Annotated in this window: 50 protein-coding genes and 1 pseudogene (2 of these 51 only partly in view); 17 read left to right on the top strand and 34 right to left on the bottom strand. The window is 73.4% G+C overall.

Annotation, left to right across the window (positions count from 1 at the left end; translation table 11 throughout):
- Positions 1 to 1,197, bottom strand: the 5' portion of a protein-coding gene (locus IPZ69_RS11395; RefSeq protein ID WP_235453940.1) for an APC family permease. It extends 444 nt beyond the left edge of the window; 1,197 of the gene's 1,641 nt are visible here — the first part of the coding sequence; the start codon lies at positions 1,195 to 1,197; its stop codon lies beyond the left edge, outside the window.
- A gap of 201 nt (positions 1,198 to 1,398) precedes the next feature.
- Positions 1,399 to 1,806: a CoA-binding protein gene (locus IPZ69_RS11390; protein ID WP_235453939.1), complete on the bottom strand. Its 408-nt coding sequence runs from the start codon at positions 1,804 to 1,806 to the stop codon at positions 1,399 to 1,401.
- A gap of 158 nt (positions 1,807 to 1,964) precedes the next feature.
- Here IPZ69_RS11390 and IPZ69_RS11385 point away from each other — a divergent pair, with 158 nt between their 5' ends.
- From IPZ69_RS11385 to IPZ69_RS11375, 3 genes are all read left to right on the top strand, one after another.
- A complete protein-coding gene (locus tag IPZ69_RS11385; RefSeq protein ID WP_235453938.1) occupies positions 1,965 to 2,750 on the top strand; it encodes a hypothetical protein in 786 nt (261 codons plus the stop codon).
- Between the two features lie 168 nt (positions 2,751 to 2,918).
- Complete coding sequence (locus IPZ69_RS11380; RefSeq protein ID WP_235453937.1) at positions 2,919 to 3,464, top strand: SixA phosphatase family protein; 546 nt, start codon at positions 2,919 to 2,921, stop codon at positions 3,462 to 3,464.
- A 57-nt stretch (positions 3,465 to 3,521) separates the two neighbouring features.
- On the top strand, positions 3,522 to 4,148 hold the full coding sequence (locus IPZ69_RS11375) for a YigZ family protein (protein ID WP_235453936.1): 627 nt from the start codon (positions 3,522 to 3,524) through the stop codon (positions 4,146 to 4,148).
- 38 nt (positions 4,149 to 4,186) lie between these two features.
- Here IPZ69_RS11375 and IPZ69_RS11370 read toward each other — a convergent pair whose 3' ends face one another.
- Complete coding sequence (locus tag IPZ69_RS11370; protein WP_235453935.1) at positions 4,187 to 5,245, bottom strand: MASE1 domain-containing protein; 1,059 nt, start codon at positions 5,243 to 5,245, stop codon at positions 4,187 to 4,189.
- A gap of 117 nt (positions 5,246 to 5,362) precedes the next feature.
- The gene (locus tag IPZ69_RS11365) at positions 5,363 to 6,697 is read right to left on the bottom strand and encodes a PP2C family protein-serine/threonine phosphatase (protein WP_235453934.1); all 1,335 of its coding nucleotides are present in this window, start codon (positions 6,695 to 6,697) and stop codon (positions 5,363 to 5,365) included.
- A gap of 279 nt (positions 6,698 to 6,976) precedes the next feature.
- On the opposite strand from IPZ69_RS11365, the gene IPZ69_RS11360 reads away from it, so the two are divergent.
- Together IPZ69_RS11360 and IPZ69_RS11355 are read left to right on the top strand one after the other, a co-directional pair.
- Positions 6,977 to 8,140, top strand: coding sequence for an exonuclease SbcCD subunit D (locus tag IPZ69_RS11360; RefSeq protein WP_235453933.1), 1,164 nt, complete (start codon positions 6,977 to 6,979; stop codon positions 8,138 to 8,140).
- The gene (locus IPZ69_RS11355; protein WP_235453932.1) at positions 8,137 to 11,130 is read left to right on the top strand and encodes an AAA family ATPase; all 2,994 of its coding nucleotides are present in this window, start codon (positions 8,137 to 8,139) and stop codon (positions 11,128 to 11,130) included. Before IPZ69_RS11360 ends, IPZ69_RS11355 begins: the two co-directional genes overlap by 4 nt.
- 2 nt (positions 11,131 to 11,132) lie before the next feature.
- Here IPZ69_RS11355 and IPZ69_RS11350 read toward each other — a convergent pair whose 3' ends face one another.
- Complete coding sequence (locus tag IPZ69_RS11350) at positions 11,133 to 11,579, bottom strand: Lrp/AsnC family transcriptional regulator (protein ID WP_235453931.1); 447 nt, start codon at positions 11,577 to 11,579, stop codon at positions 11,133 to 11,135.
- 94 nt (positions 11,580 to 11,673) lie between these two features.
- Between IPZ69_RS11350 and IPZ69_RS11345 the strand changes: the two genes are divergently transcribed.
- Complete coding sequence (locus tag IPZ69_RS11345) at positions 11,674 to 12,147, top strand: rhodanese-like domain-containing protein (RefSeq protein WP_235453930.1); 474 nt, start codon at positions 11,674 to 11,676, stop codon at positions 12,145 to 12,147.
- A gap of 76 nt (positions 12,148 to 12,223) precedes the next feature.
- Positions 12,224 to 12,739, top strand: coding sequence for an immunity 21 family protein (locus tag IPZ69_RS11340; protein ID WP_235453929.1), 516 nt, complete (start codon positions 12,224 to 12,226; stop codon positions 12,737 to 12,739).
- 84 nt (positions 12,740 to 12,823) lie between these two features.
- Here IPZ69_RS11340 and IPZ69_RS11335 read toward each other — a convergent pair whose 3' ends face one another.
- Positions 12,824 to 14,515 (bottom strand): DUF885 domain-containing protein, encoded by a 1,692-nt coding sequence (locus tag IPZ69_RS11335; protein ID WP_235453928.1) that lies wholly within the window; start codon positions 14,513 to 14,515, stop codon positions 12,824 to 12,826.
- Positions 14,516 to 14,548: 33 nt separating this feature from the next.
- Positions 14,549 to 15,052 (bottom strand): Lrp/AsnC family transcriptional regulator, encoded by a 504-nt coding sequence (locus IPZ69_RS11330; protein ID WP_235453927.1) that lies wholly within the window; start codon positions 15,050 to 15,052, stop codon positions 14,549 to 14,551.
- 60 nt (positions 15,053 to 15,112) lie between these two features.
- Here IPZ69_RS11330 and IPZ69_RS11325 point away from each other — a divergent pair, with 60 nt between their 5' ends.
- Positions 15,113 to 16,318: a trans-sulfuration enzyme family protein gene (locus IPZ69_RS11325; protein ID WP_235453926.1), complete on the top strand. Its 1,206-nt coding sequence runs from the start codon at positions 15,113 to 15,115 to the stop codon at positions 16,316 to 16,318.
- An 87-nt stretch (positions 16,319 to 16,405) separates the two neighbouring features.
- Here the strand turns inward: IPZ69_RS11325 and IPZ69_RS11320 are convergent, their stop codons facing one another.
- The 5 genes from IPZ69_RS11320 to pdxR form a co-directional block, all read right to left on the bottom strand.
- Positions 16,406 to 17,842: a GNAT family N-acetyltransferase gene (locus IPZ69_RS11320; RefSeq protein WP_235453925.1), complete on the bottom strand. Its 1,437-nt coding sequence runs from the start codon at positions 17,840 to 17,842 to the stop codon at positions 16,406 to 16,408.
- A 153-nt stretch (positions 17,843 to 17,995) separates the two neighbouring features.
- Complete coding sequence (locus IPZ69_RS11315; RefSeq protein ID WP_235453924.1) at positions 17,996 to 20,671, bottom strand: DUF7824 domain-containing protein; 2,676 nt, start codon at positions 20,669 to 20,671, stop codon at positions 17,996 to 17,998.
- On the bottom strand, positions 20,668 to 22,086 hold the full coding sequence (locus tag IPZ69_RS11310; RefSeq protein ID WP_235453923.1) for an SWIM zinc finger family protein: 1,419 nt from the start codon (positions 22,084 to 22,086) through the stop codon (positions 20,668 to 20,670). The genes IPZ69_RS11315 and IPZ69_RS11310 overlap by 4 nt, the downstream gene beginning before the upstream one ends.
- A 142-nt stretch (positions 22,087 to 22,228) precedes the next feature.
- Entirely contained in the window at positions 22,229 to 23,815 is a 1,587-nt protein-coding gene (locus IPZ69_RS11305; RefSeq protein WP_235453922.1) for an alkaline phosphatase D family protein, read from the bottom strand.
- 148 nt (positions 23,816 to 23,963) lie between these two features.
- The gene (gene pdxR / locus IPZ69_RS11300) at positions 23,964 to 25,394 is read right to left on the bottom strand and encodes a MocR-like pyridoxine biosynthesis transcription factor PdxR (protein ID WP_235453921.1); all 1,431 of its coding nucleotides are present in this window, start codon (positions 25,392 to 25,394) and stop codon (positions 23,964 to 23,966) included.
- Between pdxR and IPZ69_RS48060 the strand changes: the two are divergent.
- A pseudogene (locus IPZ69_RS48060) lies at positions 25,346 to 25,798 on the top strand (hypothetical protein); the annotation flags it as partial. The gene pdxR and the pseudogene IPZ69_RS48060 overlap by 49 nt on opposite strands.
- A 519-nt stretch (positions 25,799 to 26,317) precedes the next feature.
- Here IPZ69_RS48060 and IPZ69_RS11290 read toward each other — a convergent pair.
- Complete coding sequence (locus IPZ69_RS11290) at positions 26,318 to 27,148, bottom strand: alpha/beta fold hydrolase (RefSeq protein ID WP_235453920.1); 831 nt, start codon at positions 27,146 to 27,148, stop codon at positions 26,318 to 26,320.
- Between the two features lie 130 nt (positions 27,149 to 27,278).
- Entirely contained in the window at positions 27,279 to 27,932 is a 654-nt protein-coding gene (locus IPZ69_RS11285; protein ID WP_235453919.1) for an NADPH-dependent F420 reductase, read from the bottom strand.
- Positions 27,933 to 28,055: 123 nt separating this feature from the next.
- On the opposite strand from IPZ69_RS11285, the gene IPZ69_RS11280 reads away from it, so the two are divergent.
- Both IPZ69_RS11280 and IPZ69_RS11275 read left to right on the top strand, forming a co-directional pair.
- Positions 28,056 to 28,940, top strand: a complete 885-nt coding sequence (locus IPZ69_RS11280; protein WP_235453918.1) for an RNA polymerase sigma-70 factor — start codon at positions 28,056 to 28,058, stop codon at positions 28,938 to 28,940.
- Between the two features lie 238 nt (positions 28,941 to 29,178).
- The gene (locus IPZ69_RS11275) at positions 29,179 to 29,940 is read left to right on the top strand and encodes a GntR family transcriptional regulator (RefSeq protein WP_235453917.1); all 762 of its coding nucleotides are present in this window, start codon (positions 29,179 to 29,181) and stop codon (positions 29,938 to 29,940) included.
- A gap of 177 nt (positions 29,941 to 30,117) precedes the next feature.
- On the opposite strand, the gene IPZ69_RS11270 is transcribed toward IPZ69_RS11275, so the two are convergent.
- The 3 genes from IPZ69_RS11270 to IPZ69_RS11260 form a co-directional block, all read right to left on the bottom strand.
- Complete coding sequence (locus IPZ69_RS11270; protein ID WP_235453916.1) at positions 30,118 to 31,275, bottom strand: ROK family transcriptional regulator; 1,158 nt, start codon at positions 31,273 to 31,275, stop codon at positions 30,118 to 30,120.
- A 110-nt stretch (positions 31,276 to 31,385) separates the two neighbouring features.
- Positions 31,386 to 32,048: a response regulator transcription factor gene (locus tag IPZ69_RS11265; protein WP_235453915.1), complete on the bottom strand. Its 663-nt coding sequence runs from the start codon at positions 32,046 to 32,048 to the stop codon at positions 31,386 to 31,388.
- 14 nt (positions 32,049 to 32,062) lie between these two features.
- Positions 32,063 to 33,217, bottom strand: coding sequence for a sensor histidine kinase (locus tag IPZ69_RS11260; protein ID WP_235453914.1), 1,155 nt, complete (start codon positions 33,215 to 33,217; stop codon positions 32,063 to 32,065).
- A 107-nt stretch (positions 33,218 to 33,324) separates the two neighbouring features.
- Here IPZ69_RS11260 and IPZ69_RS11255 point away from each other — a divergent pair, with 107 nt between their 5' ends.
- The 3 genes from IPZ69_RS11255 to IPZ69_RS11245 are packed head-to-tail and all read left to right on the top strand — an operon-like array spanning position 33,325 to position 35,443.
- Positions 33,325 to 34,245, top strand: coding sequence for an ATP-binding cassette domain-containing protein (locus IPZ69_RS11255; RefSeq protein ID WP_235453913.1), 921 nt, complete (start codon positions 33,325 to 33,327; stop codon positions 34,243 to 34,245).
- Between the two features lie 2 nt (positions 34,246 to 34,247).
- Positions 34,248 to 34,958, top strand: coding sequence for an ABC transporter permease (locus tag IPZ69_RS11250; protein ID WP_235453912.1), 711 nt, complete (start codon positions 34,248 to 34,250; stop codon positions 34,956 to 34,958).
- Positions 34,959 to 34,999: 41 nt separating this feature from the next.
- Entirely contained in the window at positions 35,000 to 35,443 is a 444-nt protein-coding gene (locus IPZ69_RS11245; RefSeq protein ID WP_235453911.1) for a hypothetical protein, read from the top strand.
- On the opposite strand, the gene mug is transcribed toward IPZ69_RS11245, so the two are convergent.
- The 11 genes from mug to IPZ69_RS11190 form a co-directional block, all read right to left on the bottom strand.
- Positions 35,404 to 35,991 (bottom strand): G/U mismatch-specific DNA glycosylase, encoded by a 588-nt coding sequence (gene mug / locus IPZ69_RS11240; RefSeq protein ID WP_235453949.1) that lies wholly within the window; start codon positions 35,989 to 35,991, stop codon positions 35,404 to 35,406. The two genes, IPZ69_RS11245 and mug, sit on opposite strands and share 40 nt — an antisense overlap.
- Positions 35,988 to 37,430 (bottom strand): adenylosuccinate lyase, encoded by a 1,443-nt coding sequence (gene purB / locus IPZ69_RS11235; RefSeq protein ID WP_235453910.1) that lies wholly within the window; start codon positions 37,428 to 37,430, stop codon positions 35,988 to 35,990. The genes mug and purB overlap by 4 nt, the downstream gene beginning before the upstream one ends.
- Before the next feature lie 59 nt (positions 37,431 to 37,489).
- Positions 37,490 to 37,846, bottom strand: coding sequence for a DUF4326 domain-containing protein (locus tag IPZ69_RS11230; RefSeq protein WP_235453909.1), 357 nt, complete (start codon positions 37,844 to 37,846; stop codon positions 37,490 to 37,492).
- Positions 37,847 to 37,856: 10 nt separating this feature from the next.
- Positions 37,857 to 38,639 carry an SGNH/GDSL hydrolase family protein gene (locus IPZ69_RS11225; RefSeq protein ID WP_235453908.1) on the bottom strand — a complete coding sequence of 261 codons (783 nt, stop codon included), beginning with the start codon at positions 38,637 to 38,639 and terminating at the stop codon, positions 37,857 to 37,859.
- A gap of 113 nt (positions 38,640 to 38,752) precedes the next feature.
- Entirely contained in the window at positions 38,753 to 39,766 is a 1,014-nt protein-coding gene (locus IPZ69_RS11220; protein ID WP_235453907.1) for a hemolysin family protein, read from the bottom strand.
- Complete coding sequence (locus IPZ69_RS11215; RefSeq protein WP_235453906.1) at positions 39,763 to 41,109, bottom strand: hemolysin family protein; 1,347 nt, start codon at positions 41,107 to 41,109, stop codon at positions 39,763 to 39,765. The genes IPZ69_RS11220 and IPZ69_RS11215 overlap by 4 nt, the downstream gene beginning before the upstream one ends.
- 163 nt (positions 41,110 to 41,272) lie before the next feature.
- A complete protein-coding gene (locus IPZ69_RS11210) occupies positions 41,273 to 41,737 on the bottom strand; it encodes a GNAT family N-acetyltransferase (RefSeq protein ID WP_235453905.1) in 465 nt (154 codons plus the stop codon).
- A 197-nt stretch (positions 41,738 to 41,934) separates the two neighbouring features.
- Positions 41,935 to 44,502 (bottom strand): ABC transporter permease, encoded by a 2,568-nt coding sequence (locus IPZ69_RS11205; RefSeq protein ID WP_235453904.1) that lies wholly within the window; start codon positions 44,500 to 44,502, stop codon positions 41,935 to 41,937.
- 4 nt (positions 44,503 to 44,506) lie between these two features.
- Positions 44,507 to 45,319, bottom strand: a complete 813-nt coding sequence (locus IPZ69_RS11200) for an ABC transporter ATP-binding protein (protein ID WP_235453903.1) — start codon at positions 45,317 to 45,319, stop codon at positions 44,507 to 44,509.
- Positions 45,320 to 45,514: 195 nt separating this feature from the next.
- Positions 45,515 to 46,243 carry a class I SAM-dependent methyltransferase gene (locus tag IPZ69_RS11195; RefSeq protein WP_235453902.1) on the bottom strand — a complete coding sequence of 243 codons (729 nt, stop codon included), beginning with the start codon at positions 46,241 to 46,243 and terminating at the stop codon, positions 45,515 to 45,517.
- A gap of 105 nt (positions 46,244 to 46,348) precedes the next feature.
- Complete coding sequence (locus tag IPZ69_RS11190; protein WP_235453901.1) at positions 46,349 to 47,035, bottom strand: esterase/lipase family protein; 687 nt, start codon at positions 47,033 to 47,035, stop codon at positions 46,349 to 46,351.
- 117 nt (positions 47,036 to 47,152) lie between these two features.
- Between IPZ69_RS11190 and IPZ69_RS11185 the strand changes: the two genes are divergently transcribed.
- On the top strand, positions 47,153 to 49,333 hold the full coding sequence (locus tag IPZ69_RS11185) for a helix-turn-helix transcriptional regulator (RefSeq protein ID WP_235453900.1): 2,181 nt from the start codon (positions 47,153 to 47,155) through the stop codon (positions 49,331 to 49,333).
- A 29-nt stretch (positions 49,334 to 49,362) separates the two neighbouring features.
- Here IPZ69_RS11185 and bioD read toward each other — a convergent pair whose 3' ends face one another.
- Genes bioD through bioB form a run of 3 tightly spaced genes read right to left on the bottom strand, consistent with a single transcriptional unit; the run spans position 49,363 to position 52,580 of the window.
- Entirely contained in the window at positions 49,363 to 50,079 is a 717-nt protein-coding gene (gene bioD, locus IPZ69_RS11180) for a dethiobiotin synthase (protein WP_235453899.1), read from the bottom strand.
- A 1-nt stretch (position 50,080) separates the two neighbouring features.
- Entirely contained in the window at positions 50,081 to 51,370 is a 1,290-nt protein-coding gene (locus IPZ69_RS11175) for an adenosylmethionine--8-amino-7-oxononanoate transaminase (protein ID WP_235453898.1), read from the bottom strand.
- Positions 51,363 to 52,580, bottom strand: coding sequence for a biotin synthase BioB (bioB, locus tag IPZ69_RS11170; protein WP_235453897.1), 1,218 nt, complete (start codon positions 52,578 to 52,580; stop codon positions 51,363 to 51,365). Before bioB ends, IPZ69_RS11175 begins: the two co-directional genes overlap by 8 nt.
- Positions 52,581 to 52,727: 147 nt before the next feature.
- Here bioB and IPZ69_RS11165 point away from each other — a divergent pair, with 147 nt between their 5' ends.
- Entirely contained in the window at positions 52,728 to 53,855 is a 1,128-nt protein-coding gene (locus IPZ69_RS11165; RefSeq protein WP_235453896.1) for an 8-amino-7-oxononanoate synthase, read from the top strand.
- Positions 53,856 to 53,931: 76 nt separating this feature from the next.
- Here IPZ69_RS11165 and IPZ69_RS11160 read toward each other — a convergent pair whose 3' ends face one another.
- Together IPZ69_RS11160 and IPZ69_RS11155 are read right to left on the bottom strand one after the other, a co-directional pair.
- Positions 53,932 to 54,156 carry a DUF397 domain-containing protein gene (locus IPZ69_RS11160; RefSeq protein ID WP_235453895.1) on the bottom strand — a complete coding sequence of 75 codons (225 nt, stop codon included), beginning with the start codon at positions 54,154 to 54,156 and terminating at the stop codon, positions 53,932 to 53,934.
- 9 nt (positions 54,157 to 54,165) lie between these two features.
- Entirely contained in the window at positions 54,166 to 55,032 is an 867-nt protein-coding gene (locus IPZ69_RS11155) for a helix-turn-helix domain-containing protein (RefSeq protein ID WP_235453894.1), read from the bottom strand.
- 213 nt (positions 55,033 to 55,245) lie between these two features.
- On the opposite strand from IPZ69_RS11155, the gene IPZ69_RS11150 reads away from it, so the two are divergent.
- On the top strand, positions 55,246 to 55,704 hold the full coding sequence (locus tag IPZ69_RS11150; RefSeq protein ID WP_235453893.1) for an ATP-binding protein: 459 nt from the start codon (positions 55,246 to 55,248) through the stop codon (positions 55,702 to 55,704).
- 33 nt (positions 55,705 to 55,737) lie between these two features.
- On the opposite strand, the gene IPZ69_RS11145 is transcribed toward IPZ69_RS11150, so the two are convergent.
- Positions 55,738 to 55,888, bottom strand: partial view of a LysR family transcriptional regulator gene (locus IPZ69_RS11145; protein ID WP_235453892.1) — the end only. 764 nt of this gene lie beyond the right edge of the window; the window shows 151 of its 915 coding nt (coding positions 765–915); the start codon falls outside the window, past its right edge — the gene reads right to left on this strand; it ends in the stop codon at positions 55,738 to 55,740.

Raw genomic sequence — 55,888 nt, 5'->3', positions numbered from 1 at the left:
GACGCCGTACGCCAGCGGGGCGCCGGCGTACATCAGCACGCTCGCCGAGGTGATGAAGCCGACCAGCTCCTGCCAGCTCGGGAACGGCAGGAAGCAGACCACGCCGGTCACGAAGGACATGATGAGGCCGAACCACGGCACGCCGCGCGCGTCGGTCTTGGCGAACACCTTCGGCGCGTAGCCGTTCTTGGCGAGGCCGTAGGAGACGCGGGAGGTGGCGGTGGTGTAGATCAGGCCGGTGCCGCCGGGGGAGATGATCGCGTCGACGTACAGGACGAAGCCCAGCCAGCCCAGGCCCACCACGGTCGCCAGGCCCGCCCAGGGGCCGCTGATGCCCGGGAAGTCGAGCTTGGCCCAGCCGTGCGCGAAGGAGGAGTGCGGGAGCGCGCCGATGAAGACGACCTGCAGCAGGATGTAGATCACGGCGCCGATCGCCACCGAGCCGAGGGTGGCCCGCGGCAGGTCGCGCTTGGGGTTGCGGCTCTCGCCCGCCAGCTGGATGGCCTGCTCGAAGCCCAGCAGCGCGAAGATGATGCCGCTGGAGCTGATGGCGCCGAGCACACCCTTGGCGCCGAACGGCGCGAAGCCCTCGGACGTGAAGTTCGCCGGGTGGAAGTTGCCGATGGCGATGATGAAGATGGCCGCGAGCGGGACGGCGATCTTCCACCAGGTCGCGGCGCTGTTGGTGTGCGCCAGGGCCCGGACGCCGAAGAAGTTGACTCCGACGAAGACGGCCATGAGCAGGACGGCGGTGATGAAGCCGCTGGTGGTCAGCGTGCCGTCGGTGTGCTGGAGGCCCTGGGCCCAGTGCCAGTGACCGGCGTAACCGATCATGGCCTCGACCTCGATCGGGGCCACGGTCGCCGCCTGCAGCCAGGCGAACCAGCCGAAGGACAGGCCGGCCAGGCCGCCGAACGCGTAGTGCGGGTAGCGGGCCGTGCCGCCCGCCACCGGGAACATGCCGCCGAGCTCGGCATGCACCAGGGCCAGCAGCACGATCGCGATCGTGCCGATCACCCACGAGATGATCGCCGCGGGGCCCGCCACCACGACGGCCTTCTCGGCTCCGTAGAGCCAGCCGGAGCCGATGATGGAACCGACCGAGGCCCACATCAGGCCGATCAGCCCGACGTCGCGCCGCAGGCCGCCGGACGGAGCGCTCGTGGCGTCCCGCACGGCAGGGTCGAGTTTCGCCATGTCAAGTGGCCTCTCAGAATCTGAACACAGGTTTAACGGGGAGGAGGCCACAGGCTAGGTAGGCATTCGCTACTTACAAAAGACCATCCCGCAAGATTTGACCTGGGTCATGGGGTGCCGTTTACCCAGCCTTTGCACAGGTCAGCGAGTGGTAACGAATGCCTGTATTCACTTGCGGAATGTGAGAAGAGCGCAAGACAGCTAGGTCAGAGCGGGAATTTCGATGGCCGGGCACCGGTCCATCACCATCTCCAGACCCGCGTCCCGGGTGCGTTCGTAGGCCGCCGGATCGAGCACCCCGAGCTGGAACCAGACGGCCTTCGCGCCCCGCGCGACCGCCTCGTCGGCGACCTGTCCGGCGAGGTCGCTGTTGACGAACACGTCGACCACGTCCACCTCGAAGGGGATGTCCGCGAGGGAGGCGTAGCCGCGCTCGCCGTGCACCGCCTCCGCCTTGGGGTGCACGGGCACGACGCGCTTGCCGAACCGCTGGAGGACCTCGGCCACGCGGTACGCCGCGCGCCCCCGGTTGGAGGACAGGCCCACCACGGCCCATGTGTCACCGAGCTCGGTCAGGATCCTGCGGATCGTCGCTTCGTCGCCGTACACGGCCGGCCTCCTCGGGCTCCGGGGGAAGTGTTCCTCGGGGCAACAGCGGGTGCCGGAACGTGATTCCCACCGGCCTCCCCTACCCGATCTCCCGCCACGCTGTCCGGTTTCGGCGGCAACTGCCTGCGTACGGCCCTCCGCCCGCCTACGCTCGGCCCGTGCTGCGCATCATCGACGCCCGAACCGGTGAGCCCGTGGAGGCCGCCCCCGCCCGCCGGGGACTGACCCGGGTGCAGGCCCACGCCTCGGGCTTCGGTCCGACCGCGCTGCGGGTGCTCCTGACCGCCGACGTCCTCGTCCGCGCCCTGGAACTCGGCGGCACGCCCGTCTGGGCGATGCTCAGCGGCCACCACGAGCAGGCCGAGCTCCGCGCGGCCGCCACCACCCTCGGCATCCGCCCCTTCGAGGACGCCCACGACCTCGCCTCGGGCCTGGGCGAGGCACAGGTCATCCATGTGGCGGGGGAGGGCGATCCGCTGCCGCCGGGCGGTGTCGTCGTCGGGGTGGCGCCCGTCAGCGGGCCGACGGCGCGGGACACCGCCCCCGGCGCCCCGCCGTCTTCGCGGGGCACGGTCCCCGACCGGGGCCTGCCGGCCGACCTCCCGGATCCCTCCGTCCTCCGGCTGGCCCTGCTGGCGAGCCCGCGCGGCGCCCCCGTACGGCTCGACGCGGACGCGCTGGACGAGGCCGGACGCACGCTCGCCCGGTGGCGGCGCGCCGTGGCCCTCTGGGCGCGGCAGCCGTCGCGGCCGGTGCCCGACGACGTGCGGGGGCGGCTGCGGGCCGCCTGGGAGGATGATCTGAATGTGCCCGAGGTACTGAGCGTGCTGAACTCGGTGGAGACCGCGCCGGCCCTGTCGGACGGCGCCCGCTTCGAGACGTATGCCTATACCGACCGTTTGCTCGGCCTTGACGTGGCCCGTGACCTGGGGAGTTTCGCGTGATTGCCGTCGACTGTGCGACCGGCACCGGCCGGGCTCCCGATCCGGAGGGCCGCCGCGTGCCGGCGGCCGGCCGGCCCCTCGGCGCCGACCCGGCGCCTGCCCTGGGGAGCCTCGCGTGATCGTCGCCGCTCCGCTCCGCGCCCTCGGCCGCGACCGACGGAGTCCCGCGTGACGGCCCGCGCGGGCGTGGGGCCGATGCGCCGGCTGGTGGTGTTGCGGCACGCCAAGTCCGCCTGGCCCGAGGGAGCCGCCGACCACGAGCGGCCGCTCGCCCCGCGCGGCCTGCGGGACGCGCCCGCCGCCGGACGCGCCCTCGCCGAGGCCGACTGCCTGCCCGACCTCGCCCTGTGCTCCACCGCCGTACGCGCCCGCCAGACCTGGGAGCTGGCCTCGGAGCAGTGGGGCACTCCGCCGCCGGTGCGCTACGACCGCCGGCTGTACGCGGCCGACGCGGAGGAACTGCTGGCCGTGCTGCGCGAGGTGCCGCCGGAGGTGGAGACCCTGCTCCTGGTCGGGCACAACCCCGGTCTGGAGGAGCTGGTCCTCGACCTCTCCGGAGACGGCCTCGACGACACGCTGGACCAGGTGCGGACGAAGTTCCCGACCTCCGCCGTCGCGGTCCTCGCCTGGCACGGCACCGGCTGGTCGGCCCTCGGCCCCGGCACCGCCCTGCTGACGGCGGTCTCCGTGCCCCGGGGGAAGAAGGGGGAGTAGCGGAGCTCCCCTGCGGGCGGCCACGGGGCGGTACGCGCGTCCGCATAGGCTGTCCGGATGCAGGACGAGTACCGCACAGTCGCCCGCGCGGGCGTGCACGAGACCGAGGTCAACCGCTCACGCTTCCTGTGCGCCCTCGCCCCGGCGGCCACCGAGCAGGAGGCCCAGGACTTCCTCGCCGCGATCCGCAAGGAGCACGCGGACGCCACCCACAACTGCTGGGCGTACGTCATCGGCGCCGACGCCTCCACCCAGAAGGCGAGCGACGACGGCGAACCCGGCGGCACCGCGGGCGTCCCGATGCTCCAGATGCTGCTCCGCCGCGACATGCGCTACGTCGTCGCCGTCGTCACCCGCTACTACGGCGGGGTCAAGCTCGGCGCGGGCGGTCTCATCCGCGCCTACGGCGGAGCGGTCGGCGAAGCCCTGGACACGCTCGGCACGATCACCCGGCGCCGCTTCCGGCTGGCCACGGTGACCGTCGACCACCAGCGTGCGGGCAAGGTGCAGAACGACCTGCGCGCGACGGGCCGCGAGGTCCGGGACGTGCGGTACGGCGAGGCGGTCACGATCGAGATCGGCCTGCCGGACGCCGACGTGGACGCCTTCCGCGCCTGGCTGGCCGACGCCACCGCCGGTACGGCCGTACTCGAACTGGGCGGGGAGGCCTACGGCGACGCGTGACGCGCGGGCGGCCCGGTCACCCGCTCCGCCGCCCGTGATCACGCCGGCTTCGGGGTCCGTCCGCCCGGCTCCTCCTCCTTCGCACCCGTGTTCCCGCCCGTACCCGTGCTCTCGCCGTCCTCGCCCTCACCGTCGGGAAGCGTCAGGTGGTGGTCACCGGCGGTCATCTTGGCCACCATCGCGGCGAGCTGCCCGCAGGCCCGCGCGATCTCCAGCTGGGTCTGGTTGCGCTCGCTGACGGCCGCCGCGAGGAGCAGCGCGGTGAGCGAGACGGAACCGTTGAACGCCTGCAGGGTGATCATGTTGGTGAGCAGGTCGTGGTCGGCGAACGGGCCCGTTCCCCGGGTGGCGGCGAGGATCGCGAAGGACGACACGGCCAGCGCGCAGGGCGCGGCCCCGGCCAGCTGGAAGCGGAAGGCCGCCCAGATCAGCAGGGGGAAGCCGAGGAACAGCAGCGGCGCGCGGGTCGTCTCGATGAAGCCGACGCCGATCGTGGCCGCCACCAGGAGCGACGCCTCCACCCAGCGGGCCGGCGGCACACCGCTCGGCCGGCGCGCCGAGCGGAGTACGAGCAGGACCGGCGTGACCAGCAGCACACCCATTGCGTCGCCGGTCCACCAGACCGACCACGACGGCCAGAAGCTGCCGGAGCTCAGCACACCGGACAGGACGAGGGAGCCCGTGCCGATCGTCGCGCTGACCAGCATCCCGGTGAACGCGCCGAGGAAGATCAGGCTCAGCGCGTCCCGCAGCCGGTCGAAGTCGACGCTGAACCCCGTACGACGCAGCAGTGCGTACGAGCACAGGGGCGCGAGGGTGTTGCCCGCCACGATCACGAGCACGGCCAGGAAGGACGGCCCGAGGGCGACGTTGGCCAGGAACGCGCCGAGCGCGATCCCGGGCCAGATGCGCGGTCCGCGCAGGAGCAGGCTCGCCACGGCGATGCCGGTGGGCGGCCACAGCGGGGTGATCTGGCTGCGCACCAGTTGCTGGAGCAGTCCGAGCTCGGCCGAGCCGTAGTACAGCCCGGCGACGACGATGATCTCCAGGACGGGCAGGCCACGGCGCACGAGCCGTTCCCGCCGCGCGACACTCATCGGGCGAGCCTCCGCATCTCCATCGCCCCGAGGTCCATCATCCGACGGATCCCCCGGATCCTCCACGCCACCGCTGGGCCCGCCGTCCGGGTGGCGGCCAGGCGCTGCGGGCCGGGGTCAGGCGCACGGCGTGCGCACGGCGAGGATGGCCATGTCGTCGTGGCCGTCGCTCGGGTGGTGATCTGCCAGGGCCTGGACGAACTCCTGCAGCGGCAGCCCGGCGTACCCGGTGGCGAGCGCGGCGAGCGCGGTGAGGCTCTCGTCGATGGAACGGACGGGATCCTCGACCAGACCGTCGGTGAAGAAGACCACGGTGGCGTCCGGGGGCAGGAGGCGTGAGTGGTCGGGGCGGGGCTGCTCGGGGTCGACCCCGAGCGGCAGCCCGGGCTCGGCGAACAGGTATTCCGCCGGGTGCTCCGGGATGACCAGCAGGGGTGGGACATGGCCCGCGGTGCTCCAGCGCAGCCGCCAGCCCGCTCCCTCCGGCTCGATGCGCGCCAGCGTCGTGGTGGTGACCGGATTGTTCGTGATGGCCTGCAGGGTGCGGTCGAGCCGGGACAGGACCCCGCCCGGTGTGTTGCCCCGCTCGAACAGCAGGGCGCGCAGCATGTTCCGGGTGGAGGCCATGGCGGCGGCGGCCCGCAGATCGTGACCGACCACGTCACCGATGACGACCGCCACCACGTCGTCGGTCAGCGGGACGGCGTCGTACCAGTCGCCGCCGAGCTGACTGGGCTCGGCGGCGGGGCGGTAGATCGCGGCGGCGGTGAAGGGCCGCAGGTCGGGCAGGGTCGGGAGCAGCAGCCGCTGGAACTGCTCGGCTCCGACGCGCACCTGTTCGAACAGGCGGACGTTCTCGATCGCGATACCGGCGGCGCTGGCCAGGGCGATGAGGACGTTCTCGTCATGGGTGTCGAAGGGCAGGCCGTCGTGCCGCTCCGAGAGGTAGAGGTCGCCGTAGATCTCGTTGCGGACGGTGATGGCGACGCCGAGCAGGGTGCGCAGGTGCGGGTGTCCGGGCGGGTACCCGACGGAGGACGGATGGGCCGGGATGTCGTCCACCCGCAGCGGCGAGGGGTGACGGATCAGATGGCCGAGGACGCCCAGACCACGCGGCAGCTCGGTCTCCGCCAGATCGGCGCGTTCCCGCTCGGACAGACCGGCGGTGATGAACCGCACCAGGTGCTGTCCGGAGTCGTCGAGCACGCCGAGGGCCCCGTAGCGGGCGCCGACCAGCTCCATGGCGGTGGTCACGATGCGGTCCAGCACCGCGGGCAGCTCCACCTCGCGGCTGATCGCCACCACCGCGTCCAGCAGGCCCTGCAGCCGGTCCATGGCGTCCAGGAGGGAACGCAACTGCTCGTCGATCCGGCCCAGCTCGGCACGCAGGCGCACCTGCAGGTCCGGAAGATGCGGCTGCCGCGGTTTCTTCCCTTCCTTGTCTCGTGCCATCACGTGCGCCTGCTCTCCTGCCCTCACGAGCGCATGGTGGCCCGGTGCCCGGTCGCGCCCCTACAGCTTCTCATGGGCAAGCCGGACCAATCGGGTCATCGCGAACGTATCAGTCGATTTGCCAGCACAGGCGGGTGGCAGGTGGTGGTTCGTGGTGGATCAGGTGCCCGGACGCGTTAGCGTGGTGGCTGCTGACCACGAGCCTGTGCAGGTCAGTGCTGGTCACAGGGGCGCCACAGAGGGCGTCATAGGGGGAAATGTGCAGGTCGGAGCGGTTTCTTGAGATTGCTGCACACGTCCGACTGGCATCTGGGGCGGGCGTTCCACCGGGTGAACATGCTCGGCGCCCAGGCCGAGTTCATCGGTCACCTGGTCACGACCGTGCGCGAGCGGGCCGTGGACGCGGTGGTCGTGTCGGGGGACGTGTACGACCGGGCGGTGCCCCCGCTCGCGGCCGTGGAGCTGTTCGACGACGCCCTGCACCGGCTGGCCGAGCTCGGCGTGCCCACGGTGATGATCTCCGGCAACCACGACTCCGCCCGCCGCCTCGGCGTCGGCGCCGGCCTCATCGGGCGCGCCGGCATCCACCTGCGCACCGAGCCGGCGGCCTGCGACACACCCGTCGTGCTGGCGGACGCCTTCGGGGACGTCGCCTTCTACGGCCTGCCCTATCTCGAACCGGCCCTGGTGAAGGACGAGTTCGGGGTCGACAGGCCGGGCCACGAGGCCGTGCTCGCCGCCGCGATGGACCGCGTCCGCGCCGACCTCGCCGCCCGCGCCCCCGGCATCCGCTCGGTCGTCCTCGTGCACGCCTTCGTCACCGGCGGCGAGGCCAGCGACAGCGAGCGGGACATCACCGTCGGCGGCGTGGCCGCCGTACCGGCCGGGGTCTTCGACGGCGTGGACTACGTGGCACTGGGCCACCTGCACGGCTGCCAGACCCTCGCCGAGCGCGTGCGCTACTCGGGCTCCCCGCTGGCGTACTCCTTCTCGGAGACCGACCACCGCAAGAGCATGTGGCTCGTCGACCTGGCCGCCGACCGTTCGGTCACCGCCGAGCGCGTCGACTGCCCGGTGCCGCGCCCGCTGGCCCGGATCCGGGGCGAGCTGGAGGAGCTCCTCGCCGACCCGGAGCTCGCCCGGCACGAGGACGCGTGGGTCGAGGCGACCCTCACCGACGCGGTCCGCCCCGCCGACCCCATGGCCCGGCTCGCCGAGCGCTTCCCGCACACCCTCAGCCTCGCCTTCGCCCCGGAACGGGCCCCCGACGACCCCGACGTGTCCTACGCGAAGCGCCTGGCCGGCCGCAGCGACCAGCAGATCGCCCGCGACTTCGTGGCGCACGTGCGCGGCGCCGGCCCGGACGAGCGGGAGCAGACGGTGCTACGGGACGCGTTCGACGCGGTCCGCACCGACGACGTCGTGCGCGAGGTGGCCCGGTGAGGCTGCACCGGCTCGACATCACGGCGTTCGGCCCCTTCGGCGGCTCCCAGTCCGTCGACTTCGACGAACTGTCGGCCGCCGGGCTCTTCCTCCTGCACGGACCGACGGGCGCCGGCAAGACCTCCGTCCTGGACGCCGTCTGCTACGCGCTCTACGGCTCCGTGCCCGGCGCCCGGCAGACCGGCCAGGGACTGTCCCTGCGCAGCGACCACGCCGACGCCGCCACCCGTACCGAGGTCCGCCTCGAACTGACCGTCGCCGGACGCCGGTTGGAGATCACCCGGCAGCCGCCGTGGGAGCGCCCCAAGAAGCGCGGCTCCGGTACGACGCTGGACAAGGCCCAGTCCTGGCTGCGCGAGTACGACGCGACGGCCGGCGCCTGGAAGGACCTCAGCCGCTCGCACCAGGAGATCGGCGAGGAGATCACCCAGCTGCTCGGCATGAGCCGCGAGCAGTTCTGCCAGGTCGTCCTGCTGCCCCAGGGCGACTTCGCGCGCTTCCTGCGGGCCGACGCCGAGGCCCGGGGCAGGCTGCTGGGCCGCCTCTTCGACACCCGCCGCTTCGCCGAGGTCGAAAAGCGCCTCGCCGAACGCCGCCGCGCCACCGAGGCCCAGGTACGGGAGGGCGACGCCGCGCTGCTCGCCGACGCGCACCGCATGCAGCAGGAGGCCGGCGACGCCATGGAGCTGCCGGAGCTGGCACCGGGCGAACCGGGCCTGGCCGACGCCGTCCTGGCCGCCGCGGCCGTCGCCCGCAGCACCGCCCGCGAACGGCTCACCCTCGCCCACCTCCGCCTCACCGCCACCGAGTCCGCCCACGCCGCCGTCGACCGCGCACTCGCCGACGTACGCGAACTCGCCCGCCTGCAGAGCAGGTTCGCCCAGGCGCGGGAGCGGGCGGCGCTTCTCCAGGAGCGGGCCGGCGCCCACCAGGAGGCGCAGGCGCGCATGGAGCGGGGCCGCAAGGCCGAGACGGTGGCACCGGCGCTGGAACTGCGCGAGGCCGCCGACGCCGAGCACCGGGCGGCCGCCACCGCCGAGGCACGCGCGCGTGCGGCGCTGCCGGAGACCCTCGCCGACGCCGGCCCGGCCGGGCTCGCGACCGCCGCCCGCCGGGCCGCCGAGGAGCTCGGCGGCCTCGAATCGGCCCGCCGCGCCGAACAGCGGCTCGCGGACGTCGTCGCCGAACGCGCCGGCCTGGACCGCCAGGAGCGCACCGACGAGGACGTGCTGCGCGAGGCCGGGAACTGGCTCGCCGGATGGGACGCCACGCGCGCGGGCCTGCAGACCCGCGTCGAGTCCGCGCAGGAGGCCGCCACCCGGGCCGAACAACTCGCCGTCCAGCGCGAACCCGCGCGACGGCGGCTGGGCGCCGCCCGGATGCGCGACCAGTTGGCGAGCGACACCGACGCCGCCCGGGAGCGGACGCTCGCCTCCGAGCAGCGCGCCCTGGACGCCCGCGCCCACTGGCTCGACCTCAAGGAACAGCGCCTGACCGGCATCGCCGCCGAACTCGCCGCGGGCCTCACCGACGGCGAACCGTGCGCCGTCTGCGGGGCCACCGAACACCCCGCGCCCGCCCGTAGGATCGCCGGGCACGTCGACCGCGAGGCGGAGGAGCGCGCCCTCGCCGCTCACCAGCAGGCCGACGAGCGGCGCTCCGAGGACGAGCGCCGCCTGGGCGTCGCACGCGAGGCACTGGCCGCCGCCACCGCCGAGGCCGGTGACACCTCCACCGCCGAACTCGCCGCCGAGGCCGACGCGTTGGAGCAGGAGTACACGCGCGCACGCCGCGACGCCTCCGCGCTGCACGCCGCCCACGAGGAGCTGCGCCGGGCCGAGCAGGAGCGCGAACGACGCCTCGCCGACCGGCAGCAGGCCGAGGTCAGGGCCGCCGCACGGCTCGCCCGGCGGGACACCCTCGACCGCGAACGGGCCACCCTGGAGCAGGAGTTGGCCAAGGCCCGGGGCACCGCGGGGAGCGTGGCGGCGCGCACCGCGCAGCTGGAGCGGCAGGTGGCGCTGCTCACCGACGCCGCCGACACCGCCCGCGCCGCCGAGGACACCGCACAGCGGCTCAAGGACGCCGACGCCCGCCTCGCCGACGCCGCCTACCGCGCCGGCTTCGAGACCCCGCACGCCGCGGCCGCAGCCCTGCTGGACGCCGCGGCCCACCACGAACTCCAACGCCGCCTGGACGCCTGGCACTCCGAGGAGTCCGCCGTTCGCGCCGTACTCGCCGAGTCCGACACGGCCGCCGCCGCCCAGCTGCCGCCCGCCGACCTCGCCACCGCCGAGCGGGACGCGTCCTCGGCCGCCCAGCGGCTGCGTGACGCCGCCTCCGCACGCGACTGGGCGGCCCGCTGCTGCGCCGAACTCGACCGCCTCTCCGCCCGCGCGGCCGACGGCGTACGGCGACTGGCGCCGCTGCGCGAGGAGTACGACCGCGTGGCCCGCCTGGCCGCCCTCACCGCGGGCACCTCGGCCGACAACGAACGCAAGATGCGGCTGGAGTCCTACGTCCTCGCGGCCCGACTGGAACAGGTCGCCGCCGCCGCGACCGTACGACTGCGGCAGATGTCCTCCGGCCGCTACACCCTCGTCCACTCCGACGACCGCACCGGACGCGGCCGCAGCGGACTCGGGCTGCACGTCGTCGACGCCTGGACCGGCCGTGAGCGGGACACGGCGACGCTGTCCGGCGGCGAGACGTTCTTCGCCTCCCTGGCGCTCGCCCTCGGCCTCGCGGACGTGGTGACGGACGAGGCCGGCGGGGTCCGCCTCGACACGCTCTTCATCGACGAGGGCTTCGGCAGCCTCGACGACCAGACCCTGGACGAGGTCCTCGACGTGCTGGACTCGCTGCGCGAACGGGACCGCAGCGTCGGCATCGTCAGCCATGTCGCCGATCTGCGGCGCCGGATCCACGCCCAGCTGGAGGTCGTGAAGGGCAGGTCGGGGTCGGCGGTGCGGCAGCGGGGCGTCGGCTGAGGTCAGTGCCCCAGCGGACGCCGGGGCAGTGGCGAGGAGTAGACGACGCTCGTGGTCACCGAACCCAGCGCGCCGATCCTCCCCGAGATCTCCTCCAGATGGGACATGGAGCGCGCGGCCACCTTGATGACGAAGCAGTCGTCGCCCGTCACATGGTGCGCCTCCAGGATCTCGGGCGTCGCGGCCACCAGGTCGTGGAAGGGCTTGTAGTTGCCGTTCGGGTACCGCAGACGTACGAAGGCGAGGATCGTCAGGCCGAGACGCTCGGGGTCGACGACCGCCGCGTACCCCTGGATGACGCCCGCCTCCTCCAGCCGCCGGACCCGCTCGGTGACCGCGCTGGCGGACATCGAGACGGCACGGGCGAGGTCCGCGAAGCTGGCGCGTCCCTCGCGCTGCAGGACGTCCAGAATGCGCCAGTCGGTGGCGTCCGGGGAATAGGCGGTCATCACCGAGGAATAGCAGGGGAATCCCCGGCGGATCAAGGGGGATGCCGTGGATCCCTTGTTCAGAAGGCGGTCCGGCGGCCCTAGATTCTTCGTCATGATCACCCACACCGAGAACCCGGTCCTGCGCGTCGCCCCGGCCGCCCCCGCCGAAGCCGCCGCCCACTTCCGGGCGAGCCTCGCCTTCCATGCCGACGTGTCCGACGTGGCCGCGGCGCTTGCCGCCGGCGGCGACCCCGGCTTCGTCGTCCTCGACTCCCGCTCCACCGAGTCCTGGGACCAGGGCCACATCCCCGGCGCGGTCCACCTGCCCACCGCGCTCATCCCCGAGCAGGCGGAGGAGCTCCTCGACAGGTCCGTACCGGTGATCACGTACTGCTGGGGCCCCGGCTGCAACGGCGCCACCCGCGCCGCGCTCGCCCTGGCCGAACTCGGCTACCGGGTCAAGGAGATGCTCGGCGGCTTCGAGTACTGGGCCCGCGAGGGCTTCGCGTACGAGACCTGGGAGGGCCGCGACCGGCGCGAGGCCGACCCGCTGACCGCACCGGCGGCGGGGAACTGCGGCTGCTGACCGGCCGATTCGGGGCGTACCGGGCGCCTGGGTGAACCGTGAACCTGTGTCGTCGCCACCCGTGTAGGTTCTGCCCATGGCGCGATACGCGGATCCAGGCGCGGTGGAGTGGGTGGAGTCGGGCGGCGGCCCGCTGATAGTCGTCCCGGAGGCCGTGCTGCCCTTCTGGGCGGGAGCCGACGGGGAGGACATGGCCACGGACTACGACCGGGCGTGCGAGGTCGACGGCTACGTCGGTCTGCTCCCGGTCGGGGACAGCGCGGCCCTGGTGCTCGGCGACGAGCCGGCCTCCACCTCCTATCTGCCCGACCACGCCGCCTTCGTACGGTGGAGTGCGGCGAACTCCGAGGAGGAGCTGCTGGCCGGTGTGCCCGCCGCCCTCGACGCGGCGGCCTGGGGGGACGAGGTGCGCTGGGACGTTCCCGGCCCGGTCGTCCTGTTCGACTCGGCCTGGCCCGGCGACGAGAGCGAGCGCGCGGAGCACCTGCGCGTCCCCCTGGAGGCGGGCGCCTACGCGGTGCGCGCCGCCTACGCCCGACCGGGCCCCGAGACCTGGGTCGGACTCGTCCAGCTGCGGCGGCTGCCGCACTGAACCGGTCGGCGCCGGGCGTTCAGCCGCTACCGGCGGTGCCCACGGGATCGTCGTGGACACCGTCGTGCGGGGCCGGGCCCTCGCTCAGAGCTGGGACAGCTCGTCCACCAGGTCGTCCAGGCCCAGCGACCCCTGGGAGAGGGCGGCCATGTGCCACGCCTTCAGGTCGAAGGCGTCGCCGTGCCGCTTGCGGGCGTTCTCCCGGCCCAGCAGCCAGGCCCGCTCGCCGAGCTTGTAGCCGATCGCCTGGCCGGGGATCGTCAGGTAGCGGGTGAGCTCGCTCTCCACGAAGTCCGCCGGGCGGCTGCTGTGCGAGCCGAAGAACTCCTGGGCCAGCTCCGGCGTCCAGCGCTCACCCGGGTGGAACGGCGAGTCGGCCGGGATCTCCAGCTCCAGGTGCATGCCGATGTCGACGATCACCCGGGCCGCGCGCATCATCTGCGCGTCGAGGTAGCCGAGCCGGTGCTCCGGGTTGGTGAGGTAGCCGAGCTCGTCCATCAGGCGCTCCGCGTACAGCGCCCAGCCCTCCGCGTTGGCGCTGACCCCACCGATCGTGGCCTGGTAGCGGGAGAGGTTCTCGGCCACGTGCACCCACTGCGCGAGCTGCAGGTGGTGACCGGGGACGCCCTCGTGGTACCAGGTCGAGACCAGGTCGTACTCCGGGAAGCGGGTCTCGCCCATCGTCGGCAGCCAGGTGCGTCCGGGCCGCGAGAAGTCCTCCGAGGGCGCCGTGTAGTACGGGGCCGCCGCACCGCCGGGCGGGGCGATGTGCGACTCCACCCTGCGCACCCGCTCGGCGAGTTCGAAGTGCGTGCCGTCCAGGTCCTGGATGGCCCGGTCCATCAGGCCCTGCAGCCACGCGCGGACCTCGTCGACGCCCTCGATGTGCGCGCCGTGCTCGTCGAGGTGCGCGAGCGCCACCCACGGCGTCTTCGCGCCGGGCAGGATCTTCTCGGCCTCGGCGCGCATCTCGCCGAGGAGGCGGTGGTACTCGGCCCAGCCGTAGGAGTAGGCCTCGTCCAGGTCCAGGTCCGTGCCGTTGAAGTAGCGCGACCAGCGGGCGTACCGCTCGCGGCCCACGGTGTTCGGGGCGCCCTCGATGGCCGGCGCGTACACGTCCCGCATCCAGTCGCGCAGCTCCACGACGGCCCCGGTCGCCACTCGGGCGGCCTCGTCCAGCTCCGGGCGCAGCGCCTCGGGACCGGCCGAGACGAACTCCTCGAACCAGCCGTGGCCCTCGCCGTCCGTGTCCGCCCACTCGGTGAGCTGCTCGACGAAGGTGGCGGTCGGGCGCGGCGCCGCGTACAGCTTCCGGTCCAGACCGAGTTCCAGGGACGCGCGGTACCCCGCGTACGCGGCCGGGACCGCGCGCAGCCGCTCGGCGATCGCCGCCCAGTCCTCGTCCGTCTCCGTCGGCGTCAGGGTGAAGACCTCGCGCACCGAGTGGCCGGGGGTCGCCATGTTGCCGACCGCGCGCAGGCCCTCGTCGGCCTCGTGCACGGCGAGTTCGGCGGTGAGCCGCTCACGTAGCAGCCGTGCGCAGCGTCGCTCCGCGTCGCTGTCCGCCCCGGGCTGCCGCTCGGCCTCCGCCAGCTTCGCGAGCGTGGTCCGCGCGAGCTCCGCCACGGCCTCCTGGCCCGCGGGCGAGCAGTCGGGCAGCCTGCTCGAACTCTCCTTCACACCAAGGTACGTACCGGTGATCGGATCGAGGGCGATGAGGTCGTCGACATAGGCGTCGGCGACCTGACGGGGCAGCGGGATCTGGGTCTCAGACATGCCGCCCATCCTCATACGATCACGCTGCCCGCGTCACCCGTGCATCGCCGATTCAGCTGTGGGCGTGGCCGGGGGAAGAAGCGGTCCGCAGTCCCACTGCTGGAAGATCAAACGGGTCTCCACCCGGGCCACCTCGCGCTGTGACGTGAACTCGTCGAGGACCAGTCGCTGCAGGTCGGCCATGTCCGCGACCGCCACGTGCACCAGGTAGTCGTCCGGTCCGGTCAGGTGGAACACCGTCCGCGACTCGGGCAGCACCCGGATCCGCTCCACGAAGGGTCCCACCAGCTCCCGCCGGTGCGGTCTGACCTGCACCGACAGCAACGCCTCCAGGCCGCGCCCCAGCTTGGCCGGATCGAGCCGCAACTGATGGCCGAGGATCACGCCCGCCCGGCGCAGCCGGGCCACCCGGTCCAGACACGTCGAGGGTGCGACCCCCACCTGGGCGGCGAGGTCGCGGTAGGTCGTCCGGGCGTCGTTCTGCAGCAGGCGCAGCAGATGGAGGTCCACCGGATCCAGTACGACAGATTCGGCCATTGGCCGAACGTAGCACGGTGTTCGATTCTTGTGACCCGTCCGGTGTTCACCCTTCCGCCCATGGACTCAGCGAGCACTGGTGCCCACAGCGTCGTGGGCACCGCTTCCAGAGCACTGGCCACCGAGGCCGTGCACGCCGGCCGTGACGACCTCGCCCGGCAGGGACTGCACGCCCCGCCGATCGATCTGTCCACCACCTATCCCTCGTACGACAGCCGTGCGGAGGCCGCCCGGATCGACGCCTTCGCCTCGACCGGCGCCGAGCCGGACGGGATGCCCGTCTACGGGCGGCTCGGCAATCCGACCGTGGCCCGGTTCGAGACCGCCCTGGCCCGGCTCGAAGGCACCGAGTCGGCGGTCGCCTTCGCCAGCGGCATGGCGGCCCTGAGCGCGGTCCTCCTCGCCCGGTCCGCCACGGGCCTGCGCCACGTCGTGGCCGTCCGGCCCCTCTACGGCTGCAGCGACCACCTGCTGACCGCCGGACTGCTGGGCACCGAGGTGACCTGGACCGACCCGGCGGGGATCACGGACGCGCTGCGCCCGGACACCGGGCTGGTGATGGTCGAGTCCCCGGCCAACCCGACGCTGGCCGAACTCGACCTGCGGGCCATCGCCCACGCCTGCGGCTCCGTACCGCTGCTCGCCGACAACACCTTCGCCACGCCCGTGCTCCAGCGCCCGGCCGAACACGGCGCCCGGCTCGTGCTGCACAGCGCCACCAAGTACCTCGGCGGGCACGGAGATGTGCTGGCCGGCGTGGTGGCCTGCGACGAGGAGTTCGCGCGGCAGCTGCGGCAGATACGGTTCGCCACCGGCGGGGTGCTGCATCCGCTGGCCGGCTATCTGCTGCTGCGGGGCCTGTCCACGCTGCCCATCCGGGTGCGGGCCGCCTCCGCGACCGCCGCCGAGCTGGCCCGGCGGCTCGCCGCCGACCCGCGCGTCGCCCGCGTCCGCTATCCGCGGCTCGGCGGCGCGATGATCGCCTTCGAGGTCCACGGGGACCCGCACGAGGTCATCGCCGGGGTCCGGTTGATCACCCCGGCCGTGAGCCTGGGCAGTGTCGACACCCTCATCCAGCATCCGGCGTCCATCAGCCACCGCATCGTGGACGCCGCCGACCGGCGCGGCGCCGGGGTGAGCGACCGGCTGCTGCGGATGTCGGTCGGGCTGGAGGACGTCGAGGATCTGTGGGCGGACCTGGACGCGGCCCTGGGGGAGACCCCGGTGGCGGTGCCCGGGGCGCGGCTTCAGGAGGCCATGCGCTGAGTCCCGGCGAGGGGGCCCGGCGGACGCGCGACGGCCCGGCGGACGTCGCCGCCGGGCCTTGGTGCGCTCAGGTGTCCCCTCGCCCGGTCAGTCCCGGCCGACCGGCCCGCCGAACTGCTCCTGCCTGCCGTCGTACGGCAGCCGGGAGCAGACCGGGGTGGCGTCCAGCCGGGCCGTGATGACCAGCGTGCCCTCCTCGATCTGGTAGTCGAGGGGGAGACCCAGGGCGCGCATCGCGGCGACCATGCCGGTGTTGGACGCCTGCGTCACGGCGTACACGCTCTCGCAGCCCGCCTCGACCGCCATCGCCACCAGTCGGCCCAGCAGCTCGCCGCCGATGCCGCGCCGCTGCCATTCGTCCTCGATCAGCAGGGCGACCTCCGTCTCGTCGCCGTCCCACAGCAGATGGCCGAGGCCGACGACGCGGCCGGACGCGGTCTGTACCGCCAGGGTCCGCCCGAAGCGCGGGCTGAGCAGGTGGTTCAGATAGCGCTCCGCGTCGCCGACCGGCCCGTGGTAGCGCATGGCGAGCGTCCGGGGCGAGCACCGTTCCTGCATCGCCTTCGCCGCCGGCACGTCCCGCGTGTCGGCCCGGCGCACCGTGATCGCGTTGCCCTCGGGCAGTGTCAGCACGTCCTGGCTGCGCGGGATGCGCGGGCCGAGCCGGGCGTCCAGCTCCACCAGCGCCCGCGCCCGCGCGAACTCGGTCGGCGTGAACGGCAGATACGGCCGCTCCACGGTGATCACGCCGCCTTCCGGCGCCCGCAGCCGCATGACGGTGTCCTCGAGCACGCCCTCGACCGGCACCTCCGCCGGTGGGCGACCGCCGCCGACCGGCTTGGCGGGCAGCGAGCGGATGGTGCACCGCCCCAGCAACTGCCGCAGCGCCAACGGGAGTTCCGCCGCGTCCAGCGCGGTCCGCGTGGCGAGACCCAGCACCCGGGTCGGTGCGTCCACCAGGTCGTGCGCGTCGGCCCGCTCGATCCAGGTGCTCGTGCCCCCGGCCACCGCGACCGCCCGGCTGATCTCCGCCGCCGCCAGCTCACCCGGGGCCCGCAGCAGGAACTCGTCCACGGTGCCCTCGGCGAGCGGATGCGTCTGCAGGCTCAGGATGTCGACCCGCTGCCCGGCCAGCGCCGTGCACAGCGTCGCCAGCGAGCCCGGCGCGTCCTTCACCGTCGTCCGCATCCGCCACAGCGCGCTCGCCCCGGCCGCGGCCCCGCGCGTCGCCGCGGGTCCGTCGGACGGCCCGGCCTGCCGCACCTCGGCGGGCGGCCGGGCGCCGGTATCGCTCGTCGGCGGTGCGTGACCGTGGCGCCGTGCCCACCATGTGTGGAAACCCGCCGTCGCGGCCAGGGCGATCGCCGAGATCACCAGCAGCGCCGGACCGTTCGGCCCGTGCCCGATCAGGTTCGCCACGCCGTCCGCCACCGCGACGGCCGTGAAGACGGCGGCGAGTTCGACGACGTCCCGCCGCCAGTGGTGCACGGGACGCCCATGCTTCGCCCGCGTCACATCAGACATTCCTCGATTCATGCAGCCACTGTGAAGGAAGGGTGTTGCGTGATCACGAACGTCTTGTGACCGATGGGTAAAGCATGCTTCCGCCCCTTTTATTGCTCTTTCTACTAAATGATCATGGCGCAGTCCGGCTCTTGACCCACGCCGCCGTACGGTTTACGCCGCCGCCTTCTCCTCCTTCTCGGCCAGCGCGTCCCGCAGCCGCCGGGCCTCGGTGACCAGCCGGGACGAACCGGTCCTGGCGGCGGCCTGCCCGAGGTACGGCAGCTCGCCACGCGCCCCGGACCGCTCGGCGCACTCGGCCGCGACACCCAGCAACTCCCCGAGCCCACGCGCCGGCAGGGGCGCACGGGTCGTGGCATCGGGCATCGCCAGATCCGCCAGCAGCACCGGCAGGGTGTGCCGGAGCATCCCCCAGATCGTCGCGTTCGCCCCCGTGGCCGCCGCAGTCCGGGCCGAGTCGGCGAGCCGGAGGGGTTTGACCAGGCCGCGCCGGGCGAGCTCGCCCAGGTCCGCGCCCAGCCGCGCCGCGTCGAGCTGTCCGCGCGCGGCGAGCACCAGCAGCGCGTCCACGGCCGCGAGCCGGTCCTCCGCCTGCCGCGCGCCGAGTCCGTACGCCACGCACCGGTGCACGCTCTCGCCCGCCGCCCCGCCCGACTCCGCGAGCAGCGGCAGGGCCGGCACGTCACCCCGGCTGTCGTCCACCGCCGCGTGGGACAGGTCCTGCACCATCCGCACGGCCACCAGCTCACGCCGCTCCGGGAGCAACGCCAGCCAGTGCTGCCCCATCCCGGCGCTCCCGTGGTAGCAGTAGTGATTCGCCCCGAACGCGGTCACCGGTCTGCCGAGTGCCCGGAACTCCTCGGGGAAGTCCTCGCCCAGCTCCGGCAGTTCACCGGCCTCGATCACGATCCGCGCGCCCGCGGTGCGCCGCCGGGTCGACGGCAGTTCGGGACCCTCGGCGGTCAGCCAACGGGCGAGCCGCGTGCCCTCCTGGGTGCCGAGCGCCGCCGCCCGCCGAGCCGCGGCGCCGGCCGCCGTCCGGTCCTCGCGGCGCACCCGTAGCAGCGCCTGCGCGAAGTCGGCCGCCGAGACCCGGGCGCCCAGGCTCCGGTAGGTGTCGAGCCGTTCCACCAGCTCATCCGGCTCCAGCAGACCCGTGCTCCAGGTCGGCGTCGACAGCAGCAACGGCAGCGGGTCGGTGTGCAGCCGGTACGCCACCTCGTTGAGCCGGGCGTCGAACGCCCGGGACAGCGCGCGGTGCACGCAGTTCTGGCCGGCCGAACCGGGCTGGACCGCCGCGTGGAGCGTGGCGGTCCGCACCGCGCCGCGCAGCGTCGCCAGCAGGAGGTCGAGGCCGTCCCCCGTGCGGTGGAACCCGTGGTGCGCGCCGGTGAGGTACGGCTCCTCGTGCCGCAGGTGCGTGCCGTCCTGCTGATGCCACCAGCGGCGCCGGATCACCGGGTCGAGCGCGTCGAGCAGGGCGTCCCGGTCCTGGTACGCATGCCGCACCAGACCGTCCAGTGCCCGCTCGAACGCGGCCACGTCACCGTCGGAGGCCAGCAGGGCGTTCACCTCTTCGGCGAGTTCGACGGCCGTGCTCGGCGCCGGCGCGAGAGTCACCGGCTCGGGGACGGGCGGAAGCACCTCCTCGTACGTCTCCGGTGCCCGGTCCACGGCGGGCAGGCCCAGGGCGTCCACCGCCCGGCTGCGCAGAGCGGGAGTCAACTGTTCCACGGCGTAGGCGAGTTCGTGCCGCAGGGCGTCGGAGTCGAGTCGCTTCGCATGGCGTTCGACCAGCTTGAGCGCGCGCTCCTGCAACTGCGTGTCCTCGTGCCCGAACGCCTGCGCCACCACCGGGAGCAGCTCGGCCGCCCCGGACCCGTCGCGGGAGAGCACCTTGCCGAGCAGCACCAGCTGGGCCCGCACGAGCTTCCTCTCCGGGCGGAACAGCACCGCTTCGGAGACCTCGGCCAGCTGCCGTGAGGTCAGCTCCCCGTCCAGCGCCAGTGCGGCGAGCACCGACTGGGCGTGCGCGGCGACGGGGGAGGCGGCATCCCGGGCCAGGGCGGTCCAGTCGGCCGTCCGCTCCCGCTCCTCGTCCCGGGTGAGGCCGAGCTCGATCAGCAGCGGGAGGAAGACGCGGTGGTCGGTGGGACCGCCACCGCGCAGCAGCCGGGCGACACAGGCGTCGACCATCGCGGCGCGGTCCAGCAGCCCTTCCCGGGTGAGCCCCGCGAGGGCGCTCTGCCACGAGCCCGGACCGTCACCGAACAGCCAGCGGATCTCCCGCAGATCGGTGAGCTCGAACAGGCCGGCCACCAGCGGCGCCAGGTCCTGCTCCCCGCGCAGCCGGTCGAGAAGGGTGCCGTGCCGGGAGCCGAAGACGTGCTGGAACCAGCCGATCACATAGGCGTCGGTCACCGGGACGTCGCAGCCTGAGCGGTGCACCAGCCCGGACATCAGCTCGTACCGCACGCCCGCGGACACGGGACGCTGGGCCAGCCGCCGCGCCACCTGGGCCTGCCACGCGGTGTCACGGTCCTTCAAGGCGCGCAGCAGCTTCTCGGCGGGCGCCTGCGACCAGCGCATGTCGGCCGCCGAGAGCCAGCTCGCGGCCGCCGCGGCGCCGGTGTGGCACGCGGCCCCGGCCACGTGCAGCGTGGGATGCGCCCGGCGGGTCGCCCTCTCCCACGGCGCGGTCCGCAGCTCCTTGCGCAGCTCCTTCAACTCCGGCAGGGCCGCCCGCCGTTCGGCGTCCGTCATCCTCTCCACCAGACGCAGCGCCTCGTCCGTACGCCCCGCCCGTACCGCTTCCAGCAGCGAACTCATCGCACACCCCCGTCGATTCCCGCCAGTCCCCGCTCCACCGCGGCGCCCCGCCGCACCATCCGCACCGCCAGCGCGTGCTTGCACGGCCCGCGCCCGCCCCGGTACTTCGCCCACCACACGCAGCTGCAGCTGAGCACCCCCGCCTCGTCCCGCACCCGGTGCACATGCCCGTCCTCGGCGGTCACCGTCCCCAGGGGCCCGTCCAGCACGACCGCGCCCGCGTCCACCAGCGCGTGGGCCGAGCGCAGCCGCGGATTGTGGCGCTCGACGCGCTCGGCGTCGTACGGCAGCTCCCGGTGGAAGTAGGCCGCCTCCGCCGTGTCGTAGCCGACGCGCCCGGAGGTGCCGAGGCGGACCAGGGCCGCGCGGACCCGCTCCGCGGTGAGACCGGAGCCCGCCGCGAGGTCGGCGACGTCGACGCGCGGCTCCCACGCGAGCAGCACCTCGATCAGCTCCGCGTCCTCGGCGGCCTCGTCGGTGGCCAGCGCGTCCAGGACGCCGCCCTCGCCGGAGAAGCCGCGCGAGGCGTCCGGCGACAGCGTGAGCGTGAGCCGCATGCCCGGGAGCACGGCTTCCCAGGCGGCTGCCGTGGCGCCGGCCCCCGCACCGGCGCCGGTGAGCGCCGGGCCGTACACCCGCAGGGCCGTCGCGTGCCGCAGCACCCGCTGGAGCGCGACCAGCCGCTCCGGTCCCGGCAGGCACACCGCGCCCGGCACCGGCCGGGTCGTCGGCCGCAGCCCGCCGCCCACCGGTACCACCCAGCGCGGACCGCCCGCGCCGCGCCGCGCCCCGCCGGAGCGCGGCAGACTGCGCAGGAACCGCACCGCCTCGTCCGCGGGCAGCTCGGCCCGCAGGTCGAACCCGGCCGCTATGACCTGGGCCTCGGCGAAGCCACGCAGCCACCGGTCCGGCAGCGGCACCTTCTTCTCCACCACCGGGCCGTCCAGCGTGGTGACGGTCAGCTCCTCCGGGCCGACCCGCAGGTGGAGCGGGTCGTCGGTGCCGATGCGGGACAGGGCCTCGCGCAGCGGGTTGTTGACGTCGACGTTCGTCGTCCCGTGACCGACCTCGTCGCCGTCCAGGCCGGGGCCGAGGACGTCCAGGCGTGCGTAGACCCCGCCGCAGCCGGAGAAGGACTCGAAGCGCAGCCGGTCGCCGTTGCCCGTCACCACCGGGTCGAGCGAGGCGCGCAGCTGCGGCTGGTAGTACCGCGCGGCGGCCACGTCGGCCACCGCGAGCAGCCCGGCGGCGGCCACCTGGGGCGAGGTCAGAAAGCCCGCGAAGAACCGCGGATGGTCCTCGACACCCGTGGGCGTCGCACCCCGGGAGGTTTCGAGTCCGAGGTGGCGTCCGTCCGCGGCGGATTCGAGCACGGAGGGTCGTCGATAGGCCACGGCCTGTACAGATCGCGTCATGGGGAAAACCGTAGAGGCGACCACTGACAATCGGCCCTGACCTGCGAAAACGCGCCCCGGCACGGCGAGTTGGGGGCGGATGTGAAGGTGCCGCGCACCGGGGGATGACGCCGGTGCGCGGCACAGGTGAAGCGTACGGGAGTTACTGGCCGACCCGGCCCGGCTGCAGCGTCTGGGTGAACAGCACGGTGCCGTCCTGCTCGCGCAGCCGCACGGTCAGCTCGCCGCTGTGGCCGTCGATGTCGACCTCGCCGAAGAACTGGTAGCCGCCGGCGGGCGAGACGTTCGCCGCCGTCGGCGCCTTCACGAACACCCGCTCCGGACCGAAGGTGTTGTCCAGCGCGCTGGCCGGGAACGCACCGGCGTTCAGCGGGCCGGAGACGAACTCCCAGAACGGCTCGAAGTCGGTGAAGGCGGCCCGCGACGGCTGGTAGTGCTGGGCGGAGGTGTGGTGCACGTCGGCCGTCAGCCACACCATGCCGGTGATCCGGCTGTGCTTGATGTACCGCAGCAGCTCGGCGATCTGGAGCTCACGGCCCAGCGGGGCGCCGGGGTCGCCCTGCGCCACCGCCTCGAAGTTCGGCTTGCCCTCCATCGGGTCCGGCACGACCAGGCCGAGCGGCATGTCGGCGGCGATCACCTTCCACACCGCGCGCGAGCGGGACAGCTCCCGCTTGAGCCACTCCAGCTGCTCGCGGCCGAGGATGCCCTGCGGGTCCACCGTCTGGTTGTCGGGGGAGTTGGCGTTGCGGTAGGTGCGCATGTCGAGGACGAACACGTCCAGCAGCGGGCCGTGGTGGTGCACGCGGTGCACCCGGCCCTCCTTCGCGCCCGGACGCAGGGTCGAGATCGGGAAGTACTCGCTGAACGCCCGCCGGGCGCGCGAAGCCAGCACGTCGACGCTCTTCTCGGTGTACCGGGCGTCCGTGTCGGCGATCACCTCGCCCGGGTACCAGTTGTTGCGCACCTCGTGGTCGTCCCACTGGATGATCGACGGGACCTGCGCGTTGAACCGCTTGAGGTTCTCGTCCAGCAGGTTGTAGCGGAAGTTGCCGCGGAACTCGGCCAGGGTCTCGGCGACCTTGGACTTCTCCTCGGTGGTGATGTTCCGCCAGGTGCTCCCGTCCGGCAGGGCCTGCGTGGCCGAGATCGGGCCGTCGGCGTAGACGTTGTCGCCGCTGCAGATGAAGAAGTCGGGGTCGAGCCTCGCCATCGCGTCGTAGATCCGGTAGCCGCCGAAGTCGGGGTTGATGCCCCAGCCCTGGCCCGCCAGGTCGCCGGACCACAGGAAGCGCACGCCCTCGCGGCGGCGCGGGGAGACGGTGCGGAAGGTGCCCGTCACCGGCTCGCCGGTGCGACGCGGGTCGTCCGGGTCGGCGAGCAGCACGCGGTAGTGGATCTGCTCGCCGGACGGCAGCCCGCACAGCCGGGTGGTGCCGGTGAAGTCGGTGTCCGCGTCCAGCAGCGGACCGTGCCGGCGGTGGGGGTTGCGGAACGACTCGGTGGCCGAGGTCTCCACGATCACCCGGGCCGGCCGGTCCGAGCGCACCCACACCAGGCCGGAGTCCGAGGTCACGTCGCCCGCCTGCACGCCCCAGCCCGCCTTGGGGCGCCCGGACAGGGCGAATGCCGGTGCCGCGCCGAGGGCGGTGGGCAGGGTCAGGGCCGCCGAAGCGGCCAAAGAGCCCCGCAGGACGCTGCGGCGGCCGGGGAACGGACGGTGCGACATGGATGCGCCTCCAGGCACGGGATCCGGTCAGTGTGCAGTGCCACAACTACTGGTGCGCCGCAGCGCACACGGAAACCGGAAGTGAACAACTTGCCCCGGGAGGCAAGGGAACCGGTGTGCGATTTCGGAGGTGTCACGTGTGCCGACGTCACCGGGCGACCGCCTCGGCCAGCAGCCTCACCCCCGACCGGATCCGCGCCGGAGACAGATGGGCGTACCCGAGGACCAGGCGTACGCCGGAATCCGCGGCACGCGCGTGCGTGTAGGCGCCGAGCGGACGCACCGCCGCACCGGCCGCGGCCGCCCGCTCCAGGAACCGCTCCTCGGGCCCGTACCGCTCGGGCAGTTCGGCGATGGCGTGCAGACCCGCGGCGATCCCGGACACCGTGGCCTCGGGAAAGTGCTCCGGGAGCGCCGCGACCAGGGCGTCCCGCCGCTCGCGGTACGCCCGCTGGCAGCGGCGCAGCTGCCGGTCGTAGTCCCCGCGCTCCAGGAACCGGGCGAACAGCGCCTGGTCCAAGGAGGGATGGCCGAGGTCCATGGTCCGCTTGCGCTCGACCACCTCCTCCGCCAGCCACCCGGGCACCAGCAGCCAGCCCAGCCGCAGGCCCGGCGCGAGGGACTTGCTGACCGAGCTCGCGTACGCGACCCGCTCCGGGTCCAGTCCCTGGAGCGCGCCGACGGGAGCGCGGTCGTAGCGGAAGTCGCCGTCGTAGTCGTCCTCCAGGACCAGGCCGTCCACCGAACGCGCCCAGTCCAGCAACTCGGCGCGCCGCCGCGGCGAGTACGCGATGCCGGTCGGGAACTGGTGCGCCGGCGTCGTCACCACGGCCCGCACGCCCGACGCGCGCAGCGGGCCGACGGCCAGGCCGTCGCCGTCCAGGGGCAGCGGTACGGTCCCCAGACCCGCCGCCACGTACAGGGCCTCGTGCTGCGGGCTGCCCGGATCCTCCACGCCGACCGCCTGCCACCCGCGCGCGTGGAGCACGTGTCCGAGCAGGGTCGTGGCCTGGGCGACACCCGAGACGACCACGATCCGCTCCGGATCGGCGACCACGCCCCGCCGGCGGGCCAGCAGTTCCGCGAGGGCCGTCCGCAGCCGGGGCAGTCCGCGCGGGTCGGGATAGCCCAGGTCCTGGTGCGGCAGGTCCGCCAGCACCCCGCGCTGCGCGGCGGCCCAGGCCGCACGCGGGAACAACGACAGGTCCGGGGTCCCGGGCACGAAGTCGGCCCGCGCGCCGGGGGAGCGTGGAGCGAGGTCACGCGCGCGGGGCGAGGGCGCCCGTACGGCGCCGCCCACCCAGGTGCCCGCTCCCCGGCCGCTGCGCAGATAGCCCTCGGCCGTCAACTGCTCGTACGCCTCCGTGACCAGCCCGCGCGACACCCCGAGATCGGCCGCGAGGTCCCGGCTCGACGGCAGCCGCGTGTCCGGCGCCAACCGCCCCGAGCGGATCGCCTCGCGCAGCGCCGCCTGAAGGGAACGGCCACGCGTGCGTGCCGGTGCCGAGGCGGCCGGCAGCAACAGCTCCCATGCGGCGGTGCCCGCGAGCCCGCCCGGATTGGTCCCCGAAGAGGTCATGGAAGTGGACCTTAAACCGGACCGCCTCCGTTCCTAGCGTCGCCGTCATGAACGCCACCACCGCGCGCGGTGCCCTCCTCGCCGCCTTCGCCTGCGTCCTCGTGGGCGGCTCCTTCACCGTCAACAGCTTGCTGGGCGACTACCCGTACGCGGGCGGACAGTCCCTTCGCTACGGGGTCGCCTGCCTGCTGCTCCTCCCGCTCGCCGGCCGGGGCGCGGTGCGGCGGCTGCGCTCGCTCAAGGCCCGCGCATGGGTCCGTCTCGCCCTGCTCGCGGCCGTCGGGATGGTCGGCTTCAACCTGGCCGTCATCGCCGCCGAACGCACCGCGGAACCGGCGGTGCCGGGAGTCTTCGTGGGCTGCGCCCCGGTGGTGGTCGCGGTCGTGGTCCCGCTGCTCGACGGGCGCCGCCCGCAACGCGCCGTGCTCCGCGGGGCCCTGCTCGTCGCCCTGGGGGCCTTCACCGTGCAGGGGTGGGGGCGCACGGACGGGGCCGGGCTGGCCTACTCCGGGTGCGCCCTGGCCGGGGAAGTGGGCTTCGCCGTCCTCGCTGTGCCCGTCCTGCGGCCGCTCGGGCCACGGCTGCTGTCCGCCACGGTCTGCGCCCTGGCCGCGGCCGAGGCGGCGGTCGTGGGAGCCGTCCTCGACGGCGGTGCGTGGCTGCGCCGCCCCGACGTCGCCGAGGCCGCCGCGCTGCTGTGGCAGGCGGCGGTCGTCACGGTCGTCGGCTTCGTGTGCTGGTACACGGGCATGCGACGGATCGGCGCGGAGCGGGCCACGCTCTTCTCCGGGCTCATCCCCGTGGCGGCCGCCGCCACCGCCCCGTTCGCCGCGGCGGGCTCCTACGGTGCCGCACAGGCCGTGGGCAGCGCCCTGGTGGGCGCCGGAGTGGCCCTGGGGTCGGGAGCGACCGCCGGGCGCCGGTCAGCGGCTGCCGTCGAGGATGACCCGGGCGACGAGCGCGGGGTCGTCGTTCATCGGGCAGTGCCCGCAGCCGGGCAGTCGCACGAGTCGGGCCCGCGGGATGACCTGCTTGGCGCGGACCCCCTGCCGGCGCACGAGCAGCATGTCCCGGGTGCCCCAGGCGACCGTGACGGGCAGCCCCGCGAGGTCGTCGGTGAACCGGATGGTGGTGCCCGCCCGCAGGGTCGCGTCGAACCCGGTGGCCTGTGCCAGCGCGAGCGTCTCGGCGACCACGGCCTCGGGTGAACGGCGCGCCGGCCGGGCGTAGATCGTGCTGGTCAGGGCCGTGCGGCCGGCCGCCGTCCGGGCCAGCCGCTCGACCATCGGCAGCGGCATCCGCCGGGAGATCCGGCGCATCGCGATCAGGACGCCGAAGGCGTAGCGCCGCTCGGCTTCGGACCAGAAGCCGGCGGGGGAGAGGGCGGTGACGGACCGCACGCTCTTGTGGCGGCCCAACTCCAGGGCCAGCAGGCCGCCCAGGGAGTTGCCCGCCACGTGCGGGCGGTCCAGCTCCAGGGCCTCGAAGAGGGCGCCGAGCACGGCGCTCGTCGTGGGCAGGTCGTAGGCGAGGCCGTCCGGCAGGGAGGGGGACGCGCCGAACCCGGGCAGATCCACGGCGATCACGTCGCGTTCGGTCGCGAGGATGTCCAGCACCGGGTCCCAGGCCTGCCGGTGGTGGCCGATGCCGTGCAGCAGGACCAGCGGATCGCCCTTGCCCACGCGCGCGTACGAGACGGTCACCGGCTGTGGGCCGTGCGAGCTGGGGACCTTGAAGGAGACGGTGGCGGACATGGGGTGCTCCTCGTGTGGACTGGCCTGCGGACGCCGTAGACAGCTTGTCAGCAATTGCTACCGACGGGTAGCCCCCGATCACCGCGTGTCCCGCCGCGGGTCCGGCCGTGCGCCCGCCCGGGTCCGGTCCTCAATGTGCCCTGCGGACCTCCACGTTGAAGTCGGCGTGCCCGAGGTTCTGGAACAGATTCACCCAGAGGGGCAGGTACATCTCCAGGGAACGCGCCGCCCGGATGCCGCCCAGGTCCAGCACCCGGTGCGCCGGCCAGCCGAACTCCCCGAGCAGAGCCGTCACCTGCTCCTTGGCGTCGGCGTCGTCCCCGCACACGAACATCTGGTGCTCGCCCGGCACCCGTGAGGGATCGACCATCACCTGGCAGTTGACGGTGTTCAGCGTCTTCACCACGCGCGCGTGCGGGAACGCCCGCTGGATCTGCTCGCCCACGCTGTCCGACTCGACGGGGTCCAGCCGCAACTGCCCCTCGTCGAACGACAGGGGGTTGGAGACGTCGACGATCACCTTGCCGTCCAGGTTCGCCGCGCTGGCCGCCTCCAGCGCCGCGAGCGACACCTGGCCGCCGACGGCGTTCACGACCAGCTCGGCGGCGGCCGCGGCCTCCGCGAACGTCCCGGCGCTCGCCCCGCCGCCCGCGCCCTGAGCCCATGCCAACGCGGCCGGATTGTCCTTCGTGCGCGAACCCAGGGTCACCTCGTGTCCGAGCTCCACCAGCTTGCCGCCCAGCGTGCGGCCCACCTCGCCCGTGCCCAGCACCGCGTACCGCATCGGCCACCTTCCGTCGCGGTCCGCCGACCACCGGCGGTCCGTCGATCATTCTGGTCCGGCCGCCCCCGCGGACGGGCCGATTCCGCCTGGACAGCTCGGCAAGTGTCGGATGGGATGGACGGCGTGACCACCGACACGGCGACCGACGTCTTCGAAGAGCACCGGCCCGTCCTCATGGGGGTCGCGTACCGCATGCTCGGACGCGTCGCCGACGCGGAGGACGTGGTCCAGGACGCCTGGCTGCGCTGGTCGGGCGCCGATCACGGCCAGGTGCGCGAACCCCGCGGCTACCTCGTGCGCGTCACCACCCGGCTGGCCATCGACCGGCTGCGCCAGATCCGCACGCGCGGCGAGGCGTACGTCGGCCCATGGCTCCCGGAGCCGTACGTCACCGACCTCGGGGACACCGTCCCGGACGCCGCCGAGCGTGCCGTGCTCGCCGACTCCGTCTCCCTCGCCGTACTTGTGGTCATGGAGTCGCTCTCGCCGCTGGAGCGCGCCGTGTTCGTCCTCCGGGAAGCCTTCGGCTATCCGTACGCCGACATCGCGGCCGTGCTCGACCGGGGCGAGGCAGCGGTCCGCCAGCTCGCCGGCCGGGCCCGTCGACACGTCGAGGAGCGGCGGCCGCGCTACGAGGTCGACCCGGCCGAGCGCCGCGACCTGACCGAACGGTTCCTCGCCGCCGCGACCGAGGGCGACCTCGACGGCCTGATGTCGCTGCTGGCCCCGGACGTCCGCCTGGTCGGCGACAGCGGCGGCAAGGCCAAGGCGCCCGTGCGGATCCTGGAGACCGCCGACAAGGTGGGCCGCTTCGTCATCGGCGCCGCCCGCAAGGACGCGCCGGGAGTGTCCTTCCGCTTCGTGGAGGTCAACGGCGGTTTCGCGGTGCTCGCCCTGGCCGGGGACAAGCCCGACAGCGTGCTGCAACTGGATGTGGCGGACGGCGTCGTGCGTGCGGTGTACATCATGCGCAACCCCGACAGGCTGGGGTCCCTGGCCGCCCTCTGAGCCGTACCCGCCCCGCGAGCCCCCGCCGAACGGGGGCTTTGCCGTGATGTCACGAATGTGACCCCGCGAGAACGCCTCGTGAACGCTCCACGGCGGGCGGGCCGCGCGGTGCACGCGGGACCGAGGATTGGTCTTGACCAAGGGTGTGGGGCGCCCTATGGTCGCAGATAAGTGCAACAACCTTTAATAAACAAGGGCGCTAAAACGCCGCCGGACCACGGCGATTGCGGAGGACAGGGTGGGGACCACGCAACTGGAATCGGTGCCGGAACCGAAGTACTGGCACCTCAAGACCGTGCTCAGTGAGGCACTGGACTCCGAGTTCTCGGTCGGCGAGATCCTGCCCAACGAGCGCGACCTCGCCGCCCGCTTCGGCGTGGCCCGCGCCACCCTCCGTCAGGCCCTCGAACAGCTGGAACTGGAAGGCCGCCTCCAGCGCCGCCGCGGCGTCGGTACGACCGTGGCCCCGCCGCGCGTCGGCGTGGCCGTCGGCACCGAGCAGCACGCCTGGCCGGGCGCCGCCGGTGACGCCTGGCAGCCCGTCGACTGCGCACAGACGGTGCCGCCCGCGGCCGTCGCCACCGCTCTGGAGACCGGCCCCGAGGAGGCCGTGCACGCCGTGCGCCGCTCCCGCGTGTCCCATGGCCAGCCGGTCGCCGCCGAACTGCTCTACATCCCCGCGCCCTCGGTGCCGGACCTGTCGGCGATCGACGCGCCGTCCGGGTCGGCACGCGCGCGTGCGGTGCTGCGTGAGCTGCAGAGGCTCGACCTGGAAGGGCAGGACCGCGCCGTCGAGCTCGGCTCGGCCCGCGCCGACGACGCCAAGGAGCTCGACCGGCTGCCCGGTGCCCCCGTCCTGGTCGTCACCACCCGGTTCTTCGTCGAGGGACGCACCGCGGCGCTCTCCATCGCCACCTACCGCGCAGACACCTGCCGGCTGACCTTCGGCGACTCCGGTGGCGTGGAGATCCACCACGGCCCCGAACGACAGGCCTCCTAGACCGTCGCCCCAGGCAAGTAAAGCCCTGTCGGAGCGCCTTCAGAGCCGCACCCGCCGCGCCCCGGAACGCCTCCGGGGCGCGACGCGTTGCGGGCCGACTGCCGACTGCCGACTGCCGACTGCCGACTGCCGACTGCCGACTGCCGACTGCCGACTGCCTTTCGCGTGGCGGCGGCGTCAGCGGCGGGCCGTCACCGTGCCCTCCACGGCGAACAGTTGCTCCTCCACATGGTCGAGCGCGAGCCGCAGGGCACCCGTGGCCACGGCCGCCTCGCCGAGCAGGGAGAGGGTGACCTTCGGCGGGCGCAGGCAGTAGCGGGCGAGTTCGTTGCGCAGGGGTTCCAGGACACCGTCCAGCCCGGCCGCCCAGCCGCCGACGACGACCAGCTCCGGGTCGAGGGCCAGCACCAGGGCCGCCACGTCGTGGACCAGGCGCTGGATGAACCGCTCGACGGCGGCGCGGGCCCGCTGGTCGCCCTCGCGCGCGAGCGCGAACACCTCCGCGACCGCCTGTTCGTCCAGCGGGTGCAGCGGCTCGTCCGTGGTGGACAGCAGCGTCTCCGGGGTCACCTCCCGGCCCAGCAGATGGAGCGCGCCGATCTCGCCGGCCGCCCCGCCGTACCCCCGGTGCAGCCGCCCGCCGATCAGCGAACCGGCGCCCGGGCTCAGCCCCGCCAGGACGAACACGATGTCGTCCGACTCGGTCGCCACGCCCTTCCAGTGCTCGGCGACGGCCGCGGCGTTGGCGTCGTTCTCGACCAGCACCGGGCACTTGAAGGAGCGGCTGAGCCGTTCGCCGAGCCTGAGGCCCGTCCACTGGGGGAGCGCGGTGCCCAGTCGCACGGTGCCGTCGGCCTCGACGATCCCCGGCGTGCCGACGCCCACCGCGCGCAGCGAGCCGCGCGCGACCCCGGCCCGGCGCAGCAGTTCGGCGACGGCGGTGCGCAGCCGTTCGAGGCGCTCGTCCGCGTCGGCGGTCTCGTCGACGTCCTTGGCCTGCGCGCCCAGGACCCGTCCGTCCAGGTCCGAGAGCAGCGCGGCCACGCGGTGTGCGCCGATCTCCAGGCCCAGCAGATGGCCGGCCTCGGCCCGGAACCGGAACCGCCGCGCGGGCCGCCCCTGACGCCGCGTCGCGCCCTCCTCGGCCGCCGTCTCGACGACCAGCCCCGCCTCGATGAGCCCCTCGACGACGCCCTCGACGGTCGGCCGGGACAGTCCGGTCACCCGGGTGATCTCGGTGAGCGTCGCGCAGTCCGTGGCACGCAGCGCGTGCAGCACCACCGCGGAATTGATCCTTCGCAGCAGCGAGGGATCCCCGCCGGTCAGCCGCCCCACCGTCCGTCCTCCCAGCTCGTGCGCGTGTTGGGCGGATCGTACTCGGCGTGGCGTACCCCGGCGAGTGCCGGGCGCCCGGGACCCGTCCGGCCTTCCGGATGTCCCCGGGATCACCCGGGGGCGACGAATCCCGACTCGTACGCCGCGATCACCGCCTGCGTCCGGTCCCGCGCCCCGAGCTTCGCCAGGACGGCGCTGACGTGCGACTTCACCGTCTCCGTGCCGACGAACAGCCGGTCCGCGATCTCCGCGTTCGACAGCCCCCGGGTCATGAGCCGCAGCACCTCCGCTTCCCGCTCGGTCAGCCGCGCCCGCTCCAGCGCGGCGCGCGCCGCCCGGTTGCCGTCGCCCTCGCCGTACCGGGCGGCCAGTTGTCGTACCGAGGCGGGGAACAGCAGCGACTCGCCCTCGGCGACCAGCCGGACCGCGTGCACGATCTCCGCGGGCCGCGCCCGCTTCAGCAGGAACCCGTCGGCGCCCGCCCGCAGCGCCTCGTACACGTACTCGTCGTTCTCGAACGTGGTCACCACGAGGATCTTCGGCGGCTCGTCTACGGTGCGCAGCACCGCGCGCGTGGCCTCGATCCCGTCCAGCAGCGGCATCCGTACGTCCATGGCGACCACGTCGGGCCGCAGCTGCCGGACCAGCGGGATCACGGCGGCTCCGTCGGCCGCCTCACCGACCACCTCGATGTCGGACTGGGCCTCCAGCACGGCCCGCAGACCGGCGCGGACCAAGGGTTCGTCGTCGACGAGGAGAACGGTGACCGGCATCCGGCCAGCGTAGATCAGGCGAGCGGCAACTCGGCGCGCACATGCCAGTCGTCCGCGTCCGGCCCGGTCCGCGCGCGGCCGCCGAGCAGGGCCGCGCGCTCGCGTATGCCCCGCAGCCCGCTGCCCCGCCCCGGACCGGGCACGGGGGCCGTCAGCGGATTGCGCACCTCCAGGCCGAGCAGGCCGTCGCCGACCCTGACGCGGACGGTCACCGGCACGGGCCCCGCGTGGCGCAGCACATTGGTGAGCGCTTCCTGGAGGATGCGGTAGCCCTCGCGGGAGACCGGGCACGGCACCGTCTCCAGGGGGCCGGTCACCTCGGCGTCCACCGTGGCGCCGGAGGCCCGTGCCGACTCCAGCAGCCGGTCGGCGTCGGCCAGCGTCGGGCGGCCGCTCGCCGGGCGCTCCGACTCCCGCAGGACGCCGAGCACCCGTTCCAGGTCCTCCAGGGCGGCCCGCCCCGTCTCCTCGATGGCACCCAGGGCCCGGTCCGTGAACTCCGGGTTGCCCGCCGCCCGCGCCGCGCCCGCCTGCACCACCGCCACCGTCAGCGCGTGCCCGATGGAGTCGTGCAGTTCACGGGCGATACGGGTGCGCTCCAGGAGCTGCTCGGTGCGCTCCTCAAGGGCGGCCATCCGCTCGGCGGCGGACGGGCCGAGCAGTCCCCGCGCGAGGGCGGTGACCAACGCGCCGAGACCGACCACGACCGCGTAGTACGCCGTCAGCGGCAGCGGGATCAGCAGGGCGTACGCCCAGTGCGGCTGGGCCCGGCCGACCAGCGGAACGTCGGTCGAGGCGTGGCCCGCGGCGAGCAGGGCCAGTTCGTACACCAGCCCCGGCAGCCACACCGTGGCGAACGCGGCGGCCGCCCCCAGGACCATCCGTGCCTCCAGCCACACCACCGTGCGCAGCCGGTCCCGCCAAGAGGCCGACGGGGTCACGGAGATGCCCGGCTCCTCCTCGCCCGGTGTGAGCAGGAGCCGCGCCTGCACCCCCTCGCCCATGCGCACGGCGGGCACGAGTCCGGCCGGGACCAGCACGAGCGCGGGCACCCATGGAGTCGACATGTCGATGAACATCCACACGCTGACGACGAGCATCGGCACCCACAGGTGCAGCAGGCGCGTGTACGTCGTCCCCCGCAGCAGCGGGCGCAGGAAGCGGACCATTCGGCCATCGTCGCAGGCCCCACCGACAACGGGCCTCCCCCGGGCGGGGGAGACGATCTCCACCCGCGGGGGAGGAGCCAACGCCCGCGGGACGCCAGGGTGTTGCCATGACCAGCATCGACGTACGCGACCTCACCAAGGAGTACGGCGGCCGACGCGCCGTGGACCGGCTCACCTTCCGGGTCCGCCCCGGCCGGGTCACCGGATTCCTCGGCCCCAACGGCGCCGGCAAGTCCACGACCCTCCGGCTCGTCCTGGGGCTCGACCGGCCGACCTCCGGGACCGCCACGATCGGCGGCCGCCCCTACACCGCGCTCCGCGAACCCCTGCGCCACGTGGGCGCCTTGCTCGACGCCCAGGCCGCGCACGGCTCCCGCACCGGACGCGACCACCTGCGCGCCCTGGCCGCGAGCAACCGCATCCCGTGCGAACGGGTCGAGGCGGTACTGGAGGAGACCGGGCTCGCCCCGGCCGCGCGGCGGCGGGTGCGGACGTACTCCCTGGGCATGCGCCAGCGGCTCGGCATCGCCGCCGCCCTGCTCGGCGACCCGGCCGTGGTCGTGCTCGACGAGCCCTCCAACGGCCTCGACCCCGAAGGCATCGTCTGGATCCGCCGGTTGCTCCGCAGGCTGGCCACGGAGGGGCGCACCGTCCTGGTCTCCAGCCATCTCATGAACGAGACCGCGTCCTTCGCCGACCACCTGGTCGTCCTCGGACGCGGCCACCTGCTCGCCGACACCCCGATCCGGGACTTCATCCACGCGCGTGTGCGGCCCGGTGTGCGGATCCGCACGACCGACGGGACCGCCCTCGCCGCCCTGCTCGCCCGCCACGGTTACGACGCCGTCCCGACCGAGGACCGAGGGTGGACCGTGCCGGACGCGCGCGTGGAGGACATCGGCCGCCTCATGTCCGAGGCGGGTGTTCCCGTACTCGAACTCGCCGCGGAGGAGGCCACCTTGGAACAGGCCTACCTCGATCTGACGTCCGCCGAGGCCGAGTTCGCCGCACAGCCCCAGGAGGCCTGACCATGTCCTTCACGCCCGTCCTCCGGTCCGAGTGGATCAAGATCCGCACACTGCCGTCGCTCGTCGGCAGCCTCGGCGCTGTCCTGCTCGCCACCGTCGCCTTCTCCGCGCTCGGCGCGGTCGGCACCGACGGCACCGACCCCCTGTTCTCCGCGTTCTTCGGCGTCGGCTTCGGGCAGACCGCGGCCATCGCGTTCGGGGCGACGGCCGTCTCGGCCGAGTTCCACGGCGGCGCCCTGCGTCTGACGCTGTCCGCGGTGCCCGACCGGGGGCGGTGGTTCGCGGCCAAGGCCACGGCGATCGGCGTGCCGGTGCTCGCCGTCGGCCTGCTCACCGGCCCGTTGACCCTCGCCGTGGCCGGGGCCGTGTCCGGCGCGACGGCGCCGACCTGGACCGAGGGGCTGCGCGGCACGCTCGGCTGCGCCCTCTACCTGACCCTGATGGCCTTGTTCGCGGCGGGAGTCGCGGCCGTCCTGCGCAGCGGTGTGGCGACGCTGAGCACACTGATCCCGTTCCTGCTGATCGTGTCGTTCGTCATCGGCGACATGTCCGGCGGCGTCGCCGACTTCCTGCCCGACCGGGCGGGCCAAGTGGCGCTTCACAGCTCCTGGGACGGCACCCTGGGCCCATGGACCGGGCTTGCCGTGACCGTGCTGTGGGCGGCGGCCGCGCTGCTCGCGGGAGCCTGGAGCCTGCGGCGACGGGATGCTTGACGCCCCGCCAAATGTCAGTGGCGCCCGCTTTACTGGATCACATGGACATCGCGAAGTGCCTGACCCTCATCGACCTGCTGTGCGCCCGGGAGTTCCCCGCAGCGCACGGCAGGACGGAGCACGGCGAGAGCGGGCCCGGATACCACATAGCCGAATTACAGACGAGCGGCGAGTTCTGGGAGGACGACGGCACGGAACGCGAGGAGACGGCAGCGCAGTACGAGATCGACCGGGACGGCCTCGGCGAGCGGTTCGCGGACCGCTGGGGGCCGGCGGAGGCCATCAGCCTCCACAGCGTCCACGTGCGGACCATGGACGGGGAGGACATCGAGCAGCCGTGGGCCGGCCTGTCCGGGCACGTGCCGGACGTCCAGCTGTGGCGGGTGCCCGAGTCGGGCCGGTGGGTCGCCCTCGGGGTGTCCCAGTGGGACAAGGAGCTGCCCTTTCAACTCCTCGGGATCGTCACGGAGACGGACCCGCCGTGACCGTCCTCGCCCGCCGCCTCGCGCAGCCGGGCGTACTCCTCGGCCATCGTCGCCGCCGTCCAGTGGGCGTTCAGTCCGCTGGGATTGGGCAGCACCCACACGCGCGTGTCCCCGATCGTCCCCTCCTGCGGCCCCACCCGGGCCTTGCGGTCCCCGAACGCGGCCCGGTACGCGGTCACCCCGACCACCGCGAGCCAGCGCGGCCGCAGCCGGGTCACCTTCGCCGTCAGCTGCCGCCCGCCCTCGACGTACTCCTGCGCGGACAGCTCGTCGGCCCGCGCCGTCGCCCGCGCCACGACGTTCGTGATGCCGAGGCCGTACGACAACAGCTCCCGCTGCTCGGCCGGCTTCATGAGCCTCGGCGTGAACCCGGACAGATGGAGCACTGGCCAGAAACGGTTGCCGGGACGGGCGAAGTGGTGGCCCGTCGCCGCCGTCATCAGGCCGGGATTGATCCCGCAGAACAGGACGTGGAGGCCGTCCGCGACCACGTCCGGTACGAGACGGTCGCGGGCGGCCTCCAGTTCCGCCTGGGTGAAGCGGGTCAGAGGATCGCCCCCGGGGTGTACCCGGCGGCCTCCGGGCGCTGCTTGGCGATCTCCTCGATACGACCGACGACGACAGCGACCTGGTCGGCGGCCGCGCCGGTGAAGGACAGCTTGTCGGCCATCAGCTCGCCCAGCTGCGCCCGGTCGAGCGGGAGCCGCTCGTCGGCGGCGAGCTTGTCGAGCAGGTCGTTGCGCTCGGCGCCCTGCTCCCGCATCGCGAGCGCGGTGGCGACCGCGTTCTCCTTGATCGCCTCGTGCGCGACCTCGCGGCCGACGCCCGCGCGCACCGCGCCCATCAGCACCTTGGTGGTGGCGAGGAACGGCAGGTAGCGGTCCAGCTCCCGGGCGACGACCGCCGGGAAGGCGCCGAACTCGTCGAGCACGGTCAGGAAGGTCTCCAGCAGACCGTCCAGGGCGAAGAAGGCGTCCGGCAGCGCGACCCGGCGCACCACCGAGCAGGACACGTCGCCCTCGTTCCACTGGTCGCCCGCCAGCTCCCCGGTCATCGAGGCGTAGCCGCGCAGGATGACCATGAGGCCGTTGACGCGCTCGCAGGAGCGGGTGTTCATCTTGTGCGGCATGGCGGACGAGCCGACCTGGCCCGGCTTGAAGCCCTCGGTCACCAGCTCGTGCCCGGCCATCAGGCGGATCGTCTTGGCCAGCGAGGACGGCCCGGCGGCCAGCTGCACCAGCGCGGTGACGACCTCGTAGTCCAGCGAGCGCGGATAGACCTGGCCGACGGAGGTGAAGGCCTGGGAGAAGCCCAGGTGCCCGGCGATCCGGTCCTCCAGCTCGGCCAGCTTGGCGGCGTCCCCGCCGAGCAGGTCCAGCATGTCCTGCGCCGTGCCGACCGGACCCTTGATGCCGCGCAGCGGGTAGCGGCCGAGCAGCTCCTCGACCCGGCCGTAGGCCACGAGCAGCTCGTCGGCGGCGGTCGCGAAGCGCTTGCCGAGGGTGGTGGCCTGGGCGGCGACGTTGTGCGAGCGGCCGGCCATGACCAGCTCGGCGTACTCGCCGGCCAGCTTGCCCAGGCGCGCGAGCACGGCCACCGTACGGTCCCGCATCAGCTCCAGCGAGAGCCGGATCTGCAGCTGCTCGACGTTCTCGGTCAGGTCGCGGGACGTCATGCCCTTGTGCACGTGCTCGTGCCCGGCGAGGTCGTTGAACTCCTCGATGCGGGCCTTCACGTCGTGCCGGGTGACCTTCTCGCGCTCGGCGATCGAGGCCAGGTCGACCTGGTCGAGGACACGCTCGTAGTCGGCGATCGCCGCGTCCGGCACCTCGATCCCGAGGTCCTTCTGGGCCCGCAGCACGGCGAGCCAGAGCTGCCGCTCCAGCTTCACCTTCTGCTCGGGCGACCAGAGCGTGGCGAGCTCGGCGGAGGCGTAGCGTCCGGCGAGGACGTTCGGAATACGGGGCTTGGCGGGCGCAGAAGTCACGTGTACGGATTCTACTGGCGATTCGTGCAGGCCAGCGCCACAGGCTCCGTCGGTGGAACCTACGAGACCGGGGTCACGCCGTCCGTGTCGGCCAGTTCCGCCAGTACTTCGGCGTGGCAGAGTTCAGGCGCGCACCAGCAGGCCAGGGTCTTTCCACGCAGGTCCGGCACCAGGTCCAGGAGCTCGGGGCGTTCCAGAAGGTACGCCCGGTACATCGCCATGACCTCGGCCCGCGTGCCGTGCCGCTTCTTCTTCGGGGTGTCGTAGGCGAAGGGGTTGTACAGCGGGTGACGGGGCAGGTCCCAGCCGCCCATGGTCCAGCGGCGGCCGACGTAGACCACGTCCGCGGGGGCGTGCTCCAACCGGGGGCCGAACTCGTGGATCCGGCCCCGGACGTTGATCACCCGGGTGGTCATGGGAGCGACGCTACGCCGCCGGGCCCTCGTACGGCAGCAGCTCGGGCCGCTTCGCGGGGAGGCCGTCCCCGGACGAGCGGCCGGTCAGCCGCCGGCCGATCCACGGCAGCAGGTGCTCCCGGGCGAACCGCACGTCCGCGGAGCGCCGGGTGGCCCACCCCGGCCGCGGGGTGGCCGGCATCGGCGTGCGCCACTCGGTGTCCTCGGGTTCGTAGCCGAGCGTCTGCCAGACGGCCTCCGCGACCCGCCGGTGCCCCTCGCCCGTCAGGTGCAGCCGGTCCACGTCCCACAGCCGGGGGTCGGACAGCGAGGGCGCCCGGTACAGGTCGACGACCAGCGCGCCGTGCCGCTCGGCGAGCTCCTCGACGTGGGTGAACAGCTCCTCCATGCGCGGGCGGAAGCGCTCCAGGACCGGGCCCTGGCGGCCCGGGCTGCGCATCAGCACCAGCTGCCGGCACGACGGGGCGAGGCGCTCCACCGCCTCCGTCAGCAGCCCGCGTACCTGGCCCATGTCGCACTTGGGCCGCAGCGTGTCGTTGAGCCCGCCGACCAGCGTGATCACGTCCGCGTTCATCGCGGCCGCCACCTCGACCTGCTCGTCGACGATCTGCCGGATCAGCTTGCCGCGCACGGCCAGGTTGGCGTACCGGAAGCCGGGAGTGGTGGCGGCCATCCGCGCGGCGAGGAGGTCGGCCCAGCCCCGGTAGGAGCCGTCCGGCAGCAGGTCCGACATGCCCTCGGTGAACGAGTCGCCGACCGCGACCAGGCTGGAGTGTGTGGGAATCGTCTGCATGGCGACAGCGATGGTATCCGAGCTCCATACCCGCCGGTCGGTCGGCCCGGTGTCCGCCGGTGGAGCGGCCTCCGCCGCCTCCGGGGGCTCGGCCACCCGCGGCCCCCGCGGGCTCACGCGTGCCGGCCGAACAGCTCCCGCAGCACGTCCTCCATCGTCACCAGCCCGGCCAGTCGCCCGTCCGCGCCGAGCACCGCCGCCAGATGCGTACGGCTGCCCCGCATCGCGGTGAGCACGTCGTCCAGCGGCGTGCTCTCCCGCACGCGCGCGATGGGGCGCATGTCCCGCAGCCGGAAGGGGTCCTCGCGCGGGGAGGCGTCCAGCGCGTCCTTCACATGCAGGTAGCCGACGATCCGCCGGCCCTCGTCCACCACCGGGAAGCGGGAGAAGCCCGAATGGGCCGACAACTGCTCCAGCTGCTCCGGGGTGACGCCCACGCTCGCGTACTCCACCTTTTCCAGCGGGACCACGACGTCCTGCACCGGACGCCGGCCGAGCTCCAGCGCGTCGTGCAGCCGCTCCCGGGCCCGCTCGTCGATCAGGCCCGCCTCGCCGGCGTCCTTGACGATCTCCGCCAGCTCCGCGTCGGAGAAGGTCGCGGCGACCTCGCCCTTCGCCTCCACGCGCAGCAGCTTCAGCAGCGCGTTGGCGAAGGCGTTGATCGTGAAGATCACCGGGCGCAGGGCCCGGGACAGCGCGACCAGGGGCGGGCCGAGCACCAGGGCACTGCGCACCGGTTCGGCGAGGGCGATGTTCTTGGGCACCATCTCGCCGAGCAGCATGTGCAGATAGGTGGCCAGGGTCAGCGCGATCACGAAGGAGACGGCGTGGCCCGCGCCCTTGGGCACGCCCACCGCGTGGAACACCGGTTCCAGCAGGTGCGCGATCGCCGGTTCGGCGACGACACCCAGCACCAGCGTGCACAGCGTGATGCCGAGCTGGGCGGCCGCCAGCAGCGCGGACACGTGCTCCAGGCCCCACAGCACGCTCTTCGCGCGCCGGTCGCCCTCCTCCGCGTGCGGCTCGATCTGGCTGCGGCGCACCGAGATCAGCGCGAACTCGGCGCCCACGAAGAAGGCGTTGACGACGAGCGACGCCAGACCGATCAGTATCTGGACCGTGGTCATCGTCCGACCTCCCCCTCACGGCCGGTGGCGGCCTCGTCGTCCAGTGGCGCGTGCAGCAGCACCCGGGCCGCGCGGCGTCCCGACGCGTCCACCACGTCCAGCCGCCAGCCGGCGACCTCGACGCGGTCACCCGTCTCGGGTATGCGGCCGAGCAGCGTCGCGACGAGCCCGGCCAGCGTCTCGTACGGCCCGTCGGGGGCCCGCAGTCCCACGCGCGCGAGCTGGTCCGTGCGGGCGGCGCCGTCCGCCGAGTACAGCGCCCGGCCCGCCTCGTCGGCGCCGGCCGGGGCGAGGTCGGGGGTCTCGTGCGGGTCGTGCTCGTCCCGCACCTCGCCGACGACCTCCTCGACGATGTCCTCCAGCGTCGCGACACCCGCCGTACCGCCGTACTCGTCGATGATCACGGCCATCGTGCGCTTGCCGGAGAGCCGGTCGAGCAGCCGGTCGACGGTCAGCGACTCGGGGACCAGCAGGGGCTCGCGCATCACCTGGGCGACCGAACGGCGCGGCCGCTCCTCGGCCGGCAGGGCCAGCACGTCCTTGACGTGGGCGGTGCCGACGACCGAGTCGAGGCTGCCGCGGTAGACCGGGAACCGGGACAGGCCGGTCGCCCGGGTCGCATTCGCCACGTCCTCGCAGGTCGCCTGCGCGTCCAGGGCGACGACCTGGACGCGCGGTGTCATCACGTTCTCCGCGCTGAGATCGGCGAGGTTCAGCGTCCGTACGAACAGTTCGGCGGTGTCCGCCTCCAGGGCGCCCGCCCGGGCGGAGTGCCGGGCCAGCGCCGCCAGCTCCTGCGGTCCGCGCGCGGAGGCCAGCTCCTCGGCGGGTTCCACGCCGAAGCGGCGCACCACGCGGTTGGCCGTGTTGTTCAGGTGCGTGATGAAGGGGCGGAAGAGCGCGCTGAACAAACGCTGCGCGTTGCCCACCGTCTTGGCCACGGCCAGCGGTGAGGAGATCGCCCAGTTCTTCGGCACGAGCTCGCCGACGACCATCAGGAACACCGTCGACAGGGCCGTACCCACGACCAGGGCGACGGACTCGGCCGCCGAGGCCGAGACGCCGAGCTCCTCCAGCGGTCCCGCCAGGAGCTTGGCGATGGACGGCTCGGCGAGCATGCCGACCACCAGGTTCGTGACCGTGATGCCGAGCTGCGCCCCGGAGAGCTGGAACGTCAGGTTCCGTACGGCCTTGAGGGCGCCCGCCGCGCCGCGTTCGCCGCGTCGCGCCGCCCGCTCCAGCTCGCCGCGCTCGACCGTGGTCAGCGAGAACTCGGCGGCGACGAAGCCGCCGCAGGCGAGCGCGAGCAGGACCGCCACCAGCAGGAGCAGCACTTCGGTCATCGGGTCACCTCCGTCCCATGATCGGGCAGGGCAGGGAGGAACGCGCGATGTCGTTGGCCGGGAGGCTCGCCCATGGGCGGACGCTCACACCTTTCATCAGAGGCCGGCAAGAAACCGAATGTCCTCCAATGGTAAAGGATCGGCAAAGCGAGCCGGAGGGGCGTCAGTCGGTCAGTGGCTTCACCCAGCGGCGCCAGCGCTCCTCGGGCGCGTATCCGGCCGCCCGCCAGGCCTGCTGCGCCGTCTCGTTGCGGACCAGCACCATCGCGTCGCCGCGCCGCCCGCCGAGCCGTACGAACCGGTCCTCGGCGGCGGCCAGCAGCGCCGAGCCGATGCCCTGGCGCCGCCGCTGCGGATGCACCGCCAGCCGGTACAGATGGCAGCGCCAGCCGTCGAAGCCGGCGATCACCGTGCCGACCAGTTCGCCGTCCCTCCCCGAAGCTCGCGACTTCGCCCGACCAGGGGGGACCCCCAAGGCGAGGATGAGCGCCTCGGGGTCGCGGGCGACCAGCCGCTCCACGCCGTCGCGGTCGTCGCTGATGCTGGTTCCCTCGGCGGCCACCTTCCAGAAGGCGAGCACGGCGTCGAGATCGTCGGGGCCGGCGGGACGTATGCGCAATGCGGTCATGCGGATGATCACAGCACGGGGCGCGGCGCCCGACGCGGAATTCCGTCATGCGGACAGACACCACAGCGGCACCCGGGACGGCGCGGGGCGCGGCCGAGGATCATGTCGTACCCGGGTTCCCCGGCACGCCGAGACGGAACGGACGCGGCATGAACTCTCCTCACCGGCGGGTGACTTGAGCGCAAGCCGCGACTGCGTCACTCGTGCGCGATGGCCGCCAGCACGTTCATGCGCGAGGCACGCAACGCCGGCAGCAGCGCCGCCACGATGCCCACCACGGCCGAGCCCACCACGACCGCGACGATCGTGCTCCAGGGGATCGCCAGCGCCGACATGCCCTGCAGCGCCAGCACCTGCTGGGTGCACACGCCCCACACCAGGCCGAGCGCCAGCCCGAGGACCGCGCCGAACACCGCGATCACCACCGACTCCAGGCGGATCATCCGGCGCAGCTGCCGCCGGGCCAGGCCGATCGCCCGCAGCAGACCGATCTCGCGGGTCCGCTCCACCACCGACAGGGCGAGGGTGTTGACGACGCCGAGCACCGCGATGACGATCGCGAGCCCGAGCAGCGCGTACACCAGGTAGAGCAGCACCGCGATCTGGTCGTGGACCAGCTTCTTGTAGTCGGCCTGGTCGCGCACCTGCACCTGCGGGTAGGGGTCGAGGGTCTTCTCCAGCCGAGTGCGCAGCTGGTCGGCGGTGGTACCGGCCGTCTTGTTCACGTACAGCGAGGAGTCCTGGCCGCCCGGGACGTACTTCTCGACCGTGGCGATGCCGAAGAACAGCCCGCCCTGCATGCCGAATCCGTCGCCGCCGCCCTGGTCGGTGAGCGCGGTCACGTTCATCTCGGCGCTGCGGCCGCCCTGGAACTCGACGGGGATCGTGCTGCCCAGGCGGACGTGGTGGTCCTTGGCGAAGTCCACGTCCATGCCGAGGGCGCCGTCGGCGAGTGCCGCCGCGGTGTCGCCGCCCGCGTAGGTGACGTGGGCGACGTCGTCGAGGCGCGCGTCGTACCCGGCGGCGGTGGTCTTGATCCGCTTGCCGTCCGGCAGGCGCACCGCCACCGGCGCGAACCGCTGCCGCACGACCAGGCCCACGCCGTCGGTGCCGCGCACCTTGTCCGTGATCTCCTGGGTGAACGGCTGGAAGTTGCTGTTCTGGATCACGTAGTCGGCGCCGAGTGTCTTGTCTATCTGCTGGTCGAACGACTTGGACATGGAGGCGCTGGCCACCGACATCCCGCCGACCAGGGCGAGTCCCACCATGAGCGCGGCCGCGGTGGCGCCGGTGCGGCGCGGATTGCGCAGCGCGTTGCGCTGGCTCATCCGGCCGATCGAGCCGAACAGCGCGGGGAAGGCCCCGCCGAGGACTCGGATCACGGGCCGCACCAGCAGCGGGCCGGCGATCACGGTCGCGACGAGCGTGAGGACGACGCCGAGGCCCAGCAGGGAGGCCGCCGAGGCGGTCTTCGTCGCGGCCGCGCAGCCGGCGAGCGCGGCCGCACCGGCCAACCCGACGACGGACCCGACGATGGCCCGCATCCGCAACGGCCGCCCCACACCGGCGATCTCGGCGTCCGCCAGTGCCGCCATCGGGGAGACGGTCGCCGCGCGCCGGGCCGGCAGATAGGCGGCGACGAAGGTGACGCCGACGCCGACGACGTACGCGGCGACGGGCGTCGGCCACCCGATGACCATCTCGGTGGCCTTGAGGTTCATGCCGAACGCGCTCATCAGCCGGATCAGCCCGAAGGCCAGCCCGATGCCGGCCGCCAGGCCCAGCGTGGAGCCGACCACGCCGAGCAGCACCGCCTCGGTGAGCACGGACCGCCGCACCTGCCGCCGGTCGGCGCCCAGCGCCCGCAGCAGACCGAGTTCGCGGGTGCGCTGGGCGATCAGCATGGAGAAGGTGTTGACGATCAGGAAGATGCCGACGAGCACGGCGATCCCGGCGAAGCCGAGCATCACGTACTTGATGACGTCGAGGAATCCGCCGAGGTCGGCGGCGTCCGACTTGGCCTGCTCGTCGGCGGTCCTCAGGTCGTAGGCGCCGGTGCCGACGGCCGCGCCGACCCGGTGTTTGAGCGCCGCGTCGGTCACGCCCTTCGCCGCGTCCACCGAGATGCTGGTGGCCTTGCCGGCGGAGCCGAGCAGTTTCTCGGCCGCGACGGCGGGGTCGAGGAAGACGAGGGCGGCGCCCGGGTTGGTGGTCGTGAAGGTGGCGATGCCGACGACCTTCACCGGGAAGGTGCCCGGCTGCGCCTGGACGGTCAGCGTGTCGCCGATCCGTACCTGCTTCTTGTCGGCGGTGTCCGCGTCGAGCAGTGCCTCGCCCGCGCCGCGCGGGGCGTGACCGGAGGTCAGCTTCACCGGGCTGCGGTCGGTGACGTACCAGTCGGTGGCGATGGTCGGGGCGCCGGTGGTCGGGCCGACGGACTTGTTGTGGCTGTCGACCACCACGATGTTCTCGACGGACACGTCCGCGTGGGTCTCCACGACCCCGTCGACGTGAGCGACCTGCTGGGCGAGCGCGGCGGGCACGGTCTGCACGGCACCCGTCGGCACGGACGACTTGAGGTCGTCCTTCGGCTCCACCGTCACGTCGGCGGCGGTGGAGGCGAACAGCCGGTCGAAGGTGCGGCTGACGGTGTCGGAGAAGATCAGGCTGCCCGCGACGAACGCCACGGACAGCAGGACGGCGAGCGCGGACAGCAGCAGCCGTCCCTTGTGGGCGAGGAAGCTCCTGAGCGTTGCCTTCAGCACCGGGTCAGACCTCCTCGGCGGCGCCGTCGCCGTCGGCCTGGGTCCGGGTGACGTCGAATCGCTTCATGCGTTCCAGCACGGCCTGGGCCGTCGGGCGCTCCATCCGGTCCACGATCCGTCCGTCGGCGAGGAAGAGCACCAGGTCGGAGTGGGCGGCGGCGCCCGGGTCGTGGGTCACCATGACCACGGTCTGCCCGAGTTCGTCCACGGCGTCCCGCAGGAACCCGAGGACTTCGAGCCCGGCCCGCGAGTCCAGGTTGCCGGTCGGCTCGTCGGCGAAGATCAGCTCGGGCCGGGAGGCCAGCGCCCGCGCGCAGGCCACGCGCTGCTGCTGCCCGCCGGAGAGCTGCGCCGGACGGTGCTTGAGCCGGCCCCGCAGACCGAGGGTGTCGATGACCTGGTCCAGCCACTTCTCGTCGGGCTTCTTGCCCGCGATGTCCATGGGCAGGGTGATGTTCTCGGCCGCGTTCAGCGTCGGGATGAGGTTGAACGACTGGAACATGAACCCGATCCGGTCACGCCGCAGCCGGGTCAGCTCCCGCTCCTTCAGCCCGGTTATCTCGGTGTCGCCGAGCCACACCTGGCCGGCCGAGACCGTGTCGAGTCCGGCCAGACAGTGCATCAGCGTGGACTTCCCGGAACCGGAGGGCCCCATGACGGCGGTGAAGCGGCCGCGCGCGATCTCCACGTCCACCGCGTCGAGGGCGAGCACCGCGGTCTCGCCCGAGCCGTAGGCCTTCGTCAGCCCGCGGGCGCGGGCCGCGATCCCGTCGGCCGGCACCTCGTCCGGCGGATGCTCCGCAACAGGTGTGGACAAGGCGGCCTCCTCGCGCACCTCGACGTCAGGACTCCCGTGTCCCGGCCGAGCCTAGTGTGACGACGCGCACAGCCGGAATCCCCCCTGTGGCCGAGACTGTCTCTCCACCCCAGGGGCGGGTCCCCGATGCCGGTGTAAGGGACACATTCCACCCTGGGGTGGAGGCGCGGCGCGCGTGCCGGTGGGCCGGGGCGATCACGCCTCCGTGTCGCCGGGGTCGCCGGGGTCGCCGGGGTCGCCGGGCCCGGGACCGGGCCGCCAGGCCGTGCCCAGCACGCAGTACGAGGTGGGCAGCCGCGGCCCCTTCTCCGGCATCAACACCTGCCGGTACGGGCCGAGTTCGAACCCGGCGTCCCGCAGCGCCGCGACCGGCTCCCGGGCGAGGTGGCAGCCGCCGTTGAGCGGGGGCCACAGCGTCCGGTCCAGGGCGCGCTGGGTGAGGGTCATCGCCGGGCCGCCGCCCCGGCCGTGCTCGAAGAAGCGCAGCTCGCCGCCGGGCCGCAGGACGCGCCGCACCTCCCCGAGGGCGCGCGGCAGATCACGGACGCTGCACAGCACGAGGGACAGCACGGCCGCGTCGAAGGCCTCGCTCTTGACCGGCAGTGCCTCCGCCGCGCCCGGCGCCACATCCACCGGCACCTCGCTGCGCAGCGCGGCCTCCACCGCCAACTGCCGCAGCCGGCGCTCCGGTTCGATCGCGACGACCTCCGAGACGGCGCCCGGGTAGTGGCCGAAGTTCAGCCCGTTGCCCGCGCCGATCTCGATCACGCGGCCGGACAGCCCGGCGAGCAGCCGGTCGCGCACCCCGGCCATGCCGAGCCGCGTCTCGGCGCCCACGCTGACGCGGGCGTAGTAGCGGGCGAACAGCGGGTGGTGGACGGGATCCCGCACCACCTTGCCGGAGCCGGCGGGGCGCATCCGCATGGCAACCTCCCCAACAGGACGGTCGGGACGGTACTGGGGGACAAGGGAGACAAGGGCGACAAGGGCATTGTCCCCCGCGCGGGCCCGTCACACCCCCGCTGACGCTCACGCGATGAAGTCGCGCACCTGTTCGTACACGCCGTGGTCGTTGTTCATGTCGGTGTGCGAGATGCAGCCGACCCCGACATTGGTCGCTCCGCTGAGCAGCGCCGAGCTGTCCGGGTTGATCGCCTCGTCGCAGTTCGACCAGTAGCTCGCGTACGACACGCTGCCCGGCGTCTCGTCACCGGAGTTCAACGCCGTCAGGAACGAGCTGCCCGTCTGCATCTCCTTGCAGGACGTGTACAGCCACCCGCACAGGGAGGCGGTGGAGGTGCCGTGGTTCACCCCGGCGACGGACACGAAGTCGTCCACGTACGACGTTCCGCCGAGGTTCTTGAGGTAGTAGCGGCCGTTGAGCGCGCCCATGGAGTGGACGACGAGGTCGACCTTGGACGCGCCGGTCCGCGCCAGCACGCTCTTGACCTCGGTGGCCAGCTGCTGGGCGGTGGTGGCGTTCGACTGCGACCAGTCGTACGACCAGGCGAACAGCTCCGAGGACGCGTAGCCGTCGGCCTCGAAGTCCGCGACCCAGTCGTCCCAGCTGCTCGCCGAGCTGCTGATCCCGTGGACGAACACGATCGGGTTGTGGCTCGCCGCGTGCGCCGGGGCCGCGGTGAGGGGGAGTGACAGAAGGAGCGATGCGGTCATCGCCGACAGTGCCGTGGCGACGCGACGCTTGTGGCGTTGCATGGATGCCTCCTGAAACGGGTGGGGTCGCTCAGGAGTGTCGGGACGGGTCTACGCGCGCCGCATCGGTGAAGTCGCCAGTCTTTACGTCTCAACTAACTCGCCAGTAACGTCGAAGGTGTGGTGACGCCGGTGAACCCCCCACCTCTCGACCGCACTTCGCCACCGCAGCCCACCGACGCGGGGCGACACCCTGACCCAACGCTCGCCGAAGGCGTGCACGCGCGCGTGCGCCGCCTCGCACACGGCGATGCGCGCGCGGCCGCCGAACTCGCCGCCCGCCTGACCGCACGGCAGCGGGCCGGACTCGACCCGCTGCCCACCGAACCCGCCGACCTCGCCCCCGAGTTGCTGCGCGCCCACCGCCGGGCGATCCGCGCCCTGCCCGACGACACCCGGCTGCTGCTCCTCCTCGCCGCCGCCGACCAGCACCCGGTTCCCACACGGGCGTTCCTGCGCGCGGTCGCCGCCGCCCGCCTCGACACCCGCCCCCTGGAGCCGGCGGAGGCGGCCGGTCTCGCGCACCCCACGGCCGACGGCGTGGTCTTCCGGGACACCTGGACCAGGATCGCCGCCTACGAGACCGCCTCCCCGGCGGACCGGCGCGACGCCCACCGGCTGCTCGCCCGGGTGCTGAGCGGCAAGGGGGAGGCGCCGCACCGCTCCTGGCACCGGGGCGCCGCCGCGCTCGGGCCCAGCGGACGGCTCACGGCGGAACTCCGCACCGCCGCCGACCGCTCCCGGGCCGCCGGCCGGCGGGCCCTGGCCGGCGCGCTCACCGAACGCGCCGCCGCGCTCTGCCCCGATCCCCGCGCCCAGGCCCGGCTGGTGGCCGGCGCCGCCGCCGACGCCTGGGCGGCGGGGGACGCCGACCGGGCACGCCGGCTCGCCGCCCGCACGGACGACTCCGCGCTCGACGGTGTCCTCGCCCTGCGCGCGGGAGACGCCTCGGAGGCCTTCGACGCCCTGCTCGCCGCCGCCCGCCCGCCGTCACCGGCCGCGCACTCCGTCGAACTACTGGCGCTGGCCACCGAAGCCGCCGTCTACACCGGCGACCTGAAAAGGTGCCGGGAGGCCTCCGCCGTCGCCCACCGGCTCGGCGTGCCGCCTCCCGGTGCCCTCGCCGGACTCGACGCCGCGGTCGAGGGCCGCTACGAGGACGCACGCGACGCGCTCGAAGCGACGGCCGGCCGCTGCGGGCCCGGCGACGACCCGACCGCGCTGATCCACGCGGGCATCGCCGCCCTCCTCCTCGGCGACCACACCCGCGCCGCCACCGCCACCCTCCGCGCGGCCGCCTCGGCCCGGGCACGGGGCACCCCCGCCATCGCCGTACAGGCCCAGGAGTTCCGGGCGTACGCCGACTTCTGGAGCGGACGCACCCGCGCCGCCGAGGCCGCAGCCCAGGAGGCGCTGGCCCAGGCGTACGCCACCGGGCAGGACAACGGGGCCTGCCATCTGCGGGCCGCCCTCGCCATGTTCGCCGCGGTCACCGGCGACGAGCGGGCGTGCCGGGAGCGTGCCGCGGCCGCCCGCTCCCACGCCCTCGCCCACGGCCTGGGCCTGCCCGCCGCGCTCGCCCAATGGGCGCTCGCCTTCCTGGACCTGGCCGGCGGGCGCTTCCCGGCGGCGGCGGCCCGGCTGCGTGCCCTCGCCGGATTCGGCCCCGGCCACGGGCACCGCGCCATCCGGCACCTGGCCACCCCGCACTACGTCGAGGCCGCCGTCCGCACCGGGGACACCCGGGTCGCGCGCGCCGCCCACGCCGACTACCACCGGTGGGCGAGCGCCGTCGGCAGCCCCGACGACCTGGCGCTCAGCGCCCGCTGCCAGGCCCTGCTCGCCCCGGGCGCCGAGGCCGTCGAGCACTACCGCGCCGCCCTCGACCTGCACGCGCGCGGCACCCGCGACGTCGAACGCGCCCGCACCGAGCTGCTCTTCGCGGGCGCCCTGCGCCGTCTGCGGCACCGCCCCGAGGCCCGTGACCGTCTGCACAGCGCCCTGGAGGCCTTCGAATCCTTCGGCGCCGCGCACTGCGCGGCCTCGGCCCGCGCCGAACTCCGCGCCCTGGGCACGCCGGTGAACGCGCCCACCACGACGGATCCGGCCGCCCTGCTCACCGCGCAGCAGCTGATGGTCGCCCGCATGGCCGCCGAGGGCGCCACCAACCGCGAGATAGCCGACCGGCTCGCGCTCAGCCGCCGCACGATCGACCACCATCTGCGCGGTGTCTTCGCCCGGTTGGGCATCCGCTCCCGTATCGAACTGGTGCGGCTGCTGTCGGACCCTGACAGAACCTGACGGACGCCGACACCCCCCGAGCGGTCGCCTCAGGGCGCCTCGCGCACCCGGAACGCCTCCGCGTCCCAGGTCCCGTCCAGCCGTGGCGACAGCCAGCCGGGAGCCGCCGTACGGAAGTCGGTGGGCGCCAGCGACCCGGCACCGGCGGGAAGCGCACCGAGCAGCGGGGCGCCCGCGACCTCCGAGAGGTCGGCCACATTGCACCGGGACGCGAGGTCCGGGGAGTCGGGCCAGCTGCCGATCACCACACCCAGCAGGGTGAGTTCCCGGGAACGCAGTTCCCGCGCCGTCAGTTCCGTCGTGTTCAGCGTGCCGAGCCCCGCGGAGGCGACGACCAGCACCGACGCGTTCAGCAGCCGGGCGGCGTCCGCCAGCGTCCCGCCCGCGGCGTCGAACCGGACGAGCAGCCCGCCGGCCCCCTCGACCAGCACCAGATCGTGCTCGGTGGCCAGCTTGGCGGCGGCCTCGGCCACCTCCTGGGGATGGACCGGGGCGCGACCCGCCCGGCGCGCCGCCGTGCCCGGCGCCAGCGGCTCGGGGTAGCGGGCCATTTCGCTCGCCGCCACCGGGCCCGCGAGCCGGACCACCTCGTCGGCGTCGCCGGGCTCGTCGGGCCCTACGCCCGTCTGGGCCGCCTTCAGCACGGCCACCGACCGCCCGGCCGCGAGCGCGGCGGCGGCCACGGCGGCGGTCGTGACGGTCTTGCCGACCTCCGTGCCCGTGCCCGTGATCATCAGTACCGGCATCTCAACCCTCCCGCGCCGCCGCGCACACCGCGCGGGCGACTCGTGCCACGTCCTCGTCGCCGCTGACATAGGGCGGCATCGTGTAGACCATGTCGCGGAACGGCCGCAGCCACACGCCCTCGCGCACGGCGGCCCGGGTGGCCGCCGCCATGTCCACCTCGTGGTCCAGCTGGACCACCCCGATGGCACCCAGGACCCGTACGTCCTTCACTCCGGGCAGCTCCGCGGCCGGGGCGAGCCCGTCCCTGAGGCCCGTCTCGATCCGCTTCACCTCGGACAGCCAGTCCTGCCCGAGCAGCAGCCCGATCGAGGCGCAGGCCACCGCCGCCGCCAGCGGGTTGCCCATGAACGTCGGCCCGTGGGCCAGCACCGGGACCTCGCCCATCGAGATGCCGTCGGCCACCCGCGGCGTGCACAGCGTCGCCGCCATCGTCAGATAGCCGCCGGTCATGGCCTTGCCCAGGCACATCACGTCCGGCGTCACCGCGGCGTGGTCCGCCGCGAACAGCGCGCCCGTGCGCCCGAACCCGGTCGCGATCTCGTCGAACACCAGCAACACGTCGTGCGCGTCGCACGCCTCGCGCAGCACCCGCAGATACGCGGGGGAGTGGAAGCGCATGCCGCCCGCGCCCTGCACCACGGGCTCGACGATCACCGCGGCGACCTCGTCGGCGTGACGTTCGATCAGCGAGCGCAGGTGTTCGGCGTACGACTCCTCGTACTCGGCCGGCGGCGCGTCCGCGAACACCTGGCGCGGCAGGACGCCGGTCCACAGCTCGTGCATCCCGCCGTCGGGGTCGCACACGGCCATCGGCTGCCAGGTGTCGCCGTGGTAGCCGCCCCGCCAGGTCAGCAGCCGCCGCTTCTGCGGACGGCCGAGCGAGCGCCAGTACTGCAGGCACATCTTCACGGCGACCTCGACCGACACCGAGCCGGAGTCGGCGAGGAAGACGTGCTCCAGACCGTCGGGCGACATGTCGACAAGGAGCTTCGCGAGGCGCACGGCGGGCTCGTGCGTGAGCCCGCCGAACATCACGTGACTCATCCGGCCCAACTGCGCCTGCACGGCCTCGTTGAGCACCGGGTGGTTGTAGCCGTGGATCGCCGACCACCAGGACGACATGCCGTCCACCAGCTCGCCCGAGCCGTCCGCGAGGGTCAGCCGGATCCCGCTCGCCGCCTCCACGACGAGCGGTTCGGTGCGCCCGGGCATCGGTCCGTACGGATGCCACACGTGCCGCCGGTCGAGATCCAGCAGCTCGGGGACGCTCAGGTCCGGAAGGTCAGGCATTGGGCGCGAGGTCCGTTCCGGCGCCCCGGCGGCGCACGGAGACCAGGTCCGTGCGCGGCTCGGCGGTCTGCGCCACCGGAGCCGTCCCGCAGACACCGCCGCCCTCGTGGGAGCCGCAGCCCGCGGCCTCGTGCCCACCGCAGCCGGCACCCTCGTGCGAGCCGCAACCAGCGCTCTCGTGGGACCCGCAGCCGCCCCCGGCCGTCGCCCGGTGCTCGGGCAGCGTCACCTGGTCGGTGCCCTCCACCTCGAACCCGGCGTCCGCGATCATGTCCAGGTCGGCCTTGCCGGCCTGGCCCTCACTGGTGAGGTAGTCGCCGAGGAAGATGGAGTTGGCCAGGTTCAGCGCGAGGGGCTGCAGGGTGCGCAGATGCACTTCGCGGCCGCCCGCGATCCGCACCTCGACGTCCGGGCAGACGAACCGGACCATCGCCAGGATGCGCAGACAGCGCTGCGGGGTGAGGTTCCACTCCTTGGCGAGCGGGGTGCCCTCGAACGGGATGAGGAAGTTCACCGGCACCGAGTCCGGGTCCAGCTCGCGCAGCGAGTAGACCACGTCCACCAGGTCCTCGTCGCTCTCGCCCATGCCCGCGATCAGACCCGAGCAGGCGGACAGACCGGCCGCGTGGGCCTTCTGCACCGTGTCCACCCGGTCGGCGTACGTGTGCGTGGTCGTGATGTCCCCGTACGTCCCTTCGGACGTGTTGAGGTTGTGGTTGTACGCGTCCGCGCCCGCGTCGCGCAGCCGTTCGGCCTGACCGTCGGAGAGCAGACCGAGGCAGGCGCACACCTCGACGCCCTCGTTCTGCTCCTTGATGGCCTTGATGGTGTCCGACACCCGGTCCACGTCCCGGTCCGTCGGGCCGCGCCCGCTGGCCACCAGACAGACCCGCTTGGCGCCACCGGCCAGGCCCGCGGCGGCGGCCTCGGAGGCCTCGTCGGGCTTGAGCCAGGTGTACTTCAGGATGCCGGCCGTGGAGCCGAGCCGCTGCGAGCAGTAGGAGCAGTCCTCCGGGCACAAGCCGGACTTGAGGTTGACCAGGTAGTTAAGTTTCACGCGCCGGCCGAACCAGTGCCGGCGCACCTTGCCGGCCGCGGCCACCACATCGAGTACGTCGTCGTCGGAGGTGGCCAGCACGGCGAGTGCTTCCTCGCGGGTCGGCAGCTCGCGCCGAAGCCCCTTGTCCACCAGCGTGTTCAGCAGGTCCATGAGGTCCGATCCTGTCCTACGGGACCGCCCGGGGCCAAGGAGAGTTTGCACAACGGAGACGGTTGGACGTGTGGGTATTGCCACACCCTGGGCGGCTGGGCGTCCGACTAGTGTCTGTCCGCTACCTACAAAAGCCTCGGAGGACCCATGGTGTTCGGCTGGATCGACGACCAGGCGGAGCAACGGCGCCGCGCCGGACTCGTGCGGATCCTGCGGCCCCGTCCCGCCGATTCACCTCTGCTGGACCTTGCGAGCAACGACTACCTGGGCCTGTCCCGGCACCCCGAGGTCACCGAGGGCGCGGCGGCCGCGGCCCGCGCCTGGGGCGGCGGCGCGACCGGCTCCCGGCTGGTCACCGGAACCACCGAACTGCACACCGAGCTGGAGCGCGAGCTGGCCGACTTCTGCGGCTTCGAGGCGGCCCTGGTGTTCTCCTCCGGGTACGCGGCCAACCTCGCCGCGGTCACCGCGCTGGGCCCGCACGACTCCCTGATCGTCTCCGACGCCGGCAACCACGCCTCGCTCATCGACGGCTGCCGGCTGGCCCGCGGCACCACGCAGGTCGTCGCGCACGCCGACCCGGACGCGGTGCGCAAGGCGCTGGGCACGCACGAGGGGCCCGCGATCGTCGTCTCCGACACGGTGTTCTCGGTCGACGGGGACGCCGCGCCGCTCGCGGAACTCGCCGCGGCGTGCCGGGAGCACGGGGCGGGGCTGGTCGTCGACGACGCCCACGGTCTCGGTGTCCTGGGCGACGGCGGGCAGGGAGCCCCGTACGCGGCGGGACTGGCCGGTGCCGACGACGTCGTCGTGTCGGTGACCCTGTCCAAGTCGCTGGGCAGCCAGGGCGGTGCGGTGCTCGGCCCGGCCCGGGTGATCGACCATCTGGTCAACGCGGCACGGACGTTCATCTTCGACACGGGCCTGGCCCCCGCGTCGGCCGGCGCGGCCCTGGCGGCGCTCCGGCTGCTGCGCCGCGAGCCCGAGCGGGCCGCGCGGGCCCGCGCGGTGGCCGCCGAACTGCACGCGCGCCTGACCGCCGCGGGTCTGGAAGCGGTACGTCCGGACGCCGCGGTGGTCTCGGTGCGGGCACCGTCCCCGGAGCAGGCCGTGCGCTGGGCGGCCGACTGCCGTACGGCCGGCCTGGTCGTGGGCTGCTTCCGTCCTCCCTCCGTACCCGACGGCATCTCACGGCTCAGGCTGACCGCCCGAGCGGACCTCTCCGGGGCCGAGATCGAACGCGCTGTACGTGTGATCGGCGAGGCGCGACCATGAGTCGGCGTGACACGGCCGAGCGCCGCCTTGACGGAATGTGATCAGTTGGGATCGATCGAGTCGGGGTGCGCGGGGATCAACGGAACGCGCTGACGAATCCCGCCCAGCTCTCGGGGGAGAAGAGCAGCGCGGGTCCGGCCGGTTCCTTGGAGTCGCGCACGGCCAGCTGTCCGGTCATCGGACCGGAGCGCGGCCGTGCCGTCTCCACGCAGTTGTTGGCTCCCGTGCTGTAACTGCTGCGCAGCCACCGCACACCGTGCAGATCGGTACTTGAGGGAACGTTCCGAGGCAGTGCAGTCATGGTGCCTCCTTACGCGCCGTCACCTATCCCGGCGATGTATTCCAACGAGTCCTCGGGTGAAAGGGCGTGGATCTGAAGGTTGTTGAAGGCCTCCGAGTAGGCCTGGAGGTCTTCTTTCCGTTCGAGATAGAGGCTACTCGTCAAGTGGTCCAGAACAACCACATCCAGATCAGATGTGCTCGGAAATGAGAAGATAACGAAAGGGCCGGTGATGCCGATGTGAGCACCGGCCGCGAACGGCAGTACCTGAAGCCGTACTTGGGGCAGGCGCGCCGCGTCCATCAGCCGTTCCAGCTGCCGCGCCATCACGTCAGGACCTCCGACCTCGCGCCGCAGCACCGCCTCGTCCAGCACGGCGGTCAGCTCCAGCGGCGGATCCGAACGCAGCACGTCCTGCCGGGCGAGCCGCACCTCCACCAGCGCGGCCAGCCGCTCCTCGGCGTCGTCCCGCCCGTTCACGGCCGCCCTGGTCACCGCGCGGGCGTACTCCGGCGTCTGCAACAGCCCCGGGACCACCGACGTCTCCAGCGTGCGCATCCCGCTGGCCTGCGACTCCAGGCTGATGAAGTCCCGGTAGGTGTGCGGCAGTACCCCGCGATAGGCGTGCCACCAGTGGTGCCGGCCGGCGACGTCGTCCGACCCCGCCAACACCATCAGGAGGTCACGCAGTTCGCCGTCCGTCACTCCGTAGGCATCGAGGAGTAACCGCACATCGGCCGATTTCACACCGCTGGCGCCGGTTTCGATGCGGCTCACCTTCGACTGGTGCCAGCCCACCAACCGGGCCGCCTCGCCGCTCGTGAGACCCGCCTCGGTGCGCAAGGTGCGCAGTTCGGCGCCCAGTTTCCGGCGGCGCACCGCGGGACCGTTCTGCATGGGCTACTCCTTACTCCTTCCGAGCCGCCCAAATACGGTCTGCCGTCGCAGAGTTCACCGCTTCGAGCGACAGATATATGCATATCTTGGTGGATCGCCACCCGTGACCGGCCTGGTAATGGCAGTCTGGCGACGAAGCACCAGTCCGGGACCGTACTCGAACCATCCGCACCGTGTCGGACTCCGGTCCCGTGGGAAAGGGACGACGTCGCCATGGCAGACCATCTGGAAGCATCCGTCACTCTGCCGAGCGATCCCGCCTCGGTCTCCGTGGCTCGTACCTACGTGGTGGGAACGCTCGCGGAATGGGGTCTGCCGGCGGACACGGAAGTGGCCGACACCATCCGGCTCATCGTCTCCGAACTCGCCACCAACGCCGTACAGCACACGTTCGGACAGTCACCCACCTTCACGGTGGACATGGTCCTCCACCGCGACGAACACCTGCGTATCGGCGTCACCGACAGTCACCCCCGCTTCCCCAAGAGACTCCCCGCCGCCGTCCAACAGGACAACGGGCGCGGTCTGGTCATCATCCGCTGGCTCACCGCCGAATGCGGCGGAAAGCTGCGGGTGCGGCCCACCCGCGAGGGCGGCAAGACCGTCTCCATCGAACTGCCCTGGACGGTACGGGCCCAGCCGGTCAGCGCGGCGGGTCAGCAGGAACCCTAGCGTGAGCCGTGCGGGCCGGCAGGACCTCTGGCGTCAGCCCTGTCGTGCGCGACCGAACGCGCCCCGCAGCAGCGCCCGGAAGGCGTCCGCGGCCGGGGCCACCTCGTCGGCCCGGTGGGCGACCGAGATCGTACGGCGCAGTTCTCCCGCCGCCAACGGCCGTACCCCGACCGGAGTGACCGCC

The organism is Streptomyces olivochromogenes, assembly GCF_021538895.1.
GTDB classification, from domain to species: Bacteria; Actinomycetota; Actinomycetes; order Streptomycetales; family Streptomycetaceae; genus Streptomyces; species Streptomyces olivochromogenes_A.
Note: the sequence above shows the minus strand (reverse complement) of the source record. Positions and strands in the feature narration are given on the sequence as shown.

What these genes read in the sequence shown, in the direction of transcription:
- IPZ69_RS11255 (WP_235453913.1), top strand. Translation starts at nt 33,325, where the DNA reads ATGACCAGCATCGACGTACGCGACCTCACCAAGGAGTACGGCGGCCGA.
- bioD (WP_235453899.1), bottom strand. Translation starts at nt 50,079, where the DNA reads ATGCCGGTACTGATGATCACGGGCACGGGCACGGAGGTCGGCAAGACC.
- IPZ69_RS11220 (WP_235453907.1), bottom strand. Translation starts at nt 39,766, where the DNA reads ATGACCACGGTCCAGATACTGATCGGTCTGGCGTCGCTCGTCGTCAAC.
- IPZ69_RS11320 (WP_235453925.1), bottom strand. Translation starts at nt 17,842, where the DNA reads ATGTCTGATGTGACGCGGGCGAAGCATGGGCGTCCCGTGCACCACTGG.
- IPZ69_RS11375 (WP_235453936.1), top strand. Translation starts at nt 3,522, where the DNA reads ATGCAGGACGAGTACCGCACAGTCGCCCGCGCGGGCGTGCACGAGACC.
- IPZ69_RS11340 (WP_235453929.1), top strand. Translation starts at nt 12,224, where the DNA reads ATGGCGCGATACGCGGATCCAGGCGCGGTGGAGTGGGTGGAGTCGGGC.
- bioB (WP_235453897.1), bottom strand. Translation starts at nt 52,580, where the DNA reads ATGGACCTGCTGAACACGCTGGTGGACAAGGGGCTTCGGCGCGAGCTG.
- IPZ69_RS11370 (WP_235453935.1), bottom strand. Translation starts at nt 5,245, where the DNA reads ATGAGTGTCGCGCGGCGGGAACGGCTCGTGCGCCGTGGCCTGCCCGTC.
- IPZ69_RS11330 (WP_235453927.1), bottom strand. Translation starts at nt 15,052, where the DNA reads ATGGCCGAATCTGTCGTACTGGATCCGGTGGACCTCCATCTGCTGCGC.
- IPZ69_RS11335 (WP_235453928.1), bottom strand. Translation starts at nt 14,515, where the DNA reads ATGTCTGAGACCCAGATCCCGCTGCCCCGTCAGGTCGCCGACGCCTAT.
- IPZ69_RS11250 (WP_235453912.1), top strand. Translation starts at nt 34,248, where the DNA reads ATGTCCTTCACGCCCGTCCTCCGGTCCGAGTGGATCAAGATCCGCACA.
- IPZ69_RS11150 (WP_235453893.1), top strand. Translation starts at nt 55,246, where the DNA reads ATGGCAGACCATCTGGAAGCATCCGTCACTCTGCCGAGCGATCCCGCC.
- IPZ69_RS11260 (WP_235453914.1), bottom strand. Translation starts at nt 33,217, where the DNA reads ATGGTCCGCTTCCTGCGCCCGCTGCTGCGGGGGACGACGTACACGCGC.
- IPZ69_RS11345 (WP_235453930.1), top strand. Translation starts at nt 11,674, where the DNA reads ATGATCACCCACACCGAGAACCCGGTCCTGCGCGTCGCCCCGGCCGCC.
- IPZ69_RS11310 (WP_235453923.1), bottom strand. Translation starts at nt 22,086, where the DNA reads ATGACGCGATCTGTACAGGCCGTGGCCTATCGACGACCCTCCGTGCTC.
- IPZ69_RS11160 (WP_235453895.1), bottom strand. Translation starts at nt 54,156, where the DNA reads ATGACTGCACTGCCTCGGAACGTTCCCTCAAGTACCGATCTGCACGGT.
- IPZ69_RS11315 (WP_235453924.1), bottom strand. Translation starts at nt 20,671, where the DNA reads ATGAGTTCGCTGCTGGAAGCGGTACGGGCGGGGCGTACGGACGAGGCG.
- IPZ69_RS11245 (WP_235453911.1), top strand. Translation starts at nt 35,000, where the DNA reads ATGGACATCGCGAAGTGCCTGACCCTCATCGACCTGCTGTGCGCCCGG.
- IPZ69_RS11305 (WP_235453922.1), bottom strand. Translation starts at nt 23,815, where the DNA reads ATGTCGCACCGTCCGTTCCCCGGCCGCCGCAGCGTCCTGCGGGGCTCT.
- IPZ69_RS11230 (WP_235453909.1), bottom strand. Translation starts at nt 37,846, where the DNA reads ATGACCACCCGGGTGATCAACGTCCGGGGCCGGATCCACGAGTTCGGC.
- IPZ69_RS11325 (WP_235453926.1), top strand. Translation starts at nt 15,113, where the DNA reads ATGGACTCAGCGAGCACTGGTGCCCACAGCGTCGTGGGCACCGCTTCC.
- IPZ69_RS11155 (WP_235453894.1), bottom strand. Translation starts at nt 55,032, where the DNA reads ATGCAGAACGGTCCCGCGGTGCGCCGCCGGAAACTGGGCGCCGAACTG.
- IPZ69_RS11365 (WP_235453934.1), bottom strand. Translation starts at nt 6,697, where the DNA reads ATGGCACGAGACAAGGAAGGGAAGAAACCGCGGCAGCCGCATCTTCCG.
- IPZ69_RS11215 (WP_235453906.1), bottom strand. Translation starts at nt 41,109, where the DNA reads ATGACCGAAGTGCTGCTCCTGCTGGTGGCGGTCCTGCTCGCGCTCGCC.
- IPZ69_RS11350 (WP_235453931.1), bottom strand. Translation starts at nt 11,579, where the DNA reads ATGACCGCCTATTCCCCGGACGCCACCGACTGGCGCATTCTGGACGTC.
- IPZ69_RS11210 (WP_235453905.1), bottom strand. Translation starts at nt 41,737, where the DNA reads ATGACCGCATTGCGCATACGTCCCGCCGGCCCCGACGATCTCGACGCC.
- pdxR (WP_235453921.1), bottom strand. Translation starts at nt 25,394, where the DNA reads ATGACCTCTTCGGGGACCAATCCGGGCGGGCTCGCGGGCACCGCCGCA.
- IPZ69_RS11290 (WP_235453920.1), bottom strand. Translation starts at nt 27,148, where the DNA reads ATGTCCGCCACCGTCTCCTTCAAGGTCCCCAGCTCGCACGGCCCACAG.
- IPZ69_RS11285 (WP_235453919.1), bottom strand. Translation starts at nt 27,932, where the DNA reads ATGCGGTACGCGGTGCTGGGCACGGGCGAGGTGGGCCGCACGCTGGGC.
- IPZ69_RS11265 (WP_235453915.1), bottom strand. Translation starts at nt 32,048, where the DNA reads ATGCCGGTCACCGTTCTCCTCGTCGACGACGAACCCTTGGTCCGCGCC.
- IPZ69_RS11175 (WP_235453898.1), bottom strand. Translation starts at nt 51,370, where the DNA reads ATGCCTGACCTTCCGGACCTGAGCGTCCCCGAGCTGCTGGATCTCGAC.
- IPZ69_RS11225 (WP_235453908.1), bottom strand. Translation starts at nt 38,639, where the DNA reads ATGCAGACGATTCCCACACACTCCAGCCTGGTCGCGGTCGGCGACTCG.
- IPZ69_RS11190 (WP_235453901.1), bottom strand. Translation starts at nt 47,035, where the DNA reads ATGCAACGCCACAAGCGTCGCGTCGCCACGGCACTGTCGGCGATGACC.
- IPZ69_RS11195 (WP_235453902.1), bottom strand. Translation starts at nt 46,243, where the DNA reads ATGCGGATGCGCCCCGCCGGCTCCGGCAAGGTGGTGCGGGATCCCGTC.
- IPZ69_RS11165 (WP_235453896.1), top strand. Translation starts at nt 52,728, where the DNA reads ATGGTGTTCGGCTGGATCGACGACCAGGCGGAGCAACGGCGCCGCGCC.